Annotated in this window: 29 protein-coding genes, 3 tRNA genes and 1 pseudogene; 30 read left to right on the forward strand and 3 right to left on the reverse strand. The window is 49.4% G+C overall.

Features of this window, described 5'->3' with window-relative positions:
- The 4 genes from KKC1_RS16710 to KKC1_RS04380 all read left to right on the forward strand — a co-directional run.
- The coding region (locus tag KKC1_RS16710; protein WP_238134200.1) for a hypothetical protein at window positions 1–231 on the forward strand (231 nt) is incomplete at its 5' end.
- 346 nt (window positions 232–577) lie between these two features.
- A complete protein-coding gene (locus tag KKC1_RS04370) occupies window positions 578–1,177 on the forward strand; it encodes a phospholipase D-like domain-containing protein (protein WP_088553290.1) in 600 nt (199 codons plus the stop codon).
- A gap of 155 nt (window positions 1,178–1,332) precedes the next feature.
- Window positions 1,333–4,434 carry an Eco57I restriction-modification methylase domain-containing protein gene (locus tag KKC1_RS04375; protein ID WP_088553291.1) on the forward strand — a complete coding sequence of 1,034 codons (3,102 nt, stop codon included), beginning with the start codon at window positions 1,333–1,335 and terminating at the stop codon, window positions 4,432–4,434.
- A 1-nt stretch (window position 4,435) separates the two neighbouring features.
- A complete protein-coding gene (locus tag KKC1_RS04380) occupies window positions 4,436–5,131 on the forward strand; it encodes a hypothetical protein (RefSeq protein WP_088553292.1) in 696 nt (231 codons plus the stop codon).
- A 306-nt stretch (window positions 5,132–5,437) separates the two neighbouring features.
- Here the strand turns inward: KKC1_RS04380 and KKC1_RS04385 are convergent.
- From KKC1_RS04385 to KKC1_RS04395, 3 genes are all read right to left on the reverse strand, one after another.
- A tRNA-Thr gene (locus KKC1_RS04385) sits at window positions 5,438–5,512 on the reverse strand.
- 1 nt (window position 5,513) lies between these two features.
- Window positions 5,514–5,590 (reverse strand) — tRNA-Asp (locus KKC1_RS04390).
- 25 nt (window positions 5,591–5,615) lie between these two features.
- Window positions 5,616–5,693, reverse strand: a tRNA-Pro gene (locus tag KKC1_RS04395).
- Between the two features lie 163 nt (window positions 5,694–5,856).
- On the opposite strand from KKC1_RS04395, the gene KKC1_RS04400 reads away from it, so the two are divergent.
- From KKC1_RS04400 to KKC1_RS04525, 26 genes and pseudogenes are all read left to right on the forward strand, one after another.
- The gene (locus tag KKC1_RS04400) at window positions 5,857–7,659 is read left to right on the forward strand and encodes a chloride channel protein (RefSeq protein WP_088553293.1); all 1,803 of its coding nucleotides are present in this window, start codon (window positions 5,857–5,859) and stop codon (window positions 7,657–7,659) included.
- Between the two features lie 114 nt (window positions 7,660–7,773).
- Window positions 7,774–8,079: a phasin family protein gene (locus tag KKC1_RS04405; RefSeq protein WP_088553294.1), complete on the forward strand. Its 306-nt coding sequence runs from the start codon at window positions 7,774–7,776 to the stop codon at window positions 8,077–8,079.
- Window positions 8,080–8,147: 68 nt separating this feature from the next.
- Window positions 8,148–9,818, forward strand: a complete 1,671-nt coding sequence (locus KKC1_RS04410; RefSeq protein ID WP_088553295.1) for an ABC1 kinase family protein — start codon at window positions 8,148–8,150, stop codon at window positions 9,816–9,818.
- 209 nt (window positions 9,819–10,027) lie between these two features.
- Window positions 10,028–11,038: an ABC transporter substrate-binding protein gene (locus KKC1_RS04415; protein ID WP_088553342.1), complete on the forward strand. Its 1,011-nt coding sequence runs from the start codon at window positions 10,028–10,030 to the stop codon at window positions 11,036–11,038.
- Between the two features lie 29 nt (window positions 11,039–11,067).
- Window positions 11,068–11,952, forward strand: coding sequence for an ABC transporter permease (locus tag KKC1_RS04420; RefSeq protein WP_088553296.1), 885 nt, complete (start codon window positions 11,068–11,070; stop codon window positions 11,950–11,952).
- 4 nt (window positions 11,953–11,956) lie between these two features.
- Window positions 11,957–12,751, forward strand: coding sequence for an ABC transporter ATP-binding protein (locus KKC1_RS04425; protein WP_088553297.1), 795 nt, complete (start codon window positions 11,957–11,959; stop codon window positions 12,749–12,751).
- Between the two features lie 133 nt (window positions 12,752–12,884).
- Window positions 12,885–13,568 (forward strand): tetratricopeptide repeat protein, encoded by a 684-nt coding sequence (locus KKC1_RS04430; protein WP_088553298.1) that lies wholly within the window; start codon window positions 12,885–12,887, stop codon window positions 13,566–13,568.
- 18 nt (window positions 13,569–13,586) lie between these two features.
- On the forward strand, window positions 13,587–14,609 hold the full coding sequence (locus KKC1_RS04435; protein WP_192868072.1) for a 6-bladed beta-propeller: 1,023 nt from the start codon (window positions 13,587–13,589) through the stop codon (window positions 14,607–14,609).
- A 693-nt stretch (window positions 14,610–15,302) separates the two neighbouring features.
- Window positions 15,303–17,714, forward strand: coding sequence for a cytochrome c3 family protein (locus KKC1_RS04440; RefSeq protein WP_143288670.1), 2,412 nt, complete (start codon window positions 15,303–15,305; stop codon window positions 17,712–17,714).
- 164 nt (window positions 17,715–17,878) lie between these two features.
- Window positions 17,879–18,307, forward strand: coding sequence for a nuclear transport factor 2 family protein (locus KKC1_RS04445; RefSeq protein ID WP_088553301.1), 429 nt, complete (start codon window positions 17,879–17,881; stop codon window positions 18,305–18,307).
- A 77-nt stretch (window positions 18,308–18,384) separates the two neighbouring features.
- On the forward strand, window positions 18,385–19,071 hold the full coding sequence (locus tag KKC1_RS04450; RefSeq protein WP_088553302.1) for a hypothetical protein: 687 nt from the start codon (window positions 18,385–18,387) through the stop codon (window positions 19,069–19,071).
- A 529-nt stretch (window positions 19,072–19,600) separates the two neighbouring features.
- A complete protein-coding gene (locus tag KKC1_RS04455) occupies window positions 19,601–22,105 on the forward strand; it encodes a cytochrome c3 family protein (protein ID WP_088553303.1) in 2,505 nt (834 codons plus the stop codon).
- A 397-nt stretch (window positions 22,106–22,502) separates the two neighbouring features.
- Window positions 22,503–23,270 (forward strand): ATP-binding protein, encoded by a 768-nt coding sequence (locus KKC1_RS04460; protein ID WP_088553304.1) that lies wholly within the window; start codon window positions 22,503–22,505, stop codon window positions 23,268–23,270.
- Window positions 23,271–23,328: 58 nt separating this feature from the next.
- Window positions 23,329–25,348 (forward strand): annotated as a pseudogene (cooS, locus tag KKC1_RS17350) (anaerobic carbon-monoxide dehydrogenase catalytic subunit).
- 60 nt (window positions 25,349–25,408) lie between these two features.
- Window positions 25,409–27,610, forward strand: coding sequence for an acetyl-CoA decarbonylase/synthase complex subunit alpha/beta (gene acsB / locus KKC1_RS04470; protein ID WP_088553305.1), 2,202 nt, complete (start codon window positions 25,409–25,411; stop codon window positions 27,608–27,610).
- Window positions 27,611–27,719: 109 nt separating this feature from the next.
- Window positions 27,720–29,057, forward strand: a complete 1,338-nt coding sequence (acsC, locus tag KKC1_RS04475; RefSeq protein ID WP_088553306.1) for an acetyl-CoA decarbonylase/synthase complex subunit gamma — start codon at window positions 27,720–27,722, stop codon at window positions 29,055–29,057.
- A gap of 10 nt (window positions 29,058–29,067) precedes the next feature.
- Window positions 29,068–30,972, forward strand: coding sequence for an ASKHA domain-containing protein (locus KKC1_RS04480; RefSeq protein WP_088553307.1), 1,905 nt, complete (start codon window positions 29,068–29,070; stop codon window positions 30,970–30,972).
- Window positions 30,973–31,001: 29 nt separating this feature from the next.
- A complete protein-coding gene (locus KKC1_RS04485; RefSeq protein WP_088553308.1) occupies window positions 31,002–31,754 on the forward strand; it encodes an ATP-binding protein in 753 nt (250 codons plus the stop codon).
- Window positions 31,755–31,782: 28 nt separating this feature from the next.
- The gene (cdhD, locus tag KKC1_RS04490; protein WP_088553309.1) at window positions 31,783–32,760 is read left to right on the forward strand and encodes a CO dehydrogenase/acetyl-CoA synthase subunit delta; all 978 of its coding nucleotides are present in this window, start codon (window positions 31,783–31,785) and stop codon (window positions 32,758–32,760) included.
- A gap of 31 nt (window positions 32,761–32,791) precedes the next feature.
- Window positions 32,792–33,580 carry a methyltetrahydrofolate cobalamin methyltransferase gene (locus KKC1_RS04495; protein ID WP_088553310.1) on the forward strand — a complete coding sequence of 263 codons (789 nt, stop codon included), beginning with the start codon at window positions 32,792–32,794 and terminating at the stop codon, window positions 33,578–33,580.
- Between the two features lie 71 nt (window positions 33,581–33,651).
- Window positions 33,652–34,212 (forward strand): 4Fe-4S dicluster domain-containing protein, encoded by a 561-nt coding sequence (locus KKC1_RS04500; protein WP_088553311.1) that lies wholly within the window; start codon window positions 33,652–33,654, stop codon window positions 34,210–34,212.
- Window positions 34,209–35,099, forward strand: coding sequence for a CoB--CoM heterodisulfide reductase iron-sulfur subunit B family protein (locus KKC1_RS04505; RefSeq protein WP_088553312.1), 891 nt, complete (start codon window positions 34,209–34,211; stop codon window positions 35,097–35,099). The genes KKC1_RS04500 and KKC1_RS04505 overlap by 4 nt, the downstream gene beginning before the upstream one ends.
- A gap of 43 nt (window positions 35,100–35,142) precedes the next feature.
- Window positions 35,143–39,600, forward strand: a complete 4,458-nt coding sequence (locus KKC1_RS04510; RefSeq protein ID WP_238134201.1) for an FAD-dependent oxidoreductase — start codon at window positions 35,143–35,145, stop codon at window positions 39,598–39,600.
- The gene (locus KKC1_RS04515) at window positions 39,601–40,080 is read left to right on the forward strand and encodes a hydrogenase iron-sulfur subunit (protein ID WP_088553313.1); all 480 of its coding nucleotides are present in this window, start codon (window positions 39,601–39,603) and stop codon (window positions 40,078–40,080) included.
- Window positions 40,077–40,748: a methylenetetrahydrofolate reductase C-terminal domain-containing protein gene (locus KKC1_RS04520; RefSeq protein ID WP_088553314.1), complete on the forward strand. Its 672-nt coding sequence runs from the start codon at window positions 40,077–40,079 to the stop codon at window positions 40,746–40,748. The genes KKC1_RS04515 and KKC1_RS04520 overlap by 4 nt, the downstream gene beginning before the upstream one ends.
- Window positions 40,745–41,668, forward strand: coding sequence for a methylenetetrahydrofolate reductase (locus KKC1_RS04525; RefSeq protein WP_088553315.1), 924 nt, complete (start codon window positions 40,745–40,747; stop codon window positions 41,666–41,668). The genes KKC1_RS04520 and KKC1_RS04525 overlap by 4 nt, the downstream gene beginning before the upstream one ends.
- The last annotated feature ends 35 nt before the right edge of the window (window positions 41,669–41,703 follow it).

Here is a 41,703-nt window from a genome sequence, read left to right on the forward strand (position 1 = left end):
CGTCTTTATTGCCGCCTGCCACAGGCGGTCGGCGTCGGTTTGATAGTCCAGAGTGGTTGGACTTTTTTCGGCCAAAACCGGAATTTTTCAACCGGCAATTTGGGAAATTTTAAACCGGCCTTGACAAAATTCCTTGATGCAAATTTGATGCAAGTTGATGCAGATTTTATATTTCTACATCAACTTTTAGTTACCACATTGTTTTGGCTTACAATGCTTAGCAAATTATAGCAGGAAACAACCAACGTTTTGTCGAAAAAGGTAATTATAATCTGGAAAGTAATGGCTTTATATATTAGAGGATAACATATTTGTAATGCAAGAAGATGACCATACTCTACCGAACATACGATAAAAACTATAAGCCACTAATAGGATTTTATTTTAATAATAATTAATAAAGAGAGAGATGGCCTTATCGTATCTCTCTTATAACTGGGCGGGGGCTATAATTAACCAGGGTAGTAAATAATGTTTTTTGGCAGGAATTAGCAGCAAGAGATGTCGAATAAAGATTGCAACGAAATTCTGGAAAACATCCCTAATGACTTATAACACTTAATGAAGGGTGTACTTTATGACCGTTAATCCATTTAATGTAATAATTGATAATAAAGCTGGTATTGTGCAAGAAGAAGGCGCTGTTAAGGATATTTTACAGTATTATGTGAATGAGGCAAAAAGGATAAAAAAAGATCAGGATTTTCAGTTTAGATTGGATATAGGAACTGGGTACTTGTTTTTTTCTGGCTTTGAAGAGTCATTTGACATATTTAAAGAAATGCTAACAGAGGGGCTGCTGCAAAATATTAATGAAAAAACATGGAACACCAAGTCACCTATAAGAATTGTAATGGGACCAGAAACTACAGGTTTCACAAAAGAAGTCTTGACCTCGATAGTAAAAGATAATATCAGCAGGTATCCAGATGATTGTGTGCAGTTGTTAAAAGAAATGATAGAAAAAGAACTTATAGAATTCAGGGTTTATTTAGATAGGAAATTTCATGTCAAAATGTATAATTTCTATCTTAGATCATCAGTACCAGACGATATTTGGACAGGTTCAGCTAATTTTACAAGGGGAGGCCTTACCAGTAATATTGAGCTGTGTGTTCCTGTGCAGACTACCAGTCAAACAAGAACACTTTTCAGAAAATGGTTTGATGAACTTTAGGAAAATTCTACCAGCCAACTAGATGTGCTTAAAATTATTGATGGGATTAAAGAACAAGACTACTGGAAAGAGCTTGAATCTTTTGCGTCTAAAAGCCCTGATGATGATTTGAAGTTACAGGCTTTTATTAAGTATGTCAGTGGGGGAAGAGGTTAATGTCAAAGTATGATATAAGATTTTTAGAGAGCAAAGGTTTTTTCAAGGAAAAATACGAAATAGAAGAAGAATATGAGGTTGGAAAGAGTGTTCGATATGTATTTGATCCAATAAAAAAGATAGCATACTTTGATAATTTCAATAAGGAAGACATAACTAATATTGTTAAAGGTTTAAAAAAACGAAGAAATTTTGATTATTATTGGTTCTGGGAAGAAAATAGGGTTTGCTGTTTTAGAACTTTTGGTGAAAATAAACGCTTTATATTTAATCTAGATCATAGTTTGGGACATGAGTGGATTAAGGGAAAAATTAAAAAACTTGAAGATTTTTCATCAAGCAATCCAAATGTTCTTTTCGAAGTGAAAGAAGTAATTGACTACTTTTATAAAAGATTATGGGATTTACGAATAGAACTTGCTAGTTGCATTCAGGATGAGATTAATGACAACGAAAAAGTAATGTGTGCTCAGCGGTTAATTGACCGTTTGATCTTCACTTATTTTTTGGCTGAGAAAGGAATTATTTATGGTATAGATAACAAAGGGAATAAGGCCAATATTGATGCTAGAAAGCTATTTGAATTTCTGGTTAATGTTTCACAAGATTTTTATACTACATTGAACAGAATATTTTTTGAATATCTTAGCGGTATAAAAAAGAATGATATGCCCATCGAGGGAACGGATGGTTTTTCCTTATATATTCCTTATTTGAACGGGGGATTATTTAGAGAAAAAAAGATAAAGGGTAAGAACGGTGAAATAAAAGAATCAGCCTTGACAATTGAAGGTTTTGATTGGAGTAAACTAATTAGGGAGTTAAACAATTATAATTGGATTATTGAGGAATATAGTACATCAGAAAAAGAGGATGCTATTGGGAATTTAACTCCAGATGTATTAGGTCATATTTACGAAAAATTTGTTATTAGTGTAAGTGAATTGAAAGATGTTAAGATAGAACAATTAAAAGTTACACAAAAAGGTGAGCTTAAGAAAGGTAATAAAAAAATTGGGGCGTTTTATACCCCAGAAGATGTAACCAGTTATATATGTGAGAATACTATATTCCCTTATGTAAAAGAAAGATTAGGATTAGATAGTAAAAATTTCGAGGACTTTTATGCTACCTATAAAGATGACACTAAGAAATTACACGAGTTTGAAAACGTCTTGGCAAATATCAAAATTGTAGATCCTTCAGTGGGATCGGGCCATTTTTTAATGACTGCTGCTGAACTTATTGCTGATTGGCGGAAAAAATGTGGATGTAAAATGAGCGATTACCAATTAAGAAAGGATATTATAATAAATAATCTTTTTGGTGTAGACATAATGGAAGGTGCGGTCGAAATATGTAAGTTGAGGTTATGGTTATGGCTGGTAGCTGCACAAAAACCAGAAAAAAAACCTGAACCATTACCAAACATTGATTTTAACATTCGGGTTGGTAATTCATTATTTGGTTTTGCACAAGATGAACTTTATATAAAAGATCAAAAATTATCTTTTACGGAGAACCTAAAAACAGATTTACAGGAGTATAAAGAACTAATTGAGCAATATAAAAGGGAACATAAAGATGCGGATAAACAAAAAGAGAAAATAAATGAATTACATTCTAGGATGCAAAAGAGGTTTAATGAGTGGTATAACATCTATCTTAACAATAACCTTAACTCTAAGTTATATACCGAAAAAGTTTACTCAACAGAAGAAATTATAACGATTTTAGAACAGTGTAAAAATACTTTGAACTTTATTAATCTTAAATTGAGTTTTACCAATACGATAAGCGATGACCTAAAATATAAGTTAAGACAGCTTGGTTATACGGTTTATAATAGATCAGCCAATATTAAACTTGAAACAAGTATATATAAGTATAAAAAGAGCATTATAAACCAAATTTTGGTTCCATGTAAGGAAGCAGATGAGATAGTAATAGAACGATACTTTATTCCTGCAGACTTAAAACATATTAAAGTATTTCATTGGATTCTGGAATTCCCAGCAGCCTACATGAACCAGGAGAAGAAAGGTTTCGATGTAGTAATAGGAAATCCCCCTTATGGTACCGATGTTTTGTCAAGTAAAGAGAAGTTTTTATTATCATTCAGGGAATCGGATGGATGTCAAGATATTTGCGGTTACTTTTTAGATAGAGAAATAGAATTGACAAAATGTGAGGGTTATGTAGGTAATGTTATTGCTGGTTCCTTGGTTGTAAATGATTCAATGAGTAATGTTAGAGATATAATGACTAAAAGAGGAAAATTTAAATTAGCATTTTTTGGAATAAGGCCAGCTAAAATATTTGATTCAGTGGATGAGAGAGTTTGTATTGTTTTAGGTAAAGTGGATAATAAGGGTGGACCAATTTACACAGCGAGAAATATACGATTTACTAAAGAAATGCGGGAAACTCTCTTTGAGAATATCAAATATGCATCTACTGAAGGTTTATTATTAGGTTCAGGAATTGGAATCAGACAAAATAACGAAGGTTATAGATTACCGAAGATCGGAGATGAACAAGCAAGAGAGATATTGCTAAAATTAAAGAGTATTTCTATGACTTCTAATGTCATAGCAAACCTCGAAAAAAAGAGAGGCTCATCTTATTTAGAAATTAGAACTTCCGCAAGATATTGGATTAATGCCTTAAAAGAATTCCCTTATAAAAATACCAAAATTAAGAAATTACGGTTTGAGAACGACTTGATAAGGAACTTTGTCTTATTGGTTCTTAATTCTTCACTATTTTATTTTTATTGGTCTGTTTATGGTAATAACCGAGACGTTTTCATGGATTTGGTTAAGGCTTTTCCTCTACCGAAAGAATCTATTTTTCAAAACAAAGAACAAGAAATTGCCCAATTATCGGATAAAATAAATAACTGTTTGCTAGATTCCTTTTGTCCCGAAAAAGGGACTAATGGTGAGTTTAATACTGGGCAGTGTAAAAGTATAATATTAGAAATTGATGATTTTATTTGCAAATTATATGGCTTATCTGAAGAACAAACTACTTTTATTAAAATGTATGATGACCACTTAAGAAGAGGTGCGGGTCAAACCGATGGCGATGAGGACTAAAATGAGATGGATGAGAGGGAGTAACGAAATAGAGATACAACACAAACATGATTACATAGCAGAAAGAGAAGATAGATGGAGAATGGCTGAGAAAGGCGAAGAACCTGCTATAAAGGAGCTCGCACGAAGGCTTTCAAATATTCTTCAGATTGACGAGGAGTGTATAAAATATTACAGATTCGACGAAAAATGGTTTGAACAGTACCCCCCAGATGAAAACAATTGGGTTAGAGGATGTCCTGATTATAGTCTTGAAATAAATTTGGGTAATAACAGATATAGTTATGTGGAAATTAAGCTGAAAGCGGTGGAGTTTAAAAAGACGGTCAAGGGTGGAACAACAAAGAATGGCTCAATTGTGCCAAAATACGGATGCACTAGTTACTATTTAGATGTTGAACCAGTCTACCAAAATATTCAACACTTTGCTGAAAGAACCAAAATTGATAAGGTAAGTATTTGGTTAGCATTTGTAAGAAACGATTTATCTGAATTTAGGTTAATAAGTTTAGCATGTATTCAGGAGTTAATAAAAGACGGTTGGAATGGGATAGCATTATGTAGGTTTGGAGAAGGGTACGGACAGGAAACATATCTTATACCCAAGGATGCTACAACTGATATTTCGGAGCTTACGAGGGAAATGGTTATAAGTGCTACAATGGAAACTTTAGTTTTACCCCAAAGTTTACCATAAGAGTAGCCAATTATAGGGATTATTTTGCAGAACAATAATATAAATGAAATTGTAGTGCCTCTTAGGTACTTCCGTTTTAAATCTGCCTTTCACTAAAGGTGCCGCAACATAAAAAAGTACATAATAATATATTTTTATTTGCAGCAGCAAAACTAAACGACATAACAAAAAGAAATCCCTCTGAAGCAGAGGGTAGATAAGAGAATAAGGCCGGGGTTAATTCCCCGGCTTCATACTTATTGTAGTAAATAAGTAGTAAAACGACGTTTAGTAGTATATAGGAAACGGTAAAACCCTTGAAATTCCTGGAGCCGACGAGGGGACTTGAACCCCTAACCTGCTGATTACAAGTCAGCTGCTCTACCATTGAGCTACGTCGGCATGGCGGAGCTGACGGGACTTGAACCCGCGACCTCCGGCTTGACAGGCCGGCATGCACTCCAGCTGCACCACAGCTCCGTTTTGGTACTTTTCTGTTTTGTGCTGGTCGGGGCGGAGGGATTTGAACCCACGGCCTCATGGTCCCAAACCATGCGCGCTAGCCAAACTGCGCCACGCCCCGTCGTCATGACAGACTATATTATAACCGAAAATGTGGCCACCGTCAATACAGGCAAGCCGGTAGAGTTTTCGGTGGAGTCCGCCCCATAAAGGTAAAATTATGGTATAATAAAAAGAAGAATGAAATCGAAATTTTAAGAAAAGAAAGGGGTAGGCGATGGTGAATGAACCGTTACACTGCTAAGAAGCTGTCTAATCGACCAGTTCTATCCGAAAATACCTTCCTTATTTTACTCGCCATACTTGTTGGTTTTGGTGCCGCCCTTTTAGGCCTCGCTTTTAGAGCATCCATTGATTTGGTGAACTTATTGTTTTTCGAGAAAGGGAAAAATATTTTAGCTTTTCTCGGTAAATATTATGTCGTCATATTGCCGGCGATCGGCGGAATGATTGTTGGTCCCTTAATCTATTTTTTTGCCAGAGAGGCCAAAGGCCACGGGGTGCCGGAAGTCATGACTGCCATGGCTATCCGGGGAGGACGAATTCGGCCCCGGGTGGTCCTCATCAAATCGCTGGCCTCGGCTTTTACCATCGGTTCCGGTGGATCGGCAGGAAGTGAAGGCCCCATCGTGCAGATTGGAGCCGGGATCGGGTCTACTTTGGGTCAATTTTTTCATCTTTCGGAAGAAAGGTTAAAGAGCCTGGTGAGCTGCGGTGCTGCGGCGGGAATAGCGACCGTCTTCAATGCACCTATTGCCGGGGTCTTTTTTGCCTTGGAGGTTATTAGCGGCGAATTTTCGGCATCCTTCTTCAGTATTGTGGTCATCTCAGCCGTTACTGCCTCGGTAGTGGCCCGGGCAGTCTACTGGGGCAATAATCCCGTTTTTCCGGTAGCCGGCTTATCCCTGGCCAGTCCGCATGAACTGATATTTTATGTTTTGCTGGGTATACTGGCAGGGTTATTTGCCGTCTTAGAAATCAAGGCCACCTACAAAATAGAGGATTTATTTGACGAGTGGCGCGGAATACCGGAATATGTTAAACCGGCTGTGGGAGGGTTACTGGTGGGGATAATAGGCCTCGCCTTCCCGCAGGTTTTCGGTCCCGGTTACGAGAGCATTGAGGCGGCACTTACGGGTAGATTGTCTCTCCTGCTTCTTGTGCTTCTGGTGTTTATTAAACTGCTGGCGGTTACCTTAACACTCGGTTCCGGCGGCTCGGGCGGCGTGTTCGCACCGTCTCTCTTTATGGGAGCCATGTTGGGCGGGGCGTTGGGTACCATTGTGCATGGCTTGTTTCCCGGGTTTACTGCCGTTTCCGGAGCGTATGCCCTGGTAGGAATGGGAGCTGTTTTTGCCGGGGCAGCCCAGGCACCTATCACTTCTATTATTATGATCTTCGAGATGACCAACGACTACCGGATTATTTTGCCCCTCATGATTGCCTGCGTTATTAGTTATGTTATTGCCAGTCAACTGCACCCGGAAAGCATTTACACGCTCAAGCTTCTCCGCCGGGGAATCAAATTCAGACACGGGCGCGCGAGAACGGTTTTAGAAACTATTACTGTTGGCGAGGTCATGCACAGGGAAGTAGAAACGGTTCCCGCCAATATTACGGTATCTGAGTTGGCGGATTTAATGCGTAAGAGCAGGCATACCGGGTTCCCGGTTCTGGACGGGAACCAGCTGGTAGGCATGGTAACCGTTTTTGATATTCGCCGGGCCATGGATAAAGGGATAAATGACGAACCGGTCAGCAAGATAATGTCCACCAATTTGATTGTGACCTATCCGGAAGAAAACTTGGGAGAGGCATTAAAGAAATTTGCCGTGCGTGGTGTCGGCCGTTTACCGGTAGTGAAACAGGATGACCCGGAACACCTGGTGGGAATTATTACCCGGAGCGATATTATCAGAGCTTATAATAAGGGCCTGCTTGACTTCCAGGAGGAGGCCGCGGTTTCGGAAGAATCTACAGTTCAAACTTTTACTGATACCCCCGAACCTTGGGGTTCTAGCAGTTGACAATAGTTTCCAGTAGCTTTATTATGAAAAGAGAAAAGGAATGAAAGTCAAGAGTAAAGGGAAGGTTATTTTCAGAATCCGGTAAAAAAATAACTCGTGAAAGGGGGAGACGGCATGCTGGAATGGTTGCGAAAAGGGTTTTTACTAGGATTGGGTGCCATGTCACTGACTAGGGAGAAAGCGGAGCAGCTGGTAGAAGATTTGGTGAAAAAAGGACAGGTTAGCACAGATGAGGCCAAACAGTTCGTGGAGCAACTGGTAGAGCGGGGCCGCGAGGAAAGAGAGCAGCTAAGAGGAACGGTTCAGAGTGAGGTACAGAAGGTGCGGGATGAATTAGGTCTGGTTACCCGAAAAGAACTAGAAGAGCTGGAAGCGAGGGTAAAAGCGCTGGAAGAAAGGCTTCAGAAGCATGACGGATGATCTATCGGAGGCCTGTGGGTAGTATTACCACAGGTTATTTGTTATTTCAGGCTTAGGAGGTTGGATGCATGCAACTGCGGCGGAGGTACCGTCATTTCAACCGGTTCCGGGAAGTAGCCAACGTTTTGGCCAAACACGGTTTCAGCTATCTCCTGGACCAGACCGGCCTGGTAGAGTTTCTACCCCGGGCACAATGGAAGAATATGAAGGAGAGGGAAGAAACGGCCAAACTAAGCGCGCCGGAAAGAATGGTTCTGGTTTTAGAGGAACTGGGACCAACGTTTATCAAACTGGGGCAAATCCTGAGTACTAGAGCCGATCTCCTTCCCGAATCTTATACTAGGGCGCTGGCCAGGTTGCAAGACAAGGTGCCTCCTGTTGAGCATTCCCGGGTGGTGAAAGTAATCGAGGAAGAACTGGGCAAACCTTTGGAAACATTATTCGCCTCTTTTGAGACCGAACCCCTGGCGTCGGCATCGATTGGACAAGTCCACCTGGCCTCCCTGGAAAGCGGGGAGAAAGTGGTGGTGAAGGTACAGCGTCCAGGAATACCGCAGGTAATCGAAACCGACCTGGACATCCTGTTTGAAGTGGCCCGGTGGCTGGAACAACGGACTTCCTGGGGCAAGTTTTATCAGGTAATGGATATTGTAGAAGAATTTGCCCGCTCCATCAGGGCCGAACTGGACTTTACCCAAGAAGGGCGTAATGCCGAACGTATTGCCCATAACTTTGCCGATGATCCGGACGTGGTGATCCCCCGGGTTTACTGGGAGTTGAGCAGTAAAAAAATCCTGGTCATGGAATATGTGGAAGGTATTAAAATATCCAACCTAGACACACTCCGCCACCAGGGTTACGATCTGAAAACGGTCGCCCGCCGGGTAGTAAGTGCTGTGTTGAAACAAACTTTTGAAGACGGTTTTTTTCATGCCGACCCTCATCCCGGCAACGTGGCAGTGCTCCCGGGAGAAAAAATCCTTTTCCTGGACTTCGGGCAGGTGGGACGCATTGACGAATGGCTCCGGGAAAGATTTATCGACCTGATTGTGGCTATGGCGAGACAGGACGTGGGTGGAGTTGTAAGGGCGGTTCTCCACATAGGGATAACTAACGGAAGAGTAGATATACGGGCGCTGAGGAGGGAAGTTTTTCGCCTGAAAAATAAATATTACGAACTTCCCATGAGCCAGATAAACTTGGGGGAGGCCGTTGGTGAACTGCTGCGAATTTCCCGGCAGTTTCGCATCCGCATCCCACCGGAAATTTCCCTCATGGCTAAAGCTCTACTTACGGTGGAAGCACTAGTGCAGAGGCTGGATCCGCAACTAAGCCTGATGGAAGTTGCCGAGCCTTTCGGCAAGAAGTTGCTGCGGCGAAGACTGTCGCCACGGGAAATAGGCCGGCGGATATGGGAACAGATAATGGAGTTTTCCGGTCTCCTTTCGGAACTACCGGAACGGCTGGAGCAACTGTTGGACCTGCTGGAAGAGGGCAACCTGACGGTAAATTTGGAACACCAGGGCCTCAGGGCTTTTATGAACCACCTCAACACCGTAAGTAACAGGATATGTCTGAGCATAGTGATCGGGAGCGTTATTATCGGCTCTTCCTTGCTGGCTCAGAAGACTGCCAGTTCTTTCCTGGCCAGGGTCCCGGTGGCGGAAATAGGTTTTCTGGTAGCTGTTCTGATGGGCTTCTGGCTGATTATTTCCATTGTTCGTTCAGGGAGGTTTTAAATTCTCTCATGCTATCAGATTTCCCTTGACACTGGATTGGGCCTTAGTTAGAATTAATTTGAAACAAAAAGGGCTCCCAAGGTAGGATGGATAGCATGGCAGGAGGTGCCCGGATGCCTGAGGCTTTGAGAAACACACTCCCGCCAGGAGTGTTTAATTTTTTTAATTCCCAGGCATCGGAGCCCGGTTGGAAAGGGAGGTTGCTAAAGATGAAAAAAATTCTTGGGGTATTGCTGGTGTTGAGTCTGGTAGTGTTTGTAGCAGGATGCGGCAGTAGCGGGACGGCGGAGAAGAATAATACTTCCCAGGAAGCAGGTTCAGTTTCGCCGGTTAAGCTGGGGATTATTCAAATAGCCGAACACCCTTCGCTGGATGCCGCGCGGGAAGGTTTCCTGGAAGTGCTGGCTGAGAATGGCTACGAAGAAGGCAAGAATCTAGTAGTGGAATACCATAATGCCCAAGGAGACATAGCGACGGCCAACACTATCGCTCAGAAGCTTGTCGGCGATCAGGTTGATCTGGTGTTAGCCATTGCTACGCCTGCTGCCCAGGCCATAGCCAGCGCTACCGATGAGATTCCCATCCTGATTACCGCGGTTACCGATCCTGTAGCGGCTGAGTTAGTAGAAACTTTGGAAAAGCCCAATACCAACGTAACCGGCACCACGGACATGAATCCGGTCAAGGAACAGTTGGCTCTGGTTAAAGAATTTGTCCCCGAAGCGCAAAAGGTAGGAATAATTTACAATACCAGTGAGAAGAACTCCGAAGTCCAGGTAAACATTGCGCGGGAAGTTGCTCCCGAACTGGGAGTGGAATTGGTTGAAGTAGCAGCTACCAGCACTAACGAAGTCCTGCAGGTAGCCCAGTCCCTGGTAGGAAAAGTAGACGCCATTTATGTTCCCACTGACAACACAGTGGTATCGGCTCTCGCCTCGGTAGTCCAGGTAGCGGAAGAAAACGATATTCCTTTAATTGTAGGAGAAGGGGACAGTGTAAGACAGGGTGGCCTGGCTACCATAGGTATTGACTACAGGAAACTGGGACGACAGACCGGTGAAATGGCCTTAAGGATATTGGAAGATGGAGCGAAACCTCAAGATATGCCCATAGAAGCTCAAAAGGATTATGAATTAATTATTAACAAAAAAGCGGCGGCCAACATGGGAGTGGAAATTCCGCAACGGTTACTTGAAAAAGCAGATAAAATTTTCGAATAATACTGGCCTAGAGGTGGTTGGATAGAAAAATGTGGCTCAATTTCGTAGTCGGAACATTGGATCAAGGATTAGTCTACGGTATAATGGTACTCGGAGTCTATCTCAGTTTCAGGGTGTTGGATTATGCCGACCTGTCGGTGGATGGCAGCTTCCCGTTGGGGGCTGCCATCGCTGCTCGACTCATCTTTGACGGATATAACCCCTGGTTGGCTACCTTTTTGGCTCTTGGCGGCGGGGCTTTGGCCGGTATATTTACCGGCCTGCTCCACACCCGGATAAGAATTACGCCCCTTCTTTCAGGGATACTCACCATGACGGCATTGTACTCCATAAACCTGCGGATTATGGGGCGTTCCAATATTCCCTTGTTACGGGCGGAGACTATTTTTACCCGGTTGACGGAGTGGGGAGTACCTGAGTCTTTGACGGTAACTATTCTCGGCAGTATGACGGTAGGGGTTATCATTGCTCTATTGTATCTCTTTTTACACACGGAACTGGGTTTTGCGTTGCGGGCTACAGGAGATAATGAACAGATGATCAAAAGTATGGGCGTGAATGTCTCAGTCATGAAAATTCTGGGTCTGGCCCTGTCTAACGCCCTGGTGGCTTTTTCCGGGGCCTACGCGGCTCAGGCCCAGAGATTTGCCGATATCGGCATGGGGATTGGGATAATTATCGCCGGACTAGCTTCGGTTATTATCGGAGAAGTCCTTGTCGGCACTTCATCAATCTTGCGGGTACTGGTAGGGGTGGTTTTCGGTTCCTTGGTATACCGTCTGGTTATTGCCGTAGTGTTGTATATGGGGCTGAAGCCCACGGACTTGAAGTTGATGACCGCGTTGCTGGTAATCGTTGCTCTGGCTTCGCCGGCTCTCAAGACCCGTCTGCGGCTGAACAACATTGGTAGGTGATACAGTGCTGGAATTAAAAGGTATAGTCAAGGTATTCAATCCGGGCAGCATTAATGAAAAAGTTGCGCTGGATGGGGTTGATCTTTTTCTGCAACCGGGAGATTTTGTTACCATTATCGGGAGTAACGGCGCCGGAAAGTCCACCCTGCTCAACGCAGTGGCCGGCGTTTTCCCGGTAGATAAAGGCAGCATAATACTGGAGGGCAACGATATAACTCGCTACCCGGAACATTTAAGAGCCGCTATGATCGGCCGGGTGTTCCAGGACCCCCTGCGGGGAACGGCGGCAGAGATGACCATTGAGGAGAACCTGGCTATTGCCTTCAAACGGGGAGAAAAAAGAAGGTTGCGGAGGGCCATAACCCGGCGCGAAAGGGAAATTTTCCGGGAAAAATTGCGAGCCCTGGGTCTGGGGCTGGAGGAGAGGCTGACCGTGAAAGTAGGCCTTCTTTCGGGAGGCCAGCGGCAGGCTTTGACCTTGTTGATGGCTACCCTTAAGGAGCCTAAATTACTACTTCTGGATGAGCATACGGCGGCTCTCGACCCCAAGACGGCTCGGAAAGTACTTGCTCTTACGGAAGAGATAGTAGAGGAAAAGGGGTTAACCACTTTGATGGTGACCCATAACCTGGACCAGGCGTTGAATGTGGGTAACCGTACCATTATGATGCATGAAGGGAAAATTATCCTCGACCTCATGGGGGCCGAAAGAGAAAGGACAACGGTGAGCGATTTGCTGCAAATGTTTGAAAAGGCAAGCGGACAGCAACTGCATACCGATCGGTTGTTACTTGCCTGACCTACAAAGGTCAGGCTTTTTGTTAACAATTTGTTAACAAAAAACTGTTAGAAAGCGGCAGGATTTTCTAAAAAATTACCGAAGTTTTAGTTGTGAAAAAAGATACAAAGTAACCACAGGAGGAGGAAGAAGGATGGCCGAAGTTACCCCTGCCGTTGACCAAAGCCACGGGGGAAAACCTAAATCCGATAAGGTGCATCCGCTGTACGCCTATACAGTAATTGTGGCTTCCACGGTTCTGATTTTTTTCGTCGGTATTTTAATAGGAAAGAATTTCTTCTGGGAAAATTGGGATCGCCGGGCTTTTGCCGAGAGACAATTGGAGATAGCTCTCGAACAGGTGAAAGCCGATCCGAAGAATCCCGATAAGCTGGTAAATCTGGGTTGGTGGTACCTGCGGAACGGGGAGTACAATAAAGCAGTTGCCGAGTACCAGAAAGCCATTAACCTGGACAGTCAGCACTTCCCCGCTTACTTTAACCTGGGACTGGCCTATATGCAGGTAGAAAAATGGGACCTGGCCCTGGATGCTTTCGACCGAGCGATCCTCATCCAGCCCAGGAGTTACGCGCCCTATCTCAACAAGGGGATCATCTATAATCACATCGGCGAGTATGAAAAGGCCATTGAAGAGTTGAAGAAGGCTTACGAGCTGAACCGGGGACAGGCGGAGATTGTGTATAATATCGGTTACGCTTATGAGAAACTCGGTAACATAGAAGAGGCGATTTACCAGTACCAGGCGGCGCTACAATTTGATCCCAAGTACGAGGAAGCTCGGAAGGCGCTCCAGCGTCTTCAGGGGCGAAATCAATAATAGGAAAGGTGATAAATGTTGAGCCAAGCGGTTGGTTGGAAAATTAAACTGCGAAACACTTTTCTCGATTTTGATTGGAAGAAAATCAAGCGGATAATTTTAATGATTTTCCTGCTTCAGGGAATCATGTTTTCCTACCTATACGTGGTTAACCGCAATCCGCTGGAACTGGTGGGTAATACGGACCTGGCCCTCGGACCGGTGAAAGAGCCTCGCTACCTGTTCTCCATTTACGGGCCTTCAGAAAAAGAGGGGCTCGTAAAGCCTATGGACGTGACGGTATGGGGTAAGAGAATTTATGTGACCGATACAGGGAACCAGAGAGTCCAGGTATTTGATTACAACGGCAATTTCCTATTCATGTTCGGTAAATACGGTACCGGCAAAGGTCAGTTCCGCTTCCCTTATGGGATAGCGGCGGACGCCAGCGGGAAGATATACGTGGCGGACATGTACAACGGGAACATCTCCGTTTTCAGTCCGGACGGTCAGTTTCTCCACTACTTCGGTAACAGCATAGAGATCAAGAGTCCTACCGGCCTGTTTATTGAGGGGAACCGGCTTTATGTGGCCGACAACGCGTTGAACAAGATTAAAGTCTTCTCCCTCCAGGACGGCAAAAAATTACTAGAGTTTGGCGAGACGGGTACTGGCAAGGGAGAGTTCCAGTCGCCTAACGCGGTCTGGGTAGCGGAAAACCGAATTTTCGTTTCCGACACCGGCAATGACCGGGTACAGGTATTCAACAAACTGGGCAACTTCCTGATGGTCTTGAACGATACGGACGATGACGGCGGCGGACTTTTTGTCAACCCGCGCGGTGTGGCTGTGGACGGGCGAAATACCGTGTATGTGGTCAACAACCTGACCCATGAAGTTTTTGGATTTGATATGAAGAGCGGGCAGAAAATCTTTACCTTCGGCAGTATGGGCAGCGACGCAGGGCAGTTTTACCTGCCCAACGGGATATTTATTGACGACCAGGGACGGATTTATATAACCGATACGGTAAACCAGCGAGTTAACGTGTTTGCGAACTAAAAACAGGCGGGTTATTAAACTTAAATCACTGGCAAGGAAGGAAAAAGGTCCTCGAAAGAGGGCCTTTATTGTTTCATTTCGACTTTTACTAGCAAAAGAAGACAAAGTTTTTATCGAAAAAATTTTTATCCATTAGCAGGATTTTTAGCCAAAACGTAGAAAAGAGTAATCAGAAAATTGGGACGAGCGTCCTAGATAAAAGGGACTAAAGACCGTAACAAAAAGCCCCAACCATTGGTTAGCTGGAGTAGCTCAGGAGGAGTAACGGGAGACTCGTTAGAACGGCAAGCTAAGGGAAGAAACATTTTTTAGCGCAAATTTGTGAAATCCTTCTCAAAAAACCATTGCAGCCACCTTGGTTAGCTGGTAGCTCAGGAGGAGCTACGGGAGACACGTTAAAACGGTAAGTCAGGGAAGAAATATTTTTAAGAGCAAAATTTGTGACATCTTTCTCAAAAAAATCATTGTAGTCACCTTCATACATAGATTTGGGCGGTTACATCTCGGCACGGGCGGCATTTATGCAGGCCGAACGGTTGGAAGATCCCATTGAGCAAATTAGGGTAAAAGTGGCCCTAGGCCACATTACCATATTACTTTCCTTTCCATGCCAGTCTGCCGGGGAAGGAGGTGTCCTGGTTTACTGACGGCGCGGCATGCTCTTTGAAAACTTTAGAAGGGAGGAAAAACGGCTTGCGTAAGGTCAGTATTATTTTGGCATTGACTCTGTTCATCATAGGAATGTTTGCCGCAACTGCCATGGCCGCCCAAGTAAAAATAAGCAACCCTGATGGCAAGGATATCTTTGATGCTACAACCGACCGGTTCCAGTACACCACGGTAGTAAACGATACCTATAAGGCCAGCGGCAGCTTTAACGCTGATGGGCAGACAAACTATCCTTATGAAATCTATCTGCCCAACGAGCAGAATCCTGCCCAGTACCGCATCCACAGTAACTATACCAAGGACACCGACGCCTGTGCTTCCTGTCACGCAACCCACACTGCGGTAGGCGAATCCTTGCTGCAGTGGTACACGGTTTATGAAACCTGTATGGCCTGCCACGACGGTACGGTGACCACTACCTATAACGTTGAAGAAGGTTATATTGGTAATACCACGGCCCGTACGCTTGGTGGCAAGTTCGGTATCGGAAACGAGCCCTATCTTTCCAACCATAACGTAAGAGGCGGGCTGGATATTTCTGCTGCACCCGGCGGGAGCACCGTTGCGGTCACCGGAACTACCGAATACGGAAAGACGATTACCCAGTGGGCAACCGAGTTCGGCTGTGAGAGCTGCCACAGCCCACACGGCCAGGGCGGTAACGCACGGATCCTGCATCCGGACCCGAACGGTGTGGCTACTTTGAGAAAGCCTGCCGGCGGATTTACCTACCTGGGTGAATTAGGAATCATTACCATCGATACAACCACCACGGGTATTGTTAAGGATGGGACAAGCTACAAAGTGTACTTTAATGGTGAACCTGCTTTGCTGATCAAGGGCTATCCTTACGGAGTAAATGTATATGACAATGGTAGTAAGACTTATGGAGCTACGGTAGACAACAGCAACGGCTACACTGTAATTACCGGTGTAAATCTGAGCGATAACGGTACTGCTGACCGGGTCTACGGAACTCCTGCCATCCAGGTGAAGATGGACATTAACAACTACTTGCAGGCTACGGAAACCGTAACCCATATTTCTGGTTTGAATACCTTCTGCGGCGCCTGTCATACCGATTACAACACGGAAAACGTGTACAAGGATACGACTGATACGGAGCCCAACGGTTCCGGCTCCATGCTGAACGGAACCTATTCCGAAGCTTACCGTCACCAGGTGGGCTTCAATTGGCACAGTGAGGAACCCGGTCTAGACTTTGAAGAGAACTACCGGGTAACCTGCCTGACCTGCCACGTGGCCCACGGTACCAGCCAGGATTACTGGAACGACACCGTTGGACCGGGCACTGAGAGCGACATTACCAATCTGGTAGAAATTGCCGGTTCCTCCGCCCTGAAGCGGAAGCCCAACATGGGCACCTGTGAGACCTGTCACGAGAAGGGTGAAGGCAACGAAGGTTACCTGGTACTGAGCGGCCAGGTAGGTGAGTACACGGTTGCTCAAACCACAACAGACGCCAGTGCACCTGGCGGCGGTTACGTTGGTTCTGAGGCATGCGCTTCCTGCCACGCGGACTATGTCGAGGGCTGGGAAAGCACCTGGCATTCCAACATGACCCGTCCCGGATTGACCCAAGCTATAGCAGCTGACTTTGAATTTGATTCCACTGTCGAGCAAGTTTACAAGGATATGTGGGCTGATACCAAGGCGGAGTTGCAGAAACTCGGCTGGCCGGATGTATCATGGCCTGACCTGTTGAAGGCAGACTGGGTAGCGGCCGGAGTTAACCCGGACAACATCAAGATCTGGTCCTTCGGTAAGGACACCCACAAGCAGTACATCGCCTACCGTGGGGTCGACGACAAGTGGTACCGCGTATACTCCTGGGAGCCCGATGGCACCATTGGCAGCAGCAGCGGTGAATACACTTGCTGGACGGGCTGTCACGTGACCGGCTACAGCAGCGGCGACCTGACTGGCTGGCTGAACGCCAAGGCTGCCGGAGACAAAGTTCCGTTCGAGCTGGGTATTTCTTGCGAGAGCTGCCACGGCCAGGGCGGCAACCACATCAAGGCGCCTATGGCGGCTAACATGATCAGCCCGGTATACGACTTGTCCTATGACGAGCAGGTAACCAACGCGACAAGCGCCATCGACGGCAATGCGTACGGATGCGGTAAGTGCCACAGCAGTTACGGACACCAGGGCGAGTTCTGGGCGCAGCAAACGACCTATCACGGAAGCCCGATAGATCCCACCGGACCCAGTCCCAAATACACCAACCAGATCGTTGCCTGCAGCGGATGCCACGACCTCCATGGCAAGAACGAACAAGGCCTGCAGTTGAAACTCAGCGAAGAATACCTGTGCGCTTCCTGCCACGACAAGGTACTCGACCTTGATACGTACATGCCTGTTGACAATTTGATTGGGTCCAGGAAACACGACTTCGCCGTACCGCTTGAGTAATAGTCAATTGTCGAGAAGAGGGGCGTTCCACCGAGGAACGCCCCTTAGTATTTTCCGGCAGAGATGAGAGGAGATCGGGCATGAAGGTAGAACTAATAGTAGTAAGCGGGTAGAAGTCTCAACCTAGCTTTTTGAAACTAAGAGGTCGGCGGAGGAGGTTGGGGATGAAGAAGTTCGCCGTAGGCATACTTATTAGTTTATTGGTCTTTTTAAGCTCCGGTTGCGCATTGCTGGAAGGGACTCCCTTACAGTCGCTATTTAAGAAAAGAGTAACGGACAGTACTACCCCTGTCCAGAATGAAAAGTTCTCCCAGCCGGAGGAGGCGCTGGAGGAATTCTTCCGCGTGCTGGCGGAAAACGGTGGGGAAGAGGCGGCCCGGTTGTTGACCAAGGAATTTAGAGAGAGCAGTCGCTATCAAGACTTTTTGGCTGACGTATATGAGGTTGGTAGGCTCAGCGGGGAGATTAAAATTTTAAAAAAGAAAGAAGCTGACGGCAAGACCAAAATTAAGGTGGCCCTCGAGGGCTGGGGAAGGATTACTGTTGACCTGGTACGGGAAGGAGAGACCTATAAAATCAGTTGGATTTACTGAAGAGTGACGACCAAAATTGACGATAGTTGGAAAAAAGTTGGAGCTGAATTTAAGAACAATCCGAAGAGGTGAAGGCTATGAATAAGTTGATTGGCACTATTTTCTTTCTGCAGTTATTGTTAATTTTCTTTGGCTGGGGTATGTATGCCAACGCCAACGTCGACTCCCCGGTCTGGGTGGAGGAGAAGACGGGGTTGCAGGTGAACCAGACCACGCCGGAAGGCACGGTCGTTGCTTTTTACGAGCTGCTGGGCCGGGAGGCTTATGACGGTGCCCACCGGTTGCTTACGCCGGCTTCGCGGGAGGCAATTGATGTTGATTTCTTGCGTAAAACAACCCGCAAGACCCGCATGGAAGGGGCGGAATTAGCTAAAGTCTTCCCCGCTATGGTTAAAGATGACCTGGCCCTGGTGGGGCATATCCGCCTGCAGACGTTTAAAGAAGAGTCGGCGATAGTGGGTATATCCGTATTGATGAAAAATGGCAGCAAATGGGAAATGGTCAGGTCGGATGAACTGGAGGAGAACCAGGCACGTGAGCTCCTTAAAATGGCCCTGGAGCTGGAGGACTACATGCTGGAGCAGCCTCTGGACGGTTTTAACGAGTACCAGAAGGGGCAGATAGAACGGCAGATTAAGGCCATGCAGGAAATGCACCACCAGTCGCTGGAGGTGCTGGAAAAAGCGGAGCGTCAGGAAGAGCGGACGGAACAGGTTGAGCAGGAAACTTCGGCGGAAGCCCAGGATGAATCTGCTGCAGAGTAGAGAGAGGGTTTAAAACCTGATCCCCCGAGAATGGGGGATTTTTGCATTTTATTCGCTTTTACCATTCCTTTTAAGGGCCGGTCGATCCCGAATAATGGGTCGCGTGACAGGAAGCGAGCTTGTTGGGATTGACCGGCCCTGCCTTTATTATAGGTTATGGGTGAAAAAGGCACAACTAATTTTTGCAGGCGATCGGTGTTCCCGGTCGTTATTTGTTTTTAACCCGATTCGACCGCTTTTTTGGAGTCATAAAATTAGATAAACAACCATATATTGGGTAACGGACAAAGATCAGAGTGTGAAAGTTAGTGTGAAAGTTACCGCTGGTACTAGAGAAGTAACCTGCAAGCGTTTTTATATTGTCCTGTTTTAGATAAGGAAAAAGATGGAAATAATATTGCCGGCCAACACTTTTTGATTAGATGACAACTTGCCTGGCAGGGTCGAGGGGGCGGAAAGGAGGGAAGACGACCAAAGCCCCAACAGGCCGCACCGGGCGGGAATATAGAGAAAGGAGGACAATAGAGAAGTGAAAAAAATTGCCTTGGTAACGCTCTTAGTGCTCGGGCTGACCTGTCTCTTCGCAGGCGCTGCCTGGGCGGAGCAGGCGAAGTTGCACAACGTGGATGAGAGTGGAAGCGTAGTAGGAGGATACGAATTTTACTTCCTTCCCACCACGGTGGAGCAGGTTTACGACGAAGGCCATTTGAGCCGTCTCCAAAGCGACAGCAAGTTCAACGCAGACGGGTATACCTACTACCCCTACGAAATTTATCTACCCAATGAAGGGAAACCGGAAGATTACCGGATCCACAGTAACTATACTAAAGATACTGACGCCTGTGCTTCCTGTCACGCAACCCACACCGCCGTGGGGCCGGGCCTGTTACAATGGACTAACGTTTATAAAACCTGCATGGCCTGTCACGACGGCACGGTAACCACTACTTACAACGTCCAGGAAGGGGTGATCGGTACTAGCAGCACCCCTACCTTCGGCGGGATGTTCGGGGGAGAGATTAACGGTACCTATGAAGACTTGTCCAACCACAATGTAACCGGAGCTGTGAACATTGCCGCTGCCCCGGGAGGTTCTACCGTTCCCGTGTACGCCGATGTGGACCAGATGGGTACCGAAGAACCGGCGAGCAAAAACCAGCCGGTGCAGTGGGGCGTCCAGTTCGGTTGCGAGAGCTGCCACAACCCGCACGGCCAGGGAGGCAACGCCCGGATTCTCAATCCCGACCCCAACGGCTGGGCCACCCTCAACAAGATGACGGAAATTGCTACTCAAACTGCTGAGGGTACCTATGTAGTTTATCCGGCAGATGATAGCCAGATGTTCTGGTCTCCTGATACGCCCTACTACATGCTGCGGGGATATCCCTATAAGATTGAAGTCAAGGTAAACGGCCAGGCCGTGGAGTTTACCGCCGACAGTTCCAAGGGTTATACGGAGATTACCCTGGCCCAACCCACGAATGACCCCGTAGAGGTCACCTTCTACCCGGCATTGCGGGTAACCATGGATATAGACAATTACCTGCAGAGCGACGAAATTGTGAAACACAAGAGCGGCATTAACGCCTTCTGCGGTGCCTGTCACACCGACTACAACACGGAGAAGGTATGGACCAGGGACGGGCTGCACCCCGGTTCGGATGCCATGAACGGTACCTATTCCCAGGCCTACCGGCACGCAGTCGGGGTTGAATACGACTACAACGAGAGCGGACCGGCCTTTATCGGCAACGGCGACACCTATCAGGAGTTTCTGAAACTAGAAGAGGGCAAGATTACCTGCCTGACTTGCCACTTGGCCCACGGTACTTCGAAGGACTATTGGACCCGGACTCTGGGCAATGCCGAATACATTGGCGCCGAGAATACGTGGACCGACGACGAAATGGATGAAATTGCCGGTTCTTCCGCCCTGAAGCGGATGCCCAACATGGGAACCTGCGAAGCCTGCCATGAGAAGGCCGTTGCCAACCAGGGCTACGCGGCGGCGGTGACCGGCGGCGAGGTAACCACCGATCCTTACGTGGACCGGGTCAAGGGAATTGATGACGGCCAGTTTAGTCCCGAAGGGGCCGAGTTTGCGGGCAAGGAAGCCTGCGCCGGGTGTCATGCCGATATCGTGGCCAGCTTCAACGAAACCGCCCATGCCAACATGCTGACCTTCACTACGGCGGAAGAGAGAGACGAGTGGGTGACTAAACTCGGTTGGAACGACGACCAGAAGGAGTATCCGGTTGCCGGTGGTAGCGGAAGTGTTACCATCACCAAAGACGACCTGGTTCTCAACCTGAACTGGAACAAAGACGGAGTAATCGGGCGGGGTGACGACGATCGGCTGTATATCCTGGCTGAAGCTGGCGAAGTCTTTACGGAAGCGGAGCAGTACGGCTGCGTTAAGTGTCACATTACACCCAAGGATAAATTTGCCGGTGACTACACTTGGACCGAGTTCAAGGCGGCTATTGATACCGGGGAAATGGAACTGGGTATCCAGTGCGAGGACTGCCACGGCAACGGCAGCAAGCACGTGCAGACCCCGAGCGCCAAGAACATCCTCAACCCGGCCAACTTCACCATGCAGCAGCAGAGCGACAACAGCAGTGAAGTGGGCTGCGGGCGCTGCCACGGTGGACGGCATCACCAGGGCGAGTTCTGGAACAACGTGTCCGTTGATTGGAACAACAACCATGAAGAAGACAGTTGGGAGGGTGACGTGGGAACCGGTCCCAGTCCGCATTATATCAGCGGTGTAGTTTCGTGTGCTACCTGCCACGACCCTCACGGCTCCGTTGACGACTACAGCCGGAATGACGAAAAGAAAGAAGGCGTGCAACTGAAGATGACTGTGCGGGCCCTGTGCAACTCCTGTCACGAAAATATGCTGGTGGATAAGGCGGACTTTGACCAGTACCTGCCGCTCAAGGCGAACGGCATGCCGGGCCACCTGTTTAACGGTAACGGCAAGCCGGATCAAGCACCGGATCCGGTACACGAACACCGGGTCGTGGAATAGTAGAATAATAGGCTAGGAAATGATATGCCAAGAAAACTTGAAGATGGTGCCAGGTCGGCCTGGCACCATCTTTATGAATTTGTTCTACCGTTCGCCGGTCAATATTGCCGCTAAACTCTTTATTTTAACCGAAAAAGTTTAGTGCATTTGTTCACATTGAAGGAATAGCTGTTTTTTTGTAGAAGCATATATCTTGATTGTTTGAATTTTTGAAAAAGAAAGTCTGCTTTTTGAAGCAATTTCGGTTAAGAGTTAGTTAAAAAAGGAATTTGAACTATGATGGAGAAATAATTAATAATTTTAAGCTTTGTGCGCTTACATTAGCTTTTTCCGGGCGGTCGGTAGTGAGCGGAGTTAAGAGCACAGGCGGTACATACCATACAGAAGGGGTGTAGGGATGAAGATCGCAGTCTCGGGAAAAGGCGGTGTAGGTAAGACTACCATTTCCGCAGGACTGGCCAGGTATTTTGCGGAGCAGGGTTTTCGAGTTTATGCGGTTGATGCCGACCCGGATACCAGCCTGGGTATGGTCTTGGGAATACCTCAGGAATTGACCGAGGGAATAAAACCTATAGTGGATATGAGAGAAGTCATTGCCGAAAAGAGCGGCGGCGGGGGAGCTTTCTTTACCTTGAACCCGGATGTGGATGACCTGCTGGAGCAGTACAGCGTCAGCCACGGCAATATCGTTTTCTTTAAAATGGGTGCGGTAAAACAAGGAGGCTCTTCCTGTTATTGCCGCGAAAATTCTGTCCTGAACGCTTTGGTAAATTCTCTTCTTCTGAAGAAAGAAGAAGTAGTGATATTGGATATGGGTGCAGGAATAGAACACCTGACCCGCGGTACGGCTGGGGGGGTGGATATCATGATTGTGGTTACCGAACCCAGCCGGGTGAGTGTGCAGACGGCAAGAGTGGTAGAGAGACTGGCCCACGATCTGGGAGTGAACCGGGTACGGTTCGTGGGCAACAAAGTAAGAAGCGAAAGAGAAGAGAATTTTATCTACGATAGCTTTCCGCGGGAGCAGGTGTTGGGGATAGTTCACTTTGACGATGCCGTGCTTGATGCTGCTATGGGCACAGAGCCTCAAGAGGCCCCGGAACAAATTCAAAAAAGCATAGCAGTTATTGGGCAGCGTATTAAAAGGGAGGTGAATAATAACTAGCAAGTTAACCCAGTACTTTGTTAGTAATTTTGACTACTGATCAAGGAGGTTTAAAGAAATGCCAAGATTCAGAGATCCTGAACACACCTGCAGGCCTTCAGATGCAGAACGAGTTATGGATAGAAAGAACCGGGTACGTACTATTGACCCGGCTGCCCGGGAGATGTTGGAGAAGGCGGCTCAGGATAATGTGATTACGGCCTTTGATCGGCTGGTAGCCCAGCAGCCCCAATGCCAGTTCGGCTACCGGGGAATATGTTGCCGTTTCTGCATGATGGGTCCCTGCCGGATCAAGGCGGATGAAGGACCTGCCTCCAAGGGAATTTGCGGCGCTTCCGCCTGGACAATAGTGGCCCGGAGCGTAGGTACCCTGATTGCTACGGGAGCGGCTTCCCATTGTGAACATGCCCGGCATATCGCTCATACGGTGCTGGAGATGGCTGAAGGCAAGACGCCTGATTACGGAGTAACCGATGGGGCCAAGTTGCGCCGGGTAGCGAAAAGGATCGGCCTGGACGTGGAAGGCAAGTCCGATACCGACTTGGCGCGGGAAGTGGCTGAAAAAGCTCTGGAGGATTTTAGCCGCCTTCCCGGATTCGGCGAGTCCCTGTGGATGCACACTACCCTGAATCAGGGCCGGATCGAAAAATTCCAGGAATGCGACATTATGCCTTCTGGAGTGCATGGGGTGATTTCCGACCTGCTGGCCCAAGCTCATACCGGAAAATGATGATGACCCGGTTAACATTGTATTCAGCGCCCTGCGCACTGCTTTGGCGGACTACCTGGGTATGCACATCGCTACTGACCTTTCCGACGTGCTGTTCGGTACTCCCGAACCGGTAGTCAGCGAAGCCAACCTGGGTACTTTGGACGCGGAAAAGGTCAATATTGCCGTTCACGGGCATAACCCGCTGCTCAGCGAGATGGTGGTAAAGGCGGCCAAAGAACTGGAAGGAGAAGCGACCGCGGCTGGAGCCAAAGGCATCAATGTGGTAGGTATCTGCTGTACCGGTAACGAGGTTCTGATGCGGAGAGGCGTTCCCCTGGCTACTTCCTTTGCCTCCACAGAGCTGGCCATCGTGACCGGAGCGGTTGATGCCATGATCGTGGACGTACAGTGTATCATGCCCAGCATTCGTCAGGTAGCTGAATGCTATCATACGGAGATCATCACTACTTCACCCATCGCCAAGATTCCCGGTTCTCACCACATCGACTTCCGTGTAGAGAACGCTTTGGAAGATGCCAAGAAAGCCATCCGTATTGCCATTGAGGCATATAAGAAACGCGACGGACGAAAAGTATCGATACCCGACGTCAAGAACAAAGTAGTTGCCGGCTTTAGCTTGGAAGCTTTAATGGAAATTTTTGGGTCGGTCAATCCCGATAACCCGATAAGCGTCTTGACTGACGCCATTAAGTCCGGTGAGCTCAAGGGCGTTGTCCTGATGGCTGGCTGCAACAACCTGAAGACCTTCCAGGACAACAGCCATATCACCATAGCCAGGGAACTGCTCAAGAACGACGTTTTTGTACTGGCAACCGGATGTTCGGCCCATGCCTTGGCCAAGCATGGACTGCTGGCACCGGAAGCGGTGGAGGAGTATGCCGGTGAAGGGCTGAAGAACTTCCTTAACCGGCTGAATGAAAAAGCTAACCTTTCCACCCCGCTGCCGCCGGCATTCCACGTCGGTTCCTGCGTGGACAACACCAGGGCGGCGGATCTTCTGGTAGCCATGGCGGAAGAACTCGGGGTGGACACGCCGAAGGTGCCCTTCGTGGCCACAGCTCCCGAAGCCATGAGCGGTAAGGCAACGGCCATTGGTTCCTGGTTTGTGGCTCTGGGCGTTCCTACTCATGTTGGAAGCATGCCCCCGATTGAGGGAAGCGATTTGATGTACAGTATCGTTACGCAGATTGCCCATGATGTTTACGGAGGCCATTTCATCTTTGAGTTAGACCCGGAAGTTGCTGCCAAGAAAATACTCAATGCTCTCGAATACCGCACCTGGAAATTGGGTATCCACCGGCAAACGGCGGAGAAATTTGAGACTGAACTTTGCCAGAACTACTAAGCCGGTGGGAGGAGAGCTTGAGAAAGTTAAGGAAAGTTAATTCCGAAAGGAGGACACTGCATGAGTCAGGAAGCTAAGAACTTTGATGCCATCTACGAAGGCGCGATAGAACCTGGAAAGGAACCCAAAAAGCTCTTCCGGGAGGTCTACAACGGTGCCATTACGGCGGTTAGCTACGCGGAAATTTTGCTGAACAAGGCCATCCGGAAATACGGACCGGATCATCCGGTGGGCTATCCCGACACCGCCTATTACCTGCCGGTAATCCGGTGCCTGAGCGGTGAAGAAGTTAAGAAATTGGGAGACCTACCCCCAATCCTGAACCGGATGCGGGCTCAAATAAAATCGGAGCTTACTTTTGAGAACGCCCGTTTAGCCGGCGAGGCTACTTGGTATGCGGCGGAAATCATCGAGGCGTTGCGCTACCTGAAGTATGATCCTGAGAAGCCGCTGGCGCCGGAGCCCTGGACCGGCTTTATAGGGGACCCGGTAGTCCGCCGTTTCGGTATCAAGATGGTGGACTGGACGATTCCCGGAGAAGCGGTGATCATCGGCCGGGCCAAAGACAGCAAAAAACTGGCCAAAATTGTCAACGACCTGATGAGTAAAGGATTTATGCTGTTCCTGTGCGACGAGGTTATTGAACAGTTGTTAGAAGAGAACATCAAATTGGGTGTCGACTATATTGCCTACCCGCTGGGTAATTTCACCCAGGTGGTTCATGCGGCCAACTACGCCCTGCGGGCCGGGATGATGTTTGGTGGTATTGCTCCCGGATTAAGAGAGGAACACCGGGATTACCAGCGCCGACGGGTGCGCGCCTTCGTCCTTTACCTGGGCGAGCACGATATGGTTAAGACGGCGGCCTGCATGGGGGCGATTTTCGTAGGGTTCCCGGTCATTACCGACCAGGAACTGGCTGAAGACGAGCAGATTCCCGACTGGTTCATTTCCCAGCCGGACTACGACAAGATGGTACAGACGGCCCTGGAAGTCCGCGGCATCAAGCTGACCATCACCGAAATAGATATTCCCATCAACTTTGGTCCCGCCTTTGAAGGGGAAACCATCCGTAAAGGGGATATGTACGTAGAAATGGGCGGCCAGCGTACTACTGCATTCGAGCTGGTACGCACCGTAGGCGAGGATGAAATCGAAGACGGCAAGATCGAGGTAGTAGGTCCGGAGATTGATGAGTTTAAGGAAGGAGACCGTCTCCCCTTGGGTATTATAGTAGACATCTACGGACGCAAAATGCAGGAGGACTTCGAGGGAGTGCTGGAACGCCGGATCCACGATTTTATCAACTACGGGGAAGGTCTCTGGCATACCGGCCAGCGGGCCATTAACTGGCTGCGTATCAGCAAGGAAGCGGTGGCTAAAGGCTTCAAGTTCCGCCATTACGGCGAGATACTGATTGCCAAGATGAAAGAAGAATTCCCGGCTATTGTAGACCGGGTACAGGTAACCATCTATACCGATCCCGAACAGGTAGAAGAGAAAATCAAGATAGCTCGGGAAAAATACCGGCAGAGAGACGAAAGGCTCAAAGGCCTTACGGACGAGTCCGTGGACACCTTCTACAGCTGCGTCCTTTGCCAGTCGTTCGCTCCCAACCACGTCTGCATCGTTACCCCCGAGAGGGTGGGTCTCTGCGGAGCGGTAAGCTGGCTGGATGCCAAAGCTTCCTATGAGATTAACAACGCCGGGCCTAACCAGCCCATCCCCAAGGGCGAAGCTATTGACCCGGTCAAGGGTATGTGGAAGAGCGTCAACGAATATGTTTACAAGAACTCCAACCGCAACCTGGAAGAGGTTAACATTTACAGTATGATGGATAAACCCATGACCTCCTGCGGTTGCTTCGAGGCTATTATGGCCATAGTACCGGAATGTAACGGGATCATGATTACCACCCGGGAGCACGGCGGCATGACACCCTGCGGTATGACCTTTTCCACGCTGGCCGGTTCTATTGGCGGCGGGGTTCAGACACCGGGCTTCATGGGTATCGGTAGGAGCTACATCGTCAGCAAAAAGTTTATTCCGGCTGATGGCGGTATAGCCAGGATCGTCTGGATGCCGAAGGAACTCAAGGAATTCCTGCGGGAGGATTTTGTCAAGCGGAGTGTTGAGGAAGGGCTGGGAGAAGATTTCATTGACAAGATAGCCGACGAGACGGTAGGTACCACGGCGGAAGAAATCCTGCCTTTCCTGGAAGAAAAAGGACATCCCGCTTTGACTATGGATCCCTTGATGTAGCTTAAAAACGGTAGGACGCCGGCCAACTGAGTTGGCCGGCGCCTTCTGCCGTTTGTTTAGGCTGAACTTAGAGCCTGAAAGAATAAAATATATGGAAAGGAGAAGGTGTATGGGTTTAACAGGTCTTGAAATTTACAAGCAGCTACCAAAGAAGAACTGTGGAGAATGCGGACCTCCAACCTGCCTAGCTTTTGCTATGTCCCTGGCTGCCGGAAAGGCGTCCCTCGATGCCTGCCCTTACGTTTCCGATGCGGCCCGGGAGGCCCTGGAGGCTGCTTCCGCTCCGCCAATAGCCTTGGTTAAAGTTGGCGTTGGGGATAACGTAGTGGAACTGGGGGACGAAACCGAACTCTTCCGTCACGACAAGAAGTTCTATCATGAAACGGCAATGGCTTTCACCGTAAGCGATACCATGAGCGAAGAGGAACTGAATGCCCGATTGGACGAGATCAACGGCCTGACGTTCGTCCGGGTCGGTCTGGAGTACAAAATACAGTTTGTAGCCGTTAAAAACGACTCCGGAGATGCGGCTGCGTTCAAGAAGGCTGTGGAGACGGTAGCCGGAAAAACCAATCTGGCTTTGATCCTTATCAGCGAAGATACAGGAGCTATGGAGCAAGCCCTGTCAGTGGTTGCAGCCCGGAAGCCGTTAATTTATGCTGCCACCGCCGATAATTACGAGCAGATGACCGAACTGGCCAAGAAAAACGAGTGCCCGTTGGCGGTTAAGGGGAACGATCTTTCCAGCCTGGCCGAATTGGTAGAAAAAGTAGTCGGACTGGGCCACAAGCAACTGGTAATTGATCCGGGTAGTCGCGAAACCTCTCGGGCTATTGCCGATTTCACCCAGATCAGGCGCCAGGCCATCAAGAAACGTTTCCGTCCCTTTGGGTACCCGATAATCGCCTTTACTACCGAGGAAGATCCGCTGGCTGAAGTCGTACAGGCGGTAGCCTATATATCCAAGTACGCCAGTGTGGTGGTCATGAATACCACCGAGAAGGCTCATGTCCTGCCTCTGTTATCCTGGAGGCAAAACCTGTACACCGACCCGCAGGTTCCCATTCAGGTAGAGGAAAAACTCAACGCTGTGGGCGATGTCAATGAGAACTCTCCTGTTTATATTACCACTAACTTCTCCTTGACCTACTACTCCGTCGAGGGCGAAGTAGAAGCCAGCAAGATACCTAGCTATATCCTGCCCGTTGATACTGATGGGACCTCAGTGTTGACCGCTTATGCCGCCGGCAAGTTTGAAGCGGAAAAAATTGCCGAGGTACTGAAGAAGTCGGGCGTGGAAGAGAAAGTTTCGCACCGGACAGTGGTCATTCCCGGTTATGTAGCCGTTTTGAAAGGAAAGCTGGAGGAAGCTTCGGGTTGGAAAGTACTGGTTGGACCGCGGGAAGCTTCTGGAATCCCGGCCTTTGCTAAAAGCCAATTTGCATAGGAGTGGTTGAATGAGTAAGCATTCCGTACTATTTTTCCCCGACAACGTAGCAGTACAGGTAGAAACGGGTACTAGTCTCCTGCGGGCGGCTTCTCTGGCCGGTATAGAGTTGAAAAGCACGTGCGGGGGCAAGGGTACCTGTGGCCGCTGTGTCTTGAAGGTGAAAGAAGGTAAGGTGTCCGTGGGAGGAGGCAACATTTCCGCCAAGCTCAAGACAGCGGGGTACGTTCTAGCCTGCCAGACCAGGGTGGAAGGACACGCGGTGGTGGAGGTGCCCCGGGATTCCCGCCTGGATGAACACCAAGTGCTTTTGGACAATAAGCCGGTAGGCCTGCTGGCAGAAAAACAGGTGGAGGAACTGGCAGGATATGAGTTTCAACCTTTGTGCCGGAAGATCTATTTGGAGCTGGATAAGCCTACCCTTACGGAGAATGCCAGCGACCTTAGCCGTCTCCAGGCGGAACTGCGGAAATATACCGACTGCCGCGACCTGGAAATAAGTCTCGATAACCTGCGCAAACTGCCGGATATTCTCCGGGAAGGGGACTGGAAGGTTACGGTTACTCTCACCAGTCTGAACGGCTGCGCGGAGGTCCTCCACCTGGAGCCGGGTCGTTCTACGAAAAAGAGTTACGGCCTGGCGGTAGACATCGGAACTACGACGGTGGTAGTCAACCTGGTGGACCTTGAAACCGGCCAGATTGTCGACAAGCGGGGTACCTATAACCGCCAGTCCCGGTACGGCGACGATGTTATTTCCCGGATTATCTATGCCGGAGAAGAAAACGGTCTGGAGGAATTGCAGCAGGCGGTAATTGGTACCATAAACCACCTGGTAGATAAGCTTTTGGCCAAAAATGAAATCAAGGCGGAAGATGTGCACGTGGCGGTGACCGCCGGCAATACCACTATGGCACATTTGTTCCTGGGTATTCCCCCCAAGTATATAAGACTGGAGCCGTACATCCCAGTTACCAGCAGTTTCCCTCCGGTAAAGGCCAAGGAACTGGGCATTGCCATTAACCCGGAAGCCTGGATCCTGAGCTTTCCGGCGGTGGCCAGCTATGTAGGTGGGGATATCGTCTCGGGAGTGTTGGTTAACGGGATGGCGGAATCCGACGAGTTGACGCTGTTTATCGATATCGGAACCAACGGCGAGATGGTGCTGGGCAACCGGGACTGGCTTATATCCTGTGCCTGTTCCGCAGGCCCGGCCTTTGAAGGGGGGGGGATTACCTACGGGATGCGGGCCATGACCGGGGCGATTGAAAGAGTAGAAATTGATCCCCGGAGTTACGAAGTGCAGGTAGCAACCATAGGAAATGTCAAGCCTATGGGAATTTGTGGCTCCGGTTTGATTGATTGCCTGGCCAAGCTGCTCCGGGTAGGGATTATCGACCGGACGGGGCAGTTTCAAAAAGACATCAATACCCCACGCTTGCGGGAAACAGAAGACGGTAAGGAATTTGTACTGGTGTGGGGAAAAGATACGGAATGCGGCAAGGATATTGTATTGACCGAAGGGGACATCAAAAATCTTATACGCTCTAAGGGAGCGGTTTTTGCCGGGATTCAAAGCTTGTTGAAAACGGTGCAGATGGATGTGGCCCAGATAGATAAAATTATTATTGCCGGAGGTTTCGGTAATTATTTAAATATCGAAGATGCGATTCAGATCGGCCTGCTTCCGGATGTAGACAGGAGTAAATACGAGTTTATGGGCAACACCTCGATCAAAGGTGCAAAACTGGCGCTTATCTCCCAACCGGCATATCGCCAGGCGGAAGAACTGGGGCGTAAGATGACTTACCTAGAACTGTCCGTGGGGACTATGTTTATGGATGAGTTTGTATCGGCTTGTTTCCTGCCTCATACGGACTTGTCGCTGTTTCCGTCGGCTACTAAACAGAGTTGAACACACACAGGGAAGGGTGGGTTGCAATTATGGCAAGAAATATTGCAGTGGCGGGTAAAGGAGGCACCGGAAAAACTACTTTTGCTTCCTTAATGGTCAGGTACCTGGTTGAAAACGGTAAAGGAAGCATCCTGGCCCTAGACGCGGACCCGAATGCCAACCTTAATGAGGCACTGGGACTGGAAGTTAATACTATGATTTCGGAGATCCTGGATGAAACCAAAGATCCCAAAGCAATTCCGACCGGCATGACCAAAGATATGTTCATTGAATATAAACTGTCCCAATCCATTATCGAAACGGAGCATGTTGACCTGTTGGTGATGGGTGGTCCTCAGGGACCGGGGTGTTACTGCTACCCAAATGACTTACTGCGAAGGCACTTGGAGAGCTTGAGCAAAAATTACGACTACCTGGTAATTGATAATGAAGCTGGACTAGAGCATATTAGCCGGAAGACCATTCCCCGCATTGATTATTTATTTTTGATCAGCGATGCTTCGGTGCGGGGCGTTAGGTCGGCAGGAAGGGTCTACCAGTTGGTACAGTCCCTGAAAACCCCAGTTGAGCATATTGGCCTGGTAGTTACCAAAACCGGCGAGGAAGGAGTTGCTCCTCTCCGGGAAGAGATAGAGAAGACCGGTCTGCAGCTGCTGGGCACCGTTCCACTGGATCCTCTGGTGGCGGAATACGATGTAGCCGGAAAACCTCTCTTCCAGTTGCCGGAGGACTCCGTTGCGGTGCAGGCAGTTAATGATATATTGAAGAAAACCGGTATCTAAAAAAAGCAGATAAGAAAGGAGAGTAGAAATGGCCGTTAATATTCTGAAGGAAAAAAGCTTATCTAAAGTAGGCGAAGTCGTATTGGGCGCCACCAAAGAAGAAGGCGGTACCCGTTCCCATGTGGTTAAAGTGGGAGGAGATGCGGCGTTGCCGTTCCACCACTTTGAGGGCGAAATGCCCAATCGCCCGGTTATTGCTATGGAGGTTCAGGATATAGTACCGGAAAACTGGAGCCCGAATCTGACCAAACATTTTGCCGACGTTCTGGATAAGCCCGGTGAGTGGGCGAAAAAGTGTGTGGAAGAATATGGAGCCGATCTCATTTATCTGAAACTGGACGGAGCCCATCCGGACGGGGCCAACCGGTCGGTGGAAGAATGTGTGGCTACGGTGAAGGAAGTTTTAGAAGCAGTAGGCGTTCCTCTCATCGTGGTTGGCTGCGAGCAGGAAGAAAAAGATAATGAAGTACTGGTGGCGGTAGCCGAAGCTGCGGCAGGAGAGAACCTCCTGATTGGATTTGCGGAACAGGAAAATTACAAGTCCCTGACAGCTGCCTGCATGGTGCACAAGCATAACATTATCGCCCGTTCTCCGTTGGACATCAATATATGCAAGCAGTTGAACATTCTGATTACGGAAATGAACCTGCCCACTAACCGTATCGTTATTGACCCCTCTATTGGCGGGCTGGGTTACGGAATTGAGTATGCCTACTCGATTATGGAGCGGGCCCGTTTGGGCGCACTGCAGGGAGACAAGATGCTCTCCATGCCAATCCTCTGTACCGTTGGTTATGAAGCGTGGAGGACCAAAGAAGCCAACGCTTCGGAGCAAGATTTCCCCGAGTGGGGTAAAGAGGAAGATAGAGGTATCTTGTGGGAAGCCGTTACGGCCAGTGCGCTGCTTCAGGCGGGAGCCCATATTCTCCTGATGCGGCACCCGAAGGCCGTGGAACTGACCAAGCGGACTATTGACCAGTTAATGCGGTCCAACAGTTATGAATAAGAAAAATTCAATAACCCGGGGGGTATAGAAAATGTTAATTATTGGTGAGCGGATTAACGGTATGTTTAAGGATATTAAGGAAGCCATTCAGAACAAAGACCCGAAGCCGGTACAGGAGTGGGCTAGAAAGCAGGAAGAAGGAGGAGCCAGGGCGCTGGACATTAACGTAGGTCCGGGGGCTGCCGACCGGGTAGAAGCCATGAAATGGCTGGTCGAAGTGGTGCAAGAAGTCAGCGACCTCCCGCTGTGTCTGGACTCCACCGACTTCAAGGCCATTGAAGAAGGTCTGAAACTGTGCAAGCGTCCGGCCATTATCAACTCCACCACGGCGGAAAGGGAAAAGATAGAGATTGCCTTTCCCATGGCGGTCAAATACGGAGCCAAGCTTATCGGCTTGACTATGGACAAGAAAGGGATACCCAAAGATTCTGAGAGCCGTCTTGCTTTTGCCATGGAGCTGGTGGCGGCGGCAGATGAATTCGGGCTTCCCATGGAGGACCTGTATATTGACCCGTTGATTCTGCCGGCCAACGTGGCTCAGGATCACGGGCCGGAAGTTCTGGAGACGTTGCGGCAGATTAAGATGCTGGCCAACCCGGCTCCCAAAACCGTACTCGGTCTCAGCAACGTTTCCCAAAACTGCCAGGATCGGTCCTTGATTAACCGTACCTACCTGGCCATGGCCATGGCCTGCGGTTTGGATGCTGCCATCGCCGATGCCAATGACGAAGAACTCATCAAGGTGGCGGCAGCCGGGGAAATTCTCCTGAATCAAAATATTTATTGCGATTCATATGTGAAAATGTTTAAGACCCGCTAGGTGAAATCAGGCTGGGGCAGGTTTAAGTATACCTGGCCCCAGTCAAGTATTATGGTAAGGGGGGAGTCGGTTTGGAAAATCAGGAAGCGAAAGTTTTGCCCTCCTTCGAGCTGGTAAAGGAAGTGGAGGCAAAATCGGGACAGCCGGTCGGCCGGTGTTACCAGTGCAAGAAATGTACCGGGGGCTGTCCTATGAGCTTTGCCTTTGACCTCTTTGCCCACCAAATTGTACGTTATGTACAGTTGGGATTGAAGGAGCCGTTGCTGAAGAGCAAGAGCATCTGGATCTGTGCCTGCTGTAAGACCTGTAAGTCCCGCTGTCCCAACGGTATAGATATCTCTGCCCTGAACGACACTTTGAAGGCTATGGCCTTAAAAGAGTCCGCCGGAGCGGCGGAAGGCAAGGTGGCCGCCTTCCACGACGCTTTTGTATCCTCAGTGGAGCGTTACGGACGGGTTCATGAAGCGGGGATGCTTGCCCGCTACAAGCTGAAAACCAAAACTTACACTCAGGATATGTCACTGGGGATAGAATTTATCAAACGACGTAAATTGAAACTGCTGCCGGAAAAGGTACGGCAGCTCAGGGAGATTAAACAGATTTTCCAAAGAGCAAAGGAGAAGAGCCAATGAAGTTTACTTATTATCCGGGGTGTTCTTTACACTCAACAGCAGAGGAGTATAACCTTTCCAACCAGGCCGTTTTCCGCGCCTTGGATATCGAGTTGGAGGAACTTAATGATTGGAACTGCTGTGGGGCGACGTCGGCTCACTCTACCAATGAATTCTTGTCCCATGCTCTCCCTTTGCGGAACTTGGTTTTGGCGGAAAGGCAGGGAAACGATGTAGTGGTTCCCTGTGCGGCCTGTTATAACCTGTTGCGGAACGCTGATCACCATGTCCGCTTTGGCGGGGAAAAAGGAGAGAGTTTGAACGCTGAAATTGAGGCGGTTATGGGTTCGAGATACCGCGGGGAAATAGCGGTCCGGCATATTGTAGATGTACTGACGGAACCAGAAGTTCTGAAAAAACTGGAAAGCAAGATTAAAAAACCGCTGGAGGGCTTAAAACTGGCAGCATATTACGGATGTCTGCTAACGCGTCCTCCCAAGGTTGTATCTTTTGAAGAGAACCCGGAACAGCCCTGTAAGCTGGACCTTTTGATTGAGAAGGTCGGAGCGGACAGTGTTCGCTGGTCTTACAAGACGGATTGCTGCGGAGGCAGTTTATCGATTTCTCAACCGGAACTGGTCATCAAGCTGACCCAAACTATTGTGGAAGCGGCACGTTATGCAGGGGCGGAAGCCATTGTTTGTGCATGTCCCTTGTGTCAGGCGAACCTGGATACCCGGCAGCATGAAGCCGGAGGAGGCCCGGGAGGCAGTACTCTTCCCGTACTGTACATCACGGAAGTCCTGGGCTTGGCTCTGGGACTGCCGGGATCGGAACAGTGGTTCCGGAAACACCTGATTGATCCTGCACCGTTGTTGAAGTCTTTGGACTTGCTGCCTGCTTCTTAGGGAGCAGGTCAAGATTAATCCTGAGAAAAGGTAGTGATGGAGAGTGAATCGGAGGAAAAGCGAAATTACCGGTTCGGTGCTGGTTGTCGGTAGTGGTATTGCCGGAATGCAATCGGCTCTGGATCTGGCCAACGCCGGCTACCTGGTGCACCTGGTGACCGACCAGCCTTCTATTGGTGGCAAGATGACTCAACTGGATAAAACTTTTCCGACCAATGAGTGCGCCATGTGCCTCTTGGGTCCCAAAATGACTGATACTTTGAGCCACCCGAACATTGATCTTTACACCTGTTCCAGGGTGGAGAAGGTGGAAGGGGAGAAAGGCAACTTCACGGTTACCGTTAGAAAGTTTCCCCGGTATATCGATATTGAAGAGTGTACGGCTTGTGGGGACTGCGAGCAGGCATGCCCGGTCCAGGTCAAGAATGAGTTCAACCAGGAGATGGACAACCGGAAGGCGGTGTACAAGCTGTTCCCTCAGGCGGTACCCAACAAGTATATGATTGAGAAGCGGGGTACTCCTCCCTGCCGTTCCACCTGTCCGGCGGGAACCAATGCCCAGGGTTATGTAGCGTTAATTTCGCAGGGGAAATTCAAAGAAGCCCTGGAGGTAGTGCGGCGCCGGATGCCCTTTGCTGGTATATGTGGCCGCATCTGTCATCATCCTTGCGAAACCGAGTGTAACCGGGCTGAATTGGACGATCCTATCGCTATTGCCTATCTGAAGAGAGCGGCCTTTGACTACGGTTGGACGGAGGAAACGGCAGCTTCGCCCCAGCCGGAGGAGAAACGCTCGGAGAAGATAGCGGTGATAGGAGCCGGCCCGGCCGGACTGACGGCGGCTCTGGATTTGTCCTTAAAGGGTTATCAGGTAACCGTTTTTGACGCCCTGCCGGAACCGGGGGGAATGCTACGCGCCGGCATACCGCGTTACCGATTACCGGAAGAGGTTGTGAAAAGGGAGACGGCATGGATTCTGGGAGCGGGAATTGAGTTCCGCGGAAATACGCATATTGGCAAGGACATTAGCTTTGACGAGCTCAAAAAGCAGGGATACCGGGCCATTTTGATTGCGGTGGGAACCCAAAAAAGCCGCCTGTTGAAGATCGAGGGATCCGACCAAGAGGGAATAGTCGGAGCCCTGGATTTCCTGCGCCAGGCTGCCTTGGGTGAAAAACCTCCGGTAGGCAGGAGGGTGTTAATTATCGGAGGTGGAAACGTCGCTATCGACGCGGCCCGGACTGCTTTGAGACTGGGGGCCGAGGAAGTTCATCTTGCCTGCCTGGAATCCCGCGAGGAAATGCCGGCCCATGAATGGGAAATCGAGGAAGCTATTGAAGAAGGAGTGCAAGTTCATCCTTCTTGGGGTCCCAAGCGTTTCCTGGGAGACGGGAAGAGGGTAACCGGGGTCGAACTGATTCAGTGCAGTGCGGTATTTGATGCAGAAGGCCGGTTTAATCCCCAGTTTGTAGAGGGGTCGGAGAAAACCTTTGATGCCGATATGGTCATAGTAGCCATTGGCCAGGCATCAGACCTTTCTTTTCTGCCCCAGGACGGCGGAATAGAGATTACCCGCCAGGGTACTATTGTGGTAGATCCCGTGACCATGGCTACTGGGGCGGAGGGCGTCTTTGCCTGCGGCGACATCGTCAGCGGACCGGCTTCGGTGGTGGAAGCAGTGGCCAGCGCCCATGAAGCCGCGGAATCTATTCACCGTTACCTGAACGGTGAAGATATAAAAGCCGGCCGGGAGCGTTCGAAACCGGCTAAACTCACTCCCCCGGATAAGACGGTTTACCGGAGCGGGAGACGGGTGGTTCAGCCAATGGCCGACCCGTCAGAAAGAACAAAGGACTTCCGAGAAGTATACCTGGGCTTTACGGAAGAAATGGCCATAGAAGAGGCCCAGCGGTGTCTGAACTGCGGGATCTGTTCCGAGTGTCTTCAGTGTGAGGCGGTATGCAAGAAGAAGGCGGTTCAGCACTGGCAGACGGAAACAACGGAGGAGATTAAGGTCGGAGCCATCATTGCCGCTCCCGGCTATGACCTGTTCGATGCCCGTCTGACCGGTGAATTTGGCTATGGCGTTTACGAAAACGTCTTGACCAGCATGGAATTTGAGCGATTGCTGAGTTCTACCGGTCCTACCAAAGGGCATGTGGAGCGGCCGTCGGACGGGAAACCGCCGGTTAGGGTGGCCTTTATCCAGTGCGTCGGTTCACGGGATTGTGCCCGCGATGGCAGCGAGTATTGTTCATCTATCTGCTGCATGTACTCAACGAAAGAAGCAATTATTGCCCGGGAACATGACAGCAATATTGAACCGACTATCTTCTACCTGGATATGCGCTCTTATGGGAAAAACTTTGATAAATATGTAGACTCGGCCAAGGCGGCGGGAGTACGCTATGTACGTACCATGATTTCTTCCGTCAAAGAGGATCCCCATACCAAGAACCTGTTTATTCAGTACCTGAAGGACGGGGAAGTGGTTACGGAAGAGTTTGACCTGGTAGTCCTGGCGGTCGGAGTACGTCCGCCCAAGTCGGCCCAGGAATTGGCCGATGCTCTTGGTATCCGACTGAATAAATATGGGTTTGCGGAAACCAACAGCCTTAATCCGACCGAATCCAGCCGGGAAGGCATTTATGTGGCGGGAGCCTTCCAGGGACCGCGAGATATTCCGGAGACGGTCATGAATGCCAGTGCCGCTGCGGCTACGGCAAGCGGCATGCTGGCAGAAGCCAGGGGCCAGTTACAGCGGCATAAGGAATATCCCGCGGAGAAAGATGTAAGCCGGGAGGAACCGCGGATAGGAGTATTTGTCTGTCACTGCGGCATAAACATTGGAGCGATTGTAGATGTACCGCAGGTGGTAGAGTTTGCTAAAACTCTTCCCGGCGTAGTTCACGCGGAAGAAAATCTCTATACCTGTTCTCAGGATACTTTGAAGAAGATCAAAGAGGTAGTGGAGGAACAGAACTTGAACCGGGTAGTGGTGGCTTCCTGTACCATCAGGACCCACCAGCCTCTGTTCCGGGAAGCCTGCCGGGAGGCGGGGCTCAACCAGTTTCTCTTCGAGATGGCCAACATCCGGGACCAGTGTTCCTGGGTACACCGGGAAACACCCGATAAGGCTACGGAAAAGGCTAAAGACCTGGTACGGGCTGCCGTAGCCAAGGTTAGAGGTCATGAACCTCTGCACCTGCATCCGGTTCCGGTAGTTCCCAAGGCGCTGATTGTGGGAGGCGGGATTGCCGGAATGACGGCGGCGCTTTCCATGGCGGAACAAGGGTTTGCTTCTTACCTGGTGGAGAAGGAACCGGAACTGGGCGGATATTTGCGGAACCTCCGGTACAGCATTGACGGCCAGGACCTGCAGCAATTTTTGAAGGAAACGATTGCTAAGGTGGAAGCAAATGATATGATTACGGTGTACTGCAATGCTCGTCTGGAAGATTTCGGCGGCCACCAGGGACACTTTGTTACCACTATCTCCCAGGCGACACCTGAGCGAGAACATGTGCGGAAGACCATCAAGCTGGAGCATGGCGTAGTAATCATTGCCACGGGCGCTCAGGAGTACATTCCGGACGAGTACCTGATGGGCCAGGACGAACGGGTAATCACCAATACTCAGCTGGAGCAACAACTGGCATCCGGGCAATGGCAGGGAGAAAAAATCAAGCAGGTGGTAATGATCCAGTGCGTAGGGTCCCGGGATGAGGAAAGAAAATACTGCAGCCGGACCTGTTGCGCTCAGTCCATAAAGAATGCCCTGAAGATTAAGGAACTAAGTCCCAACACCCAGGTTTATATCCTTTACCGTGACATCCGGACTTACGGGTTCATGGAAGAGTATTACAAGGAAGCTCGGGAGAAAGGGGTTGTGTTCATCCATTATGATCCGGAGCGCAAGCCCGAACTCCGCCAGCGGAACGTAGGGGTTCTGGAATTAGAAATCTTTGACGAGGCGGCCGGGTCCAACATTGTCCTGTGGCCGGATCAGGTGGTATTAGCTACCGCCACGGTGGCTCCGGATGGTATTCAGTCCCTGGCCAGCATGCTAAAACTGACTCTGAACGAAGATCAGTTCTTCGTAGAGACTCACGCCAAGCTGGGGCCCATTGATTTTCCGTCGGCAGGAATATTCCTCTGCGGAGCCGCTCATTCACCGAAGTTCGTATCCGAGGCAATATACCAGGCTCAGGGAGCAGTGGCCAGAGCATGTACCATTCTTTCCAAAGAAAATCTTATGGTGGGTGGTGTAGTGGCTACCGTTGATGAGGAGAAGTGCGCTGCCTGTCTGACCTGTGTAAGGGCGTGTCCCTACAACGTACCCAGAATTAATGAGAGATTTGTGGCGGAAATAAATGCCGTCCAGTGCCAGGGATGCGGTACCTGTGCCGCTGAATGCCCGGCCAAAGCCATTCAGTTGCAACACTACAAGGACGAGCAGCTCCTGGCTAAAGTGGCGGGGTTATTTGGGGAGGTGCGTTAAATGAGCGAGTTTGAACCGAAAATTGTGGCTTTCTGCTGCTATTACTGCGCTTACTCGGCTGCGGACCTGGCCGGTTCTATGCGTCTCCAGTACCCGCCCAACATTCGTCTGATCGAACTGCCCTGCTCAGGCAAGGCGGATGTGAGGGTCATCCTGGAAGCCTTTGAGCAAGGAGCCGACGGGGTCTATGTGGCCGGCTGTCTAGAAGGTGACTGCCATTTTCTGAGGGGCAACATTATGTCCAAGCGGCGTATTAAAGGGTTAAAGAAACTCTTGGATGAAATAGGCATCGGCGGTGAAAGGGTTGAGTTTTTCAACCTGTCTGGATCCATGGGACCCCGCTTTGCCGAAATTGCCCAGGAAATGACCGAGAAAATTAAAAAGCTGGGGCCCAGTCCCCTTAACCAAAATTATGCCGGTCGCAGAGAAGCGGCTACCGGCAAAGAAGACGATGAGAAAGTGGGTGACATGACAAGATGATTGTTGCCGAAAGTAAACCCATTGCCGAGATTGCCAAGTTGATAGAAGGAGCCAACAAAATCCTGGTCGTAGGATGTGGCGGTTGCGTTACGGTCTGCCTGGCGGGAGGGGAAAAAGAAGTCGGCATCCTGGCTTCCGCTCTCAGGATGTTGCGGAAGAAGGAACAAAAACCGCTGGAGACGGTAGAGGTGACCCTGCCCCGCCAGTGTGACCCGGAATATATGGACATGTTGGAGAAACACATTACCGATGATATAGACCTCATACTGTCCATGGCGTGCGGTGTCGGTGTCCAGTTTATAGCCGAGCGCTTCCCCAAGTGGGTTGTACCCGCCCTCAATACGAAATTTGCCGGTGGCGCTATTGAACACGGCGTCTGGGAAGAACGTTGCGGCCTTTGCGGCGAATGTATCCTGTACAAGACGGGAGGTATCTGTCCTATCATTCGCTGCTCCAAGAGTATTTTAAACGGTCCCTGCGGTGGTTCCCAGAACGGCAAGTGTGAGGTCGGCAAGGACATTGACTGTGCCTGGCAGTTGATTTACGACCGGATGAAGTCCCTCGGCAAGCTGGATGTCCTGTTGGAAATTGAACCGGTCAAAGACTGGTCGAAATCCCGGGATGGCGGTCCCAGGAAGGTTGTTAGGGAGGACGTGATGATTTCATGAAAACGGAAAGCAAACTGGAAAAGCTCTTGAGCCAAGGAGAATTCGTAGTCAGCGGGGAAATCGGTCCGCCTAAAAGTGCCAACGGTGAAGTTGTATATCATCATGCGCAAATGCTGAAAGACTATGTGGACGCTATGAACCTGACGGACAACCAGACCGCTATCGTCCGCCTTTCCAGTATAGCTGCCGGTGTTCACGTGCTGCGGGCCGGAGGCGAGCCTATTATCCAGATGACCGTTAGGGACCGGAACCGGATCGGACTGCAGAGCGATCTGCTCGGCGCATACAGTCTGGGTATCCGGAACGTCCTGTGCCTGTCGGGAGACCACCAGTCTTTTGGCAATCACCCCAGTAGCAAGAACGTGCACGACATTGACTCCATCCAGCTGGTCAAGGCCGTAAAGGACATGCGGGACGAGAAGAAGTTTATCTGCGGCGAGGAAATCAAGAAAGACGAGCCCCGCTTCTTTATCGGTGCCGTAGCCAATCCTTTCGGGGATCCTTTCGAGTATCGCGTATTGCGCCTGGAGAAGAAAATCAATGCCGGAGCTGACTTTATCCAGACCCAGTGCATCTTCGAGATGGAACGTTTTGAACGCTGGATGGAAATGGTCAGGGAGAGAGGACTTCACAAGCGGGCTTACATTATAGCCGGTTTGATGCCTTTGAAGTCGCCCAAGGCGGCCAAATACATGCAAAAATACGTTTCCGGGATGATTGTACCGGACGAAATCATTGAGCGCATGGAGAAGGCAGAGGATCCCAAGGCCGAAGGTGTGGAAATTTGTGTGGAGCAGATCAAGCACCTGCAAAAGATTGAAGGGGTGGCCGGCGTCCATATCATGGCCGTCAACTGGGAAGAGATAATCCCAACTATTGTGGAAAAAGCCGGGCTTCTCCCGAGACCGAAAGTTTCCTGAACATGCCCTGCGCCCTACTGGCGGGGCTTTTTTTT

It is taken from the genome of Calderihabitans maritimus (genome assembly GCF_002207765.1).
GTDB lineage: Bacteria > Bacillota > KKC1 > Calderihabitantales > Calderihabitantaceae > Calderihabitans > Calderihabitans maritimus.

Excerpts from the sequence above, each read along its gene's own strand:
- KKC1_RS04370 (WP_088553290.1), top strand. The coding sequence starts at position 578 with ATGACCGTTAATCCATTTAATGTAATAATTGATAATAAAGCTGGTATT.
- KKC1_RS04375 (WP_088553291.1), top strand. The coding sequence starts at position 1,333 with ATGTCAAAGTATGATATAAGATTTTTAGAGAGCAAAGGTTTTTTCAAG.
- KKC1_RS04380 (WP_088553292.1), top strand. The coding sequence starts at position 4,436 with ATGAGATGGATGAGAGGGAGTAACGAAATAGAGATACAACACAAACAT.
- KKC1_RS04400 (WP_088553293.1), top strand. The coding sequence starts at position 5,857 with ATGAACCGTTACACTGCTAAGAAGCTGTCTAATCGACCAGTTCTATCC.
- KKC1_RS04405 (WP_088553294.1), top strand. The coding sequence starts at position 7,774 with ATGCTGGAATGGTTGCGAAAAGGGTTTTTACTAGGATTGGGTGCCATG.
- KKC1_RS04410 (WP_088553295.1), top strand. The coding sequence starts at position 8,148 with ATGCAACTGCGGCGGAGGTACCGTCATTTCAACCGGTTCCGGGAAGTA.
- KKC1_RS04415 (WP_088553342.1), top strand. The coding sequence starts at position 10,028 with ATGAAAAAAATTCTTGGGGTATTGCTGGTGTTGAGTCTGGTAGTGTTT.
- KKC1_RS04420 (WP_088553296.1), top strand. The coding sequence starts at position 11,068 with ATGTGGCTCAATTTCGTAGTCGGAACATTGGATCAAGGATTAGTCTAC.
- KKC1_RS04430 (WP_088553298.1), top strand. The coding sequence starts at position 12,885 with ATGGCCGAAGTTACCCCTGCCGTTGACCAAAGCCACGGGGGAAAACCT.
- KKC1_RS04445 (WP_088553301.1), top strand. The coding sequence starts at position 17,879 with ATGAAGAAGTTCGCCGTAGGCATACTTATTAGTTTATTGGTCTTTTTA.
- KKC1_RS04450 (WP_088553302.1), top strand. The coding sequence starts at position 18,385 with ATGAATAAGTTGATTGGCACTATTTTCTTTCTGCAGTTATTGTTAATT.
- KKC1_RS04460 (WP_088553304.1), top strand. The coding sequence starts at position 22,503 with ATGAAGATCGCAGTCTCGGGAAAAGGCGGTGTAGGTAAGACTACCATT.
- acsB (WP_088553305.1), top strand. The coding sequence starts at position 25,409 with ATGAGTCAGGAAGCTAAGAACTTTGATGCCATCTACGAAGGCGCGATA.
- acsC (WP_088553306.1), top strand. The coding sequence starts at position 27,720 with ATGGGTTTAACAGGTCTTGAAATTTACAAGCAGCTACCAAAGAAGAAC.
- KKC1_RS04480 (WP_088553307.1), top strand. The coding sequence starts at position 29,068 with ATGAGTAAGCATTCCGTACTATTTTTCCCCGACAACGTAGCAGTACAG.
- KKC1_RS04485 (WP_088553308.1), top strand. The coding sequence starts at position 31,002 with ATGGCAAGAAATATTGCAGTGGCGGGTAAAGGAGGCACCGGAAAAACT.
- cdhD (WP_088553309.1), top strand. The coding sequence starts at position 31,783 with ATGGCCGTTAATATTCTGAAGGAAAAAAGCTTATCTAAAGTAGGCGAA.
- KKC1_RS04495 (WP_088553310.1), top strand. The coding sequence starts at position 32,792 with ATGTTAATTATTGGTGAGCGGATTAACGGTATGTTTAAGGATATTAAG.
- KKC1_RS04505 (WP_088553312.1), top strand. The coding sequence starts at position 34,209 with ATGAAGTTTACTTATTATCCGGGGTGTTCTTTACACTCAACAGCAGAG.
- KKC1_RS04515 (WP_088553313.1), top strand. The coding sequence starts at position 39,601 with ATGAGCGAGTTTGAACCGAAAATTGTGGCTTTCTGCTGCTATTACTGC.
- KKC1_RS04520 (WP_088553314.1), top strand. The coding sequence starts at position 40,077 with ATGATTGTTGCCGAAAGTAAACCCATTGCCGAGATTGCCAAGTTGATA.
- KKC1_RS04525 (WP_088553315.1), top strand. The coding sequence starts at position 40,745 with ATGAAAACGGAAAGCAAACTGGAAAAGCTCTTGAGCCAAGGAGAATTC.